Genomic DNA, 57,433 nt, shown 5'->3' with positions numbered 1-57,433 from the left:
CCGCGTGGTTGCCTTACTGATACCTTCTGACGTTGGTACCGCATCGTAACCGTTAAATAGTGCAATCCAGGTGACGGTAATTGCAAATACAATACATTTCACCAGGCTATTACCAATATCATATCCCAGCTCGACCGAAGCCTGCATGGATGACCAGAAGCTACCCTGATCAATACCTTTCCAGTCAACGCCAACCAGTTGTCCGCCCCAGATACCGACAGCCATAAAAATCATGGCCAGCAGAGGCATAGAAATCAACCCAGCCCACAAACGGGGAGCGATGACCCTTTTCAGCGGATCCACCGCCATCATTTCCAGGCTGGAAAGCTGCTCTGTGGCTTTCATCAGACCGATTTCTGCCGTCAGTGCCGATCCGGCTCGTCCGGCAAACAGCAGTGCCGTTACCACAGGCCCCAACTCTCTTAGCAAAGAGAGTGCGACCATCTGGCCAAGGCTACCTTCGGCTCCGTAATCAATCAGAACGACAAACCCCTGCAGACTCAGAACCATACCAATAAACAGACCAGATACCATAATAATGGCCATGGACTGAACACCAACACTGTATAATTGCTGGACAAGCAGAGGAAAATTCTTTACTGGCTGCGGCTTATTAACGGTTGCACCAAACAACATCAGAGAGGCCCGACCCCATGTATGGCAGATTCTGAGCATTCTGCTGCCCAGTTGTTCCAGATAATTTAACAATGCATTATTCATAGTTAAACAGATCCTCACTAATACCGGCAGCAGGAAAACGGAATGGCACCGGGCCATCCGCATGCCCCTGTAAAAACTGTTGCACCATAGGATCCGGGTCATCTCTTAAAGCCTGAGGAGAACCGCTCGCAATAATCTTACCATTTGCCAGCAGATAGACATGGTCAGCAATACTCATAACTTCCGGTACATCATGTGAAACCACAACAGAAGTTACGCCAAGAGCATGATTAAGATTACGAATCAACTCCACCAGCACGCCCATCGTAATGGGATCCTGTCCGACAAAAGGCTCATCGTACATGATCATATCCGGATCGAGAGCAATGGCTCTTGCCAGTGCGGCACGCCTGGCCATACCGCCAGACAGTTCGCTGGGCATCAGCTCATCCGCCCCACGCAGGCCGACAGCTTCCAGCTTCAGTTTGACCAGTGTTCGGATCAAGGTTTCTGGTAATTGGGTATGTTCCCGAAGCGGAAAAGCAACATTATCAAATACCGTGAGGTCGGTGAACAGGGCTCCGGACTGAAACAGCATACTCATTTTTTTCCGTGCCTGATAAAGTTGTTTGCGTCCGAGTGCCGGAATATTCTCGCCATCAAACCAGATCTCACCCTGTTCAGGGTAAAGCTGGCCGCCGATCAGGCGCAACAGAGTCGTCTTTCCAATACCGGACGGCCCCATAATGGCAGTGACTTTACCTTTGGGAACCTGCAGACTGACATTGTCAAAGATGGCTCTTTCTCCCCGGGAGAAAGTCAGATCTTTTATTGTGACTAAGTTGGTTGTCATGGTTTCGCTTCATTTCGTTCAGCCCTGTCTGTTCAGGAGACAAAGCGTTGGCGTTTTTTATTCAACAAGTAAAAATCTTCTGCTTACCGCTCTTTTACTTATTTACATGAAATAGATACAAAAGCAAACATCATCATATGTGCTATGACAAAAGAGTAAAGTAAAGGTTTCGATTCTACCCATAATTCGGGTAGAATGCGCCCACTTTATAAGATTATAATGACTGATGCCTGTTGATTTTTTCAAAGTTATCTTCCTTTTTATAACGCTATACCTCAAAATTAGCGGTCACATGTTTAACTCGGTAAATTTGTAGGAATCGTCATGCTTCAAGCCGTTGCTTTACTTATTATTGGCTTAATATTCTTGGTCTGGAGTGCAGACAAGCTCGTTTACGGTGCTGCTGCACTGGCGCGCAATGTTGGTATTTCTCCGCTGGTGATCGGTATGACGATTCTGGCGATGGGATCCTCCGCGCCAGAAATGATGGTTTCAGCAACCGCAGCTCTGAACGATAAAGCCGATACAGCTGTCGGTAATGTTCTGGGCTCAAACATCGCCAATATTGCCTTAATTTTAGGCATTACTGCCATAATCAAACCTCTTTCTATCAGTTCTGCGGTAATTCGGCGTGAACTCCCGCTGATGATTATTGTCACTTTAACGGCAGGGGCACTGCTTTGGGACGACTATCTGGGATTCTATGAAGGCGTACTGCTGCTTATCCTGTTTGCCATTTTTATCCTGATGATGCTGCATATCAGCCGTAGTGAAAAAAATAAGGGTGATGCCTTTATTGAAGAACAGGAATCAGAAATACCGGAAGGTGTAAGTAACCCGATTGCTACCATGTGGGTAGTTATTGGCCTGATTATTCTGCCTGTTGCTGCTGATACGCTGGTCGACAGTGCCGTTGTCATTGCTAAATATTTTGGTATGAGCGATCTGGTGATCGGACTAACTATTATTGCTATCGGTACCAGCCTTCCTGAACTGGCCGCTTCTCTGGCCGGAGTACTGAAAGGCGAAGATGATATGGCTGTCGGCAATATCATTGGTTCCAATGTATTTAATATTCTGGCCGTGATGGGCTTACCCGGTATTCTCAACCCATCGCTGTTGAGCGAATTTGCTATGGGACGGGATTTCTGGGTAATGCTGGCTGTATCCATGCTGCTGGTTGTTTTTGCTCTGGGTAAATCCCGTAGCATTAACCGAATTGAAGGTAGCCTGTTTTTTGTCTGCTTTGCAGCCTATCAGGCTTATCTGTTTTTAAATATGACCGTATAAAAGGAGTGTCATTGCATGTCTGGCTGTGATCTTACCCCCTCTTTTGACTATGTCAGAGCCGCCAATCAGGTTCTGGAAACCGAAATCGAGGCTCTTCAGCAACTGTCTCAATATATCAATGATGATTTCAGTCAGGCGTGTGAACTTATCCTGAATAATCAGGGTAAGGTTGTCGTAATGGGAATGGGGAAATCCGGCCATATCGGCAATAAACTGGCTGCTACTCTGGCCAGCACCGGTACTTCTGCTTTTTTTGTTCATCCAGGTGAAGCTGCACATGGCGATCTGGGGATGATTGAAGCCGGAGATATTGTCATTGCTATCTCCAATTCCGGAGAATCCCATGAAATTTTATCCCTGTTTCCGGTACTGAAAAGGCTCAATATCCGTATCATCAGTATGACCGGAAACCCACAATCGAATATGGCAAAACTGGCTGATATGCATTTGCAGATCACCGTTCCAAAAGAAGCTTGCCCGCTTGGACTGGCTCCGACCAGCAGTACAACCGCAACATTGGTGATGGGCGATGCTCTGGCAGTCGCTCTGCTTCAGGCTCGTGGTTTTACCGCAGAAGACTTTGCCCTGTCTCATCCCGGCGGAGCTCTGGGAAGAAAACTGCTGATGAAGCTGGAAGACATCATGCATACAGGTGAAGCCCTGCCGAAAGTGTCTCCTGATGCTCTGATTAAGCATGCTTTGATGGAAATATCGCAAAAAGGTCTGGGGATGACTGCTATTGTTGATGATAAAGATGCTGTTATCGGTATTTTTACCGACGGGGATTTACGCCGGATGCTCGATAAACAGGTCGATATTCACACCACAATCATAGGCGACGTAATGACCAAAAATCCAAGAGTCGCATCACCTTCTCTGCTGGCAGTTGAAGGCGTCAATATTATGCAGGAAAAGAGTATTACCTCTCTGCTGTTGTGTGAAAATAATAAGCTGATTGGTGTTGTCCATATGCATGACTTGCTGAAAGCCGGTGTTATGTAACTTCGGTTCTAACTGAATAAAAAGAGAAAATAAACATGTCTGAAATCGTTTCTACACTGTATGGCACTGTTGATCAAAAGATCCTGACTCTTGCCGGAGAGATCAAATTGCTGATCTGCGATGTAGATGGCGTATTTTCCGATGGATTAATCTATATGGGCAATCAGGGGGAAGAACTGAAAACCTTCCATACCCGTGATGGCTATGGGGTAAAATCCCTGATGCAGGCCGGGATAGAGGTTGCCATTATTACCGGTCGTCACTCACAGATTGTTGAGAATCGGATGCAGGCTCTGGGAATTTCACTGATCTATCAGGGACAGGACGATAAAGTCAAAGCCTATCAGGACATCTGTTCCCGTCTGGCGATCTCAGCAGACAAAACCGCCTATATCGGTGATGATCTAATCGACTGGCCGGTTATGGAAAAGGTCGCTCTGAGAGTCTGTGTCGCTGACGGTCATCCACTATTGGCACAAAGAGCCAATTATGTCACCCGCATTAAAGGGGGACACGGAGCAGTACGAGAAGTGTGCGATCTGATCCTGCAGGCTCGGGGAGAACTGGATGTGCATAAGGGCTTAAGTATATGAGTTTGTCTCGTATCATTTATGCGTTACTGTTACTGATTGCAGCTTATTCGACTTACTACCTGTATAACGGGCGGGATCAGGATACACAACAAGTAGCCCCCAGTTCCGAGCTGCCGACACTGAGCGGACAAGATGTCGATAATATTACCTACGACGAAGACGGGGTTCGCAATTACAGGATAGCATCAGCCTTCCTTGACCATTACGCGAGCAGCGGCAATACCGTTTTTACCTCTCCGGTGCTCTCAGTATATCGGGAAGGACATACGGAAGAATGGCGAATTATAGCCGAGCAAGGGATCCTGACTCAGGAACAAATTCTCACATTGCAGGGCAATATATTAGCGAAAAATCTTTTACCGGAGGCCAGCTTCGATACAATGGCAACTGATAAACTTGTTATTCATTTAAAAAACAGAGATTTTTGGGCTGACAACCAGGTTTTACTCGCAGGTCCCGACTTTGAAACTCAGGGGCAAAAGATGAAAGGAAACTTTGGCGACAATACTGCAACCCTTTATGACAGAGTACACGTTAGATATGAAACTCTCACACCTTAGCCTTATAGCCTGTCTGTGCGCGACATCCGCTGCACAGGCACTGACAAGCGATACAGAACAACCTATCTATATCGATTCTGATACACAGAATCTGGATATGAAAAGCCGCCGTGTTACTTTTACCGGTGATGTAAAACTCAAACAGGGCAGCATCAGCATAAATGCAGACAAAGTCATCGTCACCCGTGACGTACAGACCGATGCGCTGAAACAGATAGAAGCCTTCGGAGAACCGGCTACCTTTTCCCAGTTAACCGATGAAGGGAAAACCCTGAAGGGTCAGGCAAAAGAGCTGCATTACATCGTGGAAGAAGATCAGCTCACTATGATTAACGAAGCTCAGCTTGCTCAGGACGAAAGTCTTATCCGGGGCAAAACCATCACATATAAGATTTCTTCACAGAAATTGATGGCTGATGGTGGTACAAATGAGCGCGTAACTACTGTGCTTCAACCAGCACAGCTCAACTCACCGGAACAATAATCAGACCTATGGCCGTTTTAAAAGCAGAACACCTGGCAAAAAGCTATAAGAACCGGAAAGTCGTGGCAGATGTCAGCCTGAAAGTCGAATCAGGCCAGATAGTCGGGCTACTGGGGCCTAACGGTGCCGGGAAAACGACCTCATTTTATATGATTGTCGGTCTGGTTGCTCGTGATGAAGGACGGATACTGATCGACGATAATGATATCAGTATCTTACCTATGCACAGCCGTTCAAAAATGGGGATTGGCTACCTACCGCAGGAAGCTTCTATTTTCCGTAAGCTTTCGGTTGAAGACAATATCATGGCAGTACTGCAGACTCGCAGTGAACTCAGCCGGGAAGACAAGCAGGATAAAATGGAAGACCTGCTGGATGAGTTTAACATTCAGCACATCCGAAAAAGCACAGGTATGGCACTTTCTGGTGGTGAACGCCGCCGGGTCGAAATTGCCCGTGCACTGGCTGCCAATCCTAAATTTATTCTGCTGGACGAACCTTTTGCCGGTGTGGATCCGATCTCCGTTATTGATATCAAGAAGATCATTGAACACCTGAGAGATCGGGGGCTGGGGGTGCTGATCACAGACCACAATGTCCGGGAAACACTGGATGTTTGTGAGCGGGCTTATATCGTCAGCCAGGGGCATTTAATTGCAGAAGGTTCGCCAGAACACGTTTTAAATAATGAGCAGGTAAAACAAGTTTATCTCGGCGAACAATTCCGTCTATGATTAGATAGAGGACAAGGCAACAAAAAGGATTTTGTTGGCAAATCATCAATACGGTAATAACGTACTTAGTGGTGCTGACACAATATTATTGAAAACAAGGCAGTAAATACTGAATGAAACCCTCATTACAACTCAAGCTAGGCCAACAATTAGCAATGACACCACAATTGCAGCAGGCAATCCGTCTGTTGCAGCTGTCTACACTGGATCTTCAGCAGGAAATCCAGGAAGCATTGGAATCTAACCCGCTGCTGGACGTTGATGATGGTCAGGATGAGAGTATCGGTGCGCAGGATGCGGAAACCGAACGAGATACCCCGAGGGCAGAAACCGCTTCTGCCGATAATGAAAACCTGAACTCTGATCTCGAAGCCGGTAGTGAACCGGAAGCTCCGGACAGTTCAGATATCATCGAAAAATCAGAAATCAGTAACGATCTTGAAATCGACGCTTCCTGGGATGACGTATACAGTGCTAATACCGGCAGCACCGGACTTGCATTGGATGACGATCTGCCTATTTATCAGGGTGAAACGACCCAAAGTCTGCAGGATTATCTGCTATGGCAGCTAGACCTGACCCCATTTTCTGATACGGATCGAACTATTGCTACTGCAATTATTGATGCTGTGGACGACTACGGCTATCTGACCCTGTCTGCCGACGAGATCCTCGACAGCGTCGATAATGAAGAAGTGGAACTGGATGAGGTTGAAGCTGTTTTAAAACGAATTCAACAGTTTGATCCACTCGGCGTAGCGTCACGCAATCTACAGGAATGCCTGTTATTGCAACTGGCCACTTTTCCTGACAGTACCCCATGGCTGAATGAAGCGAAGATGGTGCTGGAACAGCATATTGACCATCTGGGTAACCGCGATTACAAACAAATCACCAAAGAGAGCAAACTGAAAGAAGCGGATCTGCGCGAAGTCATGCTCCTGATCCAACAGTTAGACCCTCGCCCCGGCAGTTCTATTACTCCGGATGAAACCGAATATGTCATCCCCGATGTCTCCGTATTCAAAGATCGGGGAAAATGGGTGGTTGCGATCAACCCAGACAGTGTCCCTCGCCTGAAAGTCAATCAACATTATGCTTCTCTGGGACGGGGAAACAGTGCTGACAGCCAGTTTATCCGAACCAATCTTCAGGAAGCCAAATGGCTGATCAAGAGTCTGGAAAGCCGAAACGAGACACTGCTCAAAGTTGCGCGTTGTATTGTTGAACACCAGCAGGATTTCTTCGAGTATGGAGAAGAAGCGATGAAACCTATGGTACTGAACGACATTGCGCTGGCAGTCGATATGCATGAATCTACAATTTCCAGAGTGACAACTCAGAAATTTATGCACACACCAAGAGGTATTTTCGAGCTTAAATATTTCTTCTCCAGTCACGTCAGTACTGACAACGGCGGAGAGTGTTCATCTACGGCAATCCGCGCTCTGATAAAGAAACTGGTTGCAGCGGAAAACACCGCTAAGCCATTGAGTGACAGTAAAATTGCCGCGTTATTAGCTGATCAGGGAATTCAGGTCGCAAGACGGACGATAGCCAAATACAGGGAATCTCTGGGAATTGCGCCTTCCAGTCAGCGTAAACGCCTGCTCTAGGCCACAACAAGAAGGAAAGTCTATGCAAATCAATATCCAAGGCCATCACGTTGATCTTACCGATTCAATGCAAGACTACGTACATTCGAAGTTTCAGAAGCTAGAGAGATTTTTTGAACATATCACTAATGTTCATGTGGTATTACGCGTCGAAAAAGTGCACCATATCGCCGAAGCGACGTTACGAGTCAGCCAGGGGGAAATTCATGCGACAGCAGAAGAAGATACTATGTACGCCTCCATCGATTCACTGGTCGATAAGCTCGTTCGTCAATTAAATAAACACAAAGAAAAACTTACCAGTCATTAATCATGCAAATTAGCGAAGTACTTTCACTGGACTGCACCAAAAGTGCAGTCCAGTGCACGAGCAAAAAACGAGCCCTTGAAATGATCAGCCAGATCGCTGCCGATCACACAGGGCAAAATGCCACAGAACTGTTTGAGTCAATGCTCAACAGAGAAAAAATGGGCAGTACCGGAATCGGTAATGGCATCGCCATTCCTCATGCCCGGATGACATCCACAGATGAAGCGGTTGCGGTTCTGCTCCAATGCAAAGACCCTATCGAATTTGATGCTATCGACAACCGCCCGGTCGACCTTCTTTTTGCTCTTCTCGTCCCCGATGCCCAATGCAAAGAACATCTGAAAACACTCTCAAGTATGGCAGAACGTATGAATGATAAAAAAATTCTCAAGCTACTCCGTCATGCCGAAAGTGATCAGGAACTGTTCGACATAATGATCAATGGAAATGAATCCTGACAACCCAATCCATACCCAACAGGTAAACGGCCACTCACGTTTGATAGTGATCAGCGGCCAGTCCGGAGCCGGAAAAAGTGTCGCGCTCCGGGTATTGGAAGATCTCGGCTATTACTGTGTCGATAATCTCCCTGTCAGTCTGCTCAGCCAGTTCGTCGACTCAGTAAAGGACAGCCGGCAGAATGTCGCTGTCAGCATTGATATCCGTAATCTGCCCCATGATCCGGATATCGTGACTCAAACGCTGAACCAGTTAAAAACTAGCCTGGAAGTCACCATTTTTTTCCTTGATGCCAGCAAGGACACCCTACTGAAACGCTACAGTGAAACTCGGCGAATTCACCCACTTTCTATCGGTAAAGATAAGCTCTCTCTGGCTCAGGCTATCGAACAGGAAATCCGGCAACTTTCCGCCCTGAAAGAACAGGCCGATCTGGTTATCGATAGCAGTAACCGTTCCCTGCACGAACTGAGTGAAACGGTTCGTATGCGGGTTTTGGGACGGGAAAGTCAGGAATTGGTCATCGTCTTCGAATCCTTCGGATTTAAATTCGGTCTGCCCAGTGATGCCGATTATATTTTTGACGTACGTTTTCTGCCGAATCCACACTGGGAACCGAATCTGCGCCCTCTCACCGGACTGGATACCCCTATCCATGAATTTCTGGAGAGCTACCCGGAAGTTACAGAGCTAAAACAGGATATCCAGAATTTTATTGATAAGTGGCTACCTATGTTAGAAAAAAATAACCGCAGTTATCTGACCGTTGCCATCGGTTGTACTGGCGGAAAACACCGCTCTGTCTACCTTACCCAGAAACTGGGTGAACATTTTAAAGGACAGGGAAAACAGGTACATATCCGGCACAATTCGCTGAACGAGCAGCTTCCTTAACGAGGGATAGAACATGGATTGCAGTCGCAAAGTTTTAATCCGCAACCGTTTGGGCCTGCATGCCAGAGCAGCCGTAAAGCTGGTTGAACTGGCACAGAGTTACGATGCCATCCTGACGGTCAGTAATGAAGAAAACAGAGCCATGACCGCAGACAGTGTTATGGGGCTGCTTATGCTGGAATCTGCGCAGGGACAATATGTCACTGTAACAGCTGAAGGTCCGGAAGCAGGTCCCGCCCTGAATGCCGTATGTGAGCTTATCGAAGCAAGATTCGAAGAAGACGAATAATTCCTCCCCAATCTGCGGATTATTTTACCTTTCGTCATAAGAAGTTATTAAATAAGGTATAAAATTAAGTTAGTATTCAGCTCAGCAATAACAACTTATTTCAGCTCAGGAGGATAGAGGATGGCAGAGCCACAGGAACTCGAGCAAGCTCAACAATCTCATGAAACCCTCCAGGAGATCAGCGAAGCCCTTGATAACGGCCGCTTTGTCCATGCCCGACGTCAGCTTCAGGACATGGAGCCGGAAGATATTGCCCACCTGCTCGAATCTTCACCCCGTAAAGTCCGGAGTGTGCTCTGGCAGCTGACTGACCCGGAAGATTATGGTGAAATCCTTGATGAACTGAATGAAGACGTCAAAGATGCCATTGTCTCCACAATGGCTCCGGAAAAACTGGCAGAAGCCACCGAAGGCATGGACACCGATGACCTTGCTTATGTACTGCGGAGCCTGCCTGATGATCTGTCCCGTGGTGTACTGGAGCAGATGGATGCCGCCGACAGGGCACGTATCGAAGCTGCCCTTTCTTATCCGGAGGATACTGCCGGCGGTATAATGAATACCGACGTAACAACTATCCGCGGAGATGTGGATATTGACGTTGTACTGCGCTACCTGAGAATGAAAGGTGACCTTCCTGAAGCCACTGATGCCCTGTACGTCATTGATGAAAACAGCTGCCTAATCGGTCACCTTTCCCTAACAACGCTACTCACCACTCAGCCTGATGTGCAGGTCAGTGAAGTGATGGATGATGCTGATGAAGCTATTCTAGTAGATACCAGCGATACCGATGTGGCCAGCCTGTTCGAACGACGAGACTGGATATCTGCTCCTGTGGTGGATGAAAATCAGCAACTGGTCGGCCGTATCACCATCGATGACGTCGTGGACATTATCCGGGAAAATGCCAGCCATTCGATGATGAGCCTGGCTGGTATGGATGATGATGAAGATACATTCGCGCCTGTCTTTAAATCCGCCCGTCGCCGTAGTGTCTGGCTGGGAGCTAATGTTCTGGCCGCTCTGGCAGCAGCATCCGTCTCTAATATGTTTGAAGCAACACTGGATAAAATGGCGGCGATTGCAGTACTGATGACTATCGTTCCTTCCATGGGCGGGGTTGCTGGTAACCAGACCGTTGCTCTGGTGATCCGGGGGCTGGCTTTGGGTCATATCGGTGACAGTAACAAGCGTGAACTGCTGCTGAAAGAAGCGGCTGTCGGTCTGCTGAACGGTATACTCTGGGCACTGTTGATCGGTGGTATTGTCATTATCTGGAAAGGAAACTGGATGCTGGGAGGGATCATATCTGCCGCAATGATGACAAACTTGATCGTCGCAGGTATTGCTGGTGTGTTTATTCCGGTTATGCTGAAAAAAATGAAGATCGACCCGGCTCTGGCCGGTGGAATGGCCTTAACTACAGTCACTGATGTGATAGGGCTTTCAGTATTTTTGGGTCTGGCTACGCTGTTAATGACCTAACCAAAACAGAATTTCCATTCCCACGCTTTCTGCGTGGGAATGTCTATATGATAAAAACCATCCGGTATGCAGCTATTCCTTATTCCCCGGCCACCTTCATTGACTCAATCAAAATCGAACCTGTCTGAATCTGCGAACGGGTTTCCGTATCTGTCCCGACAGCCACAATCTTCCGGAACATATCCGCAAGATTACCAGCAATGGTGATTTCTGACACCGGATACTGGATCTGACCATTTTCGACCCAGAAGCCTGCAGCACCGCGAGAATAATCACCCGTCACAATATTGACTCCCTGCCCCATCAGTTCAGTAACCAGAAGACCTGTGCCCAGTTCTTTCAGCATCTGTTCAAAATCCTGTCCGGTAGAACCTACATACCAGTTATGGATACCACCAGCATGACCGGTCGGAGTCATGTTCATCTTACGTGCTGCATAACTGGTCAACAGATAAGTAGACAGAACACCATCCGTAATAATTCTGCGATCCCGCGTCTCCAGCCCTTCACTGTCAAACGGACTGGATGCTAAGCCACGCAACACATGTGGCTTTTCATCAAGATTAAACCAGGCAGGTAAAATCGGTTCACCCAGCTTATCCAGCAAAAAAGACGATTTACGGTAAAGATTGCCACCACTGATCCCCTGCACCAAATGCCCGAGCAATCCGGTTGCAACATCAGCCAGAAACATTACCGGAAACTGACCCGTCTGAATCTTACGCGCATCCAACCGGTTCACCGTCTTCTCCGCGGCTTTCAAGCCAACACTTTCCGGTGTCCACAAATCATCACGACAACGGGCAACACTATAGCTGTAATCCCTTTCCATAACCCCGTTACTGCCTTCACCAATCACAACACAACTGATGCTGTGACGGCTGGAAGGATAACTGGCTATCAAACCGTGGCTGTTACCATAAACCTTCAGACCGTAATGACTGTCGTAGCTGGCTCCATCGCTGTGTTTGATCTTATCACTGTATTCAAGAGCAACTCTTTCAGCCCGGATTGCCATTTCAGCGGCCCGATCCGGTTCCGGCTCATCCGGATAAAACAGATCCAAATCAGGAACCTCTTTCACCATCAGTTCTTTCGGCGCTGGGCCAGCACATGGATCTTCCGACGTATATCTGGCAATATCCAGCGCAGCTTCTACCGCCAGCCGGATCGCTTTTTCACTCAAATCGGATGTTGATGCGCTGCCCTTACGCTGTCCGCGATAAACCGTGATACCCAACGCCCCATCACTGTTGAATTCCACATTTTCCACCTCGCACATGCGGGTAGAAACACTGATACCTGTCGTCTTGGTAATCGCCACTTCTGCGGCATCCGCAGTACCGATTGCCAGCTCCAGAGCCTTACTGACTGCATCTTCAAGCTCAGTTCTCTGCTGAGCGATCTGCTGTTTTACTTTCATAGCGGTTCTAATCTTTTCAATTCGATAGCTCTAGGATAACAAGGATTTCGCTTTCTCCCCATAAATCTTGCTAAAATAGTGCTATAAACTGGATTCGCTGAGGCAAATCCCGTACACCCGATCACTATGAGACATAATTAATGGCAAGAAAAAATCAGAAAGCCCCGTGGGAAGAGGAAGAAGAGATCATCTGGGTTAGTAAAACCGAGATGAAGCATGATATGGACGATCTGCAAAAAATTGGCGAAGAGCTGGTTGAGCTGAAACCAGCTGTACTGGAAAAATTCTCTCTTCCGGAAGAACTGTTCGATGCTGTCAGGGATGCCCAACGCTTTAAGAATGAAGCCAGACGCCGCCAATTGCAGTATATCGGCCGTCTGATGCGTAATATCGACCCAGAACCGATTCAGGCAGCGCTGGACAAGCTGAGAAATAAACACTCTCAGGCTACAGCGGTACTGCACAAACTTGAGCAGTTAAGGGAACGGATCATTGAAGAAGGTGATAGTGCCATTAACGATGTCATGGCAACCTATCCACAAGCTGATCGCCAGCGCCTGCGTCAGCTCTATCTGCAGGCCAACCGGGAGAAAAAAGGCAGTAAACCGCCTAAAGCCTCACGGGAAATTTTTCAGTTACTGAAAGAGCTGGAAACAGAAGAATTCTAAAGGAAGAAAACTTGAAGATTAACCATTCCCACTCTCTGCGTGGGAATGGTTTTGTTTTTATAAAATCAATTAATTACCCATCAACAGATACCCAAACAACCCAAATCCCAGAATCAGCCGGTAGATCACAAACGGCATCATCCCCATCCGGGAGATCAGTTTCAGAAACAGGTAAATACACAAATAGGCACTGATAAACGAAGTAATAATACCTGTCAGCAGAAATCCTATATGTACCGGCTCTGTACCGGTAACCAGTTTTAAACCAAGATAACTCCCCGCCAGTGCAATGATTGGAATTGACATCAGAAACGAAAATCGGGCAGCGGCTTCTCGGGTAAAGCCCAGATAAAGAGCCGCTGTGATTGTCGCACCAGAACGGGAGGTTCCAGGGATCACAGCCAGTGCCTGCGCAATACCGATAAACAACGATTTTTTCCAGTCTGTACTATATTCCGAATCATTCAGGTTAGATGTTTTATCCACCCACCAGAGCAGAAGAGCAAATACAACCGTGGTGGTTGCAATTACCCAGGCGCTGCGCAGATACAGTTCCACGATATCTTTCATCAGGAAACCGAATACACAGGCAGGAATCGTTGCCAGAACAATCATCCAGGCCAGTTTAGATTCTTTGCTGCACTCACCTTTAAATATCGAGCCTAGCAAAGCAGAGAAAAGGGTTACTACTTCTTTGCGGAAATAGATCACCACGGCAGCCAGTGTACCAACATGCACAGCAACATCAAATGCCAGCCCCTGATCTTCCCAGCCAAGAATTGCTGAAGGAAGAATAAGGTGTGCCGAACTGGAAATCGGCAGGAATTCAGTTAATCCCTGAATCAAAGCCAATACAAACGCTTCAAAGTAATTCATTATTATTTTTCCGTTGTTAAAGAAATGTCCACTGGGGACAAAGTGTCATAACGACCCACTTGTTGCCATATCTGTTTTATTGTCCGGCCATCTCCGGGAACAATACGCTCCGGACACAGCTCATATAATGGCTGAATCACAAATGGAAATTTAAAAATATCACTTCTTGGTAACTGAGGGTGAGCATCAGAAACCAGCTCACCAAACAGAACAATATCCAGATCCAGAGTACGATCCTGATATTTCTGTGCTTGTTCCTCCCGCCCCCATTTTATTTCCGTTCTGCGTAAGAAATGTGAAAATGCCGGTAACGACAAATCCGTTTCCAGCTCAAGCACCAAATTGTAGAAAGGATGGCTGTCAAATCCGACCGGGTCACATTCGTAGACAGTAGATGCTCGTAGTCTTGTTGCAACCGAAGCCAATGCGTTAAAAGCCGCTTTAATATGCTTCTCCCGCTCTATATTGCTGCCGACCCCAACGTATACGGTTGTCATGAACGTTGTCTTTCGATAACCACACCCACACCCCGAGCCTGGGGAACTGCCCCCGGCTTTGTCAGGCGAATCCAGACCTGAGGCACAGAAAAGCGTGACATAAGTAGTTCCGCCACTTCTTCTGCTACACGTTCTACCAACAAAAATCGGCCATGCTCAATATGCTCTAATACAGCCTGACAGACCTGAGCATAATCCAGTGCATCAGCTACATCGTCACTTTTACCTGCAGGACGATTATCATGTGCCATTTCGATATCCAGAATCAGCTTCTGTTTTATTTCCTGCTCCCAGTCATAAACACCAATAGTGGTAATTACTTCCAGTTGTTCTATAAATACTTTATCCATAATATCCCTAAAGCAGAGGTCGGATCCCCATCTCTCTGAAAAACACGTAGTATTGAAAATACAGCAATTCCCGGCTGTAGAAGTGCGCTATCATAACAAAGAAATATTCTTATTCTGTATCACTTTTGCGCATACACTAAAAACGTATCGGATTTCCAGACCGTCTAACCTGACAGAACATAGGAGATATATGACTCCAGTTGTACTTGTTATGCTTATTACCGCTTACCTTCTGGGCTCGGTATCGAGTGCCGTTCTGGTCTGCCGTCTCTGCAAACTGCCGGATCCAAGATCCCAAGGATCCAATAACCCCGGAGCCACGAACGTTCTTCGCATTGGCGGCAAAGGAGCCGCTATTACCGTATTGTTGTGCGATATGCTGAAAGGCGCCGTCCCTGTCTGGATGAGTTATTATCTGGGTATTGATGCTCTGGTACTCGGTCTGATTGCTATCGCCGCCTGTCTCGGACACATGTTTCCGGTGTTTTTCCGTTTCAAAGGAGGAAAAGGCGTGGCAACCGCAATCGGAGCCATTGCCCCAATTGGCTGGGATCTTACCGGTATGCTGGCACTTACCTGGCTGACTACTGCTATTCTCTCTCGCTATTCTTCGCTCTCAGCGCTGATCACAGCTCTGCTCGCCCCATTTTATACCTGGCTGGTCAGACCGCAGTTTACCTTACCTGTCGCCATGCTATGCTGCCTGATTATTCTCAGGCACCATAAAAATATCCGCCGTTTGTATGATGGAAGCGAACCCAAGATAGGCCATAAAAAACTGGAGAGTGGGGATTAACTCACTTTACTGGCTTTAATTGATCAATCGGCCATCTTGGCTGTGCCAGCACGGACAAATCTGACGTTTCACCATTTTTCAGCCGCTGCATTCCGGCATACGCGATCATCGCCCCATTATCAGTACAAAATTCGGTACGCGGATAATACACTTCACCACCGATTTTCTTCGCCAGTCCTTCCAGTTCCGCACGCAACTGCTTATTTGCACTAACACCACCAGCAATCACAATGCGTTTCATCCCTGTCTGCTGCAAGGCCCTCTTACACTTTATCGCCAGTGTCGCACAGACAGCCTCCTGAAACGCATACGCGATATCAGCACGGGTCTGCTCATCGTTCTCATTTGCCGCAATGGTATTGGCTGCAAAAGTCTTTAATCCGGAAAAACTCATATCCAGACCGGGACGATCCGTCATCGGACGCGGGAACGTAAAGCGCCCCGGAGTCCCTTTTTCCGCCAGACGCGACAGCAAAGGTCCGCCCGGATAATCCAGCCCCATCAGTTTTGCCGTTTTATCGAAAGCTTCTCCCGCCGCATCATCGATCGACTCTCCGAGGATCTGATACTCACCAATGCCTTTCACTTCCACAATCATGGTATGGCCACCGGAAACGAGTAGGGCAATAAATGGAAACGGTGGCGGTGTGTCTTCAAGCATAGGTGCCAACAGATGTCCTTCCATATGGTGGACAGGTACAGCCGGTACATTCCAGGCATAAGCAATACTACGACCAATAGTTGCCCCAACCATCAAAGCCCCCACCAAACCTGGTCCGGCTGTATAGGCAATTCCATCGATGTCTTCCCTGGTTAAGCCCGCGTCCTTCAGTGCGGCTTTAATCAGCGGAATCGTCTTTTTCACATGGTCGCGGGAAGCCAGCTCCGGCACCACACCACCATAATCTGCATGCAGCTTAATCTGGCTATATAACTGATGTGCAAGCAATCCTTTCTCATCATCGTAAATAGCAACCCCGGTTTCATCACAGGATGTCTCAATACCTAATATGCGCATATCTTTCTCTGCACGCCTTCTGCTTAATAAATTTGGCGCAATATTACCTAATTCCAGAAAATTTGACCACGATAATGCTTTACAAAAGGGATGGGATCGGATTAAAATTCGGCACCATTTTTGATCAAGCTGGTTAAAGACCGTTCGACATCGAATCGGTATGAATGATACCAGCATTAACGAATAACCCCTGAGGTGAAAGGCATATGCCAGTAGTTAAAGTACGTGAAAACGAACCGTTCGACGTTGCACTACGTCGTTTCAAACGCTCTTGCGAAAAAGCAGGTATCCTTTCTGAAGTTCGCCGTCGCGAGCACTATGAAAAACCTACTACAGTTCGCAAACGCGCTAAAGCAGCAGCTCAGAAGCGTCACGCTAAGAAGCTTGCTCGTGAAAACGCTCGTCGCGTTCGCCTGTACTAATAACTGAATCCATAAAGGTATTTAGTTATGGCTCTTATTGAACAACTCAAAGAAGAGCAAAAATCTGCGATGAAAGCCAAGGACAAACCGCGCCTTGGCACTATTCGTTTGGCTCTTTCAGCAATTAAGCAACGTGAAGTTGACGAAAAGATCACTCTGACCGACGACGATATCATTGCTGTGCTGACTAAAATGGTCAAACAACGTCGCGATTCTGTCGCTCAATATGAATCTGCTGGCCGTCAGGATTTAGCTGATGCAGAGCAGGCCGAAATTACCGTACTTGGGGAATTTATGCCTCAACCGCTGACAGACGAAGAAGTGGCTGCGCTGATTGATACAGCAATTGCCGATTCCGGAGCCGCGGGCATGCAGGACATGGGTAAAGTAATGGCTGTGCTTAAACCACAAATTCAGGGACGCGCAGATATGGGTAAAGTCAGCGGATTAGTGAAAGCTAAACTGGCTTAATACCCGCCCAAGTTTCAGCAAGCCGTGCTATCTCAAGGTATGCACGGCTTGTTTGTACCTGCTGATTGTAAATTAATACAAGAAGAAGCGAGCCTATGGCTGGTCGTATTCCCCGCAATTTTATTGATGATCTCCTTGCACGGGTCGATATTGTCGACATCGTGGACGCACGGGTGAAACTGAAAAAACAAGGGAAAAACTACGGCGCCTGCTGCCCTTTTCACAACGAAAAGACCCCTTCCTTTTCTGTCAGTCAGGAAAAACAGTTCTATCACTGCTTTGGTTGCGGCGCACACGGTAATGCCATCGACTTCCTTATGGAATTTGACCGGCTTGAATTTGTAGAAGCAATTGAAGAGCTGGCTTCCGGAGTCGGTCTTCAGGTGCCAAGAGAACAAAGCAGCAGCGGTACATTTAATAACGCCCCACAAGCCAGCAGTCAGGAAAAACGCAGCCTGTATGATCTGCTGGGTAGTATCGCCCAATATTACCGTTCTCAGTTAAAAGTAAGCACTAACACTCATGCAATTGATTATCTGAAAGGGCGCGGCCTTTCCGGTGAAATAGTCCAGAAATTCGGTATCGGTTATGTCCCTGACGAATGGGACTGTGTGCGCAAAAATTTCGGCCAGCAGAAAGACATTCAAGATATGCTGGTCAGCGGCGGTATGCTGATCGAAAACGATAAAGGTAACCGCTATGACCGTTTCCGCGGACGTATTATGTTTCCCATCCGGGATCGACGCGGACGAGTTATCGGTTTTGGTGGACGGGTTCTTGGCGAAGGGACGCCCAAATATCTTAACTCACCGGAAACCCCCGTATTCCACAAAGGTAAAGAACTGTATGGTCTGTTCGAAGTGCTGCAGACCTACCGCGAACCAAAACAGGTACTGGTTGTTGAAGGCTATATGGATGTGGTCGCACTGGCACAATATGGTGTTGATTACTCTGTTGCTTCACTGGGCACCTCAACAACAGGTGATCATCTGCAGTTGCTGTTCCGTCAGACCAATACTGTCGTCTGCTGTTATGATGGGGACAATGCAGGCCGGGAAGCCGCATGGCGCGCAATGGAAAACGCCCTCGGTTACCTGAACGGCAATAAAACGCTCAAATTTATGTTCCTGCCCGATGGGGAGGATCCTGATTCCTATATCAGAAATTTCGGAAAAGATGCTTTTGAAGAGCAAGTCGCCTCAGCCATTCCACTGACTGATTTCCTGTTTAACGGGCTGATGGCACGGGTGGTTGACAACAGCAGCCGGGAAGGCCGTTTCAGGGTTATCCATCTGGCAGAACCACTCATTAATTCCGTACGGGATGAGTCATTAAAACTATACTTATGGCAGGAGCTTAGCCTGAGAACTGGTCTGAGTTCCGATCAGGTTCAGGGAGCACTGAGTAAAAACACGAAAACTGAAACAGCTGCGCCCCCAAAACCTCACAGGGAAATAAAACGGACTCCGATGCGGGAAGTCATCGCCCTGCTAATACAAAACCCGGCTTATGTGGAACAGGTGCCAGATTTAAATAGTGTTAGCGAAATCGCACTTCCGGGACTAAGTTTATTACTTGATGTGGTTGATAAGTGCCGAATTAGCCCCCATATCACCACAGGCCAACTGCTGGAGCACTGGCGAAACAGTAACAATGAAAAGTTACTTTCCCGTCTTGCTGCATGGGAAATCCCACTGCAGGACGAAGCTAACGAACAAGATATTTTTCTTGATGCACTGGATAATGTAATTGCTCAGTGTATTGAAAAACAAATTGAAGCACTGCAAGCGAAAGAGAGAAGCATCGGTTTATCAGCCGACGAGAAAAGGGAGCTGCTAGCGTTAATGCTAGACTTAAAAGCGTAACCCTGATTCGTAGTCAAGCGTTATTTGATTTGTTATAATTGGTGGTTTGCATTTCGCATTCCTACACATCACTCAGACCTGAAGTTGGATATCGTCTATGGATCAAAATCCGCAGTCACAGCTAAAGTTGCTTGTTATCAAAGGCAAGGAACAAGGCTATCTGACCTACGCCGAAGTAAACGACCACCTGCCGGCAGAAATCGTAGATTCTGAACAGGTAGAAGACATCATTCAAATGATCAACGACATGGGTATCAAAGTCGTTGAAACTGCACCTGATGCAGATGAGATGTCACTTAACGATGATAACGTCATCACCGATGAAGATGCTGCTGAAGCAGCCGCTGCCGCCCTTTCCAGCGTTGAAAGTGAAATTGGCCGTACAACCGACCCGGTTCGCATGTACATGCGTGAAATGGGTACCGTTGAACTGCTGACTCGGGAAGGCGAAATTGATATCGCAAAACGCATTGAAGATGGTATTAACCAAGTTCAATGTTCCGTTGCAGAGTATCCGGGAACTATCCCTTACATCCTTGAACAGTTTGACAAAGTTCAGGCTGAAGAATTGCGTCTGACCGATCTTATTTCCGGTTTTGTTGATCCGAACGATGAAGATACATCCGCTCCGACAGCAACCCATATCGGTTCTGAGCTTTCAGAGACAGATCTTGACGATGAAGACGATGATCTGGACGACGACGATGATGACGAAGATAACGATAATGATAACGAAGTAGAAGAAGAAACAGGTATCGATCCGGAAGTCGCACTGGAGAAATTTACTGTACTTCGCTCAACTTATCAGGATCTGCAACTGGTTATCAATGAACATGGCCGGGAAAGTAAGCAGGCTCAGCAGGCAATTGAAGGCGTCACAGAAGTCTTTAAAGAGTTCCGCCTGCTGCCGAAACAGTTTGACTATCTGGTTAACGAACTGCGCACATCCATGGATCGTGTTCGTACTCAGGAACGTCTGATCATGCGTCAGTGCGTAGAGTATAGCAAGATGCCGAAGAAATCTTTTGTATCGCTGTTTACGGGCAATGAATCTTCTGAAGCCTGGCTGGATGAAATTCTGGCTTCTGACAAACCATACGCAGAAAAAATCAAGCGTAATGAAGAAGAAATCCGTCGCAGCATTCAGAAACTGAAAGTGATTGAAGATGAAACCTCGCTTCCAGTTCAGGATATTAAAGATATCAGCCGCCGTATGTCCATCGGGGAAGCAAAAGCCCGCCGGGCGAAAAAAGAGATGGTTGAAGCTAACCTGCGTCTTGTTATCTCTATTGCGAAAAAATACACCAACCGTGGTCTGCAGTTCCTGGATCTGATTCAGGAAGGTAACATCGGCCTGATGAAAGCAGTAGATAAGTTTGAATACCGTCGTGGTTATAAGTTCTCCACTTATGCTACCTGGTGGATCCGTCAGGCGATCACCCGCTCTATCGCCGATCAGGCACGTACTATCCGTATTCCGGTACACATGATCGAAACCATCAATAAACTGAACCGTATCTCCCGCCAGATGCTTCAGGAGATGGGTCGTGAACCACTTCCAGAAGAACTGGCAGAACGTATGCAGATGCCGGAAGACAAGATACGTAAGGTGCTGAAAATCGCGAAAGAGCCAATCTCGATGGAAACCCCTATTGGTGACGATGAAGATTCGCATCTGGGTGATTTTATCGAGGATACCACTCTGGAACTGCCTCTGGACTCAGCTACAGCCACCAGCCTGAAACTGGCAACCAAAGATGTACTGGCCGGCCTGACTCCACGTGAAGCGAAAGTACTGCGTATGCGTTTCGGTATCGACATGAACACAGATCACACTCTGGAAGAGGTCGGAAAACAATTCGATGTAACCCGGGAACGTATCCGTCAGATCGAAGCCAAAGCACTACGTAAGTTGCGTCATCCAAGCCGCTCAGAAACCCTGCGCAGCTTCCTTGACGAGTAAACGACAAGGTTATCAGGTTAAAAGGTGAGCACTTGCTCACCTTTTTTAATCAAAATGATTTAAGTGGATAAAAACTAAGCGCAATTGCCCTACCCCACATCTGGACAGTCCGCCAAGCATCACCTATAATCATCGACCTATCCGGCCCCTTAGCTCAGTGGTTAGAGCAGTCGACTCATAATCGATTGGTCCCCAGTTCAAGTCTGGGAGGGGCCACCAGATATACCAAGGCCTGAGAGCATTTTCGCTTCTCAGGCCTTTTTGTTAGAAATCTATTTATAGCATATTTATAGCAACTTTCTGCTACACAGTATTTATAGCAATCCTACCATTCCCACCTATAAAATCACTTTCATACTGATAAGCTAAGTGGTTAAATAACCTAAAAACAAAATGGTTAAGTTATGGCTAGAAGAAATCCATCCTTGTTAAGAGCTCTCCTCGATTATCCGTGGTGGGTCAGTGTACTACTCTCCGCATTCACCTATTTTGCATTGAGCACTCTTATCCCTGCACTAATCCCACACAACGACAATGCTATTGCCCAAATGTTCAACGATGGAATATCTCAAGGGCTGGAAACATTTGCTCCTATTGCTTCAATGGTTTTATTACTCCCTGCCCCATTTTCGTTTTTAAAAAGCTTCAGGCTTCGACACAACTATGATGTAACCTCGACTAGAGAAGATATTGCTTCCTTGAGCTGGATACAGTTTGAGGGGCTTGTAGGGGAGTATTACCGGCAACAGGGATACAAGGTAAAGCAAAATTTAGATCATTCTCCCGATGGTGGTGTCGATATTGAGTTAATCAAAGATGACAAGGTTAGTCTGGTTCAGTGTAAGCACTGGAAAGCCCGAAAAGTGGGCGTGAAAGTCCTCAGAGAACTTTACGGTGTACTACTGGACAGGCAAGCAGAAAAAATGATTGTGGTCACTTCTGGCGAGTTTACGCTAGACGCTCAAAGGTTTGCTCAAGATAAAAAATTTGAGCTTATTCAAGGGGATTTGCTGTTACAACTTCTGCATCAAGCCAAGCAAACAGATACCCCGGACAATTCCAACCCCATACAGAAGAAGCCCAGTACCGCACAGACGCAAGAACAAGAGCGACTAACCTGCCCTCACTGCAATTCACCAATGGTTCTACGCACAGCCCGAAAAGGCACCAATGCAGGAAAACAGTTTTATGGATGCTCTGGATTTCCGAAATGCCGATATACGATTTCTAAATAGTTTTTACCCTCGTTCCCACGCTCCTGCGTGGTAATGCATACCTTTGATCAGAAGTGTCACACAAAGTATATGTTTTTCGATTTTTTCTCCCAGTTAAAAATGCATAATCAAGTCTAAATACCGCTTAATCAACAGGGAGAAAATATGGGAAGAAGCCGCTACAGAATTACGCAACAGAATGTGCCTCACTTTGTTACCCTGACAGTTTTACACTGGATACCTGTTTTTACTCGTCCACAGACAGTGGGTATTCTTCTGGATTCACTGACATTTTTAATGGGAGAGGGCTTAAAGGTCTACGCCTACGTGATTTTAGAAAATCATATGCACATGATTATTCAAAGTGAGCATCTAGGCAAAGATATTACCCCCTTCAAGTCCTATACGGCCAGGAGGTTAATCTTGTACTTAACCGAGCATAATGCCAGGACCGTTTTAGATCAGTTACTGTTTTATAAAAAGGTTCATAAGAGTGATCGCGCGTATCAATTCTGGCAGGAAGGCGTACACCCGCAACTGATTCAGAGCCAAGAAATGATGTATCAGAAGGTTGATTATATTCACCAAAATCCGTTACACGAGGCTATATTGATCAAGCTTGGCATTGGCAATATTCCAGTGCTCGTGATTATGAAGGTGAAGCCGGGCTCATTGATATTTGCCGGGCGTGGTAGGTTTTAGTCAGGTATGCATCACCACGCGGAGCGTGGGAACGAAACAAACTTAGCATGATTGACTGTTGGATTACTGATGATGCTCGCCCTGATAGAGATGAAAAATGGCTTAATTTGATTCATTCAACATAGGCTACCAACTAATTAAAACTTTCACCATATTATAGAGCCCTATCAATAATTTTTGTTCGGGCTCTTTCTTTACTTTAGCAAAAGATAGCTATACACCAGATTTCTTATGAACAATAATCCTGTAGAGCTTGACGACGACGACGTCTTTGAGACTTGCCTCTAGTCGAGTTTTGCATGCTTTTCTTATACTCTGATTGACAACTATTATCATTAAAATTTTTATTTTTATATATTTTATAAAAATCATGCACTTTAGATTTTACCTGGTCATAGGTTTTATCTTTTAAAAGACAATGATAAGAAAATGAAAACAAACCATATAAATGACTTACTCCTGAAATTCTTAAAAGGTCAAGGTCTAAGTCTAGAGAAACTAAGAATTCCGTTATTTCATTAAATTTATTTTCCACATTAGACCACTGAACATCTTTCGTGTTTCTTGCGTATTTTTTATATAAAATATCAAGTTCTTTATCTGTAGAGTTTAATTCTTTACCTTCAATTATAAGGAAAATAAACTCAGAAATAAGTTCAATATCTTCCATTCTTTGCTTATCTGTTGAACATAACACTCTAGACCAATATTTATGCTTAGATAGTTTATATGCTAACTGTATTAGCTTAGAGTTATAATAACTTGCTTGACGTAATTCCTGACCACTTAATTTCTCTCCACTTCTATTTAATCTATCAAAAATTCGGTCAACTACTGAATCATCTTTTGTTTTAATATACTCAATAGGAATTGGGTAACTCCAAAAATCATCAAGATAGTCCTCAAAGAACTCATCAGATTTTAATGTTAAAAAATTAACCCCAGCGATATTTTCATCATATAATGGATCATCAAGGTCATCAGATGTATCAACCTCACCATTAATAAAATCAATAATGGCAGTAAGTCTTTGCTTACCATCAATAACCTCATATTGTGTTTTACCATCTTTATCGATAAATTCCCTTAGGAAAACAGGAGGAATTGGTATATTTTTCAAAATACTATCAATTAATAGTGATTGCTGTTCTGCACTCCATATACTCTTTCTTTGGTACTCTGGATCCATGTTAAATTTATTGAGTAAGAATCCTTCATGGAATGAAGATATTGTCATTGTATTCGACTTTCTAGTTAATTTTATACTCATAAAACAACATCCTTTAGTGTTTTACTAGAATTGAAGTGCACATAGTTCTTAAATAAACTATTCATAACGGACTCAAGCTCTTGATTTACACATGGGTTTATATTAATTAAGTTAGTGTCGTTATTAGGCCCAATTAATAAACTGTCGATTTCAGTTCTATCAACATGCCAATATGATAGACCACAAACGATAACCAAGTCATTTTTTCCATAGTTTTTTAATTTTTCTTCATATAAATTTCTTACGCAAACATTTAGATTATTAGTAGACCTATTTGAATCTCCTGCCGGTGGAATAAGAAAAACAGCGGTATTATTTGTCCATAACTCATCATATTCTATTTGTATATCATCGGCCGCACAATCAGAATGAAGATCATTATAGTTTACTTCAAATGCACTTATATCTCGATCTGTTTCATGCTTAAAACTAATAGATCCATGAGGTTTGAAAATTTTAAATTTTGTTTTTTCCTGACCATTAATCATTGGAGGTAAATTAAAAGAAATCCCAATTTTATTTAATACTCTTTCTAACCATATATCATAGTTATAAGTAATGATAGATACTTCATTAATATCATCATTGTTATTAAGATTTAATAAGAATTTTGACCACTCCCAATCAAAAATATTATCTGGAATTTCTGATATCTGGTTATTATAATGAACAAACAAATATTTCAAGTAATAAACTAATTCTTTATATGCTAGCAAGTATCTCTGTTCATCAGAAATCTCACTCACCCCCTTTAAAGAGAAAACATTTGCACTCGTTACGATCTGTTCAATAATTTCCATTGATTTATTAGAATCAAGATAAGGTCTAGCGCCTAGAGACCATAAATATGGTGTATTTTTTAAAGACAGAAACCCTGGATGAGAGTTTCTAGGCCACTTCAAATCAGAGCCAAATGAAAATAAATTGGAAGTGTCAATTTTCTCCCATATAGACGAATTATCCTTTGCGATGTAGCTCAAAAAATCTATAGTAAAACCGTTACCGATTACTATACATACCTTTTTTTTTGTCATTATTATGCCCTTAATGAACTACTAATTTTACTTGTATTTTTACTTACTGCTATATAGGTATTAGCTTCGCCCTCACTACTAGCCAATAATACATTACCAAAAATAGATCCATATATGAACCGAAATGGGAAAAAGTTTGATCCGCACCAGCAGTTTTGGACACTGAGTTAAGTGAGTACAATCACTAATGAGGTGAACAATGACAACTAAGAAAACTAGAATTAAACATTCCCCTGAATTTAAAGCAGAAACTCTGAAGCTAGCAGAGAAAGTCGGAGTAGCTGCCGCAGCAAGACAGCTTTCTTTACATGAATCTCAAATCTATGGGTGGCGGAAGAACTCGAAGAAAGACACCAATACGAGTCAGCGAGAGCAAGAGCTAGCCGCAGAGGTTGCCAAACTCAAAAGGCAGTTGGCTGAGTAAGCAGAAGAGCTAGAAATTGTAAAAAAGGCTGCTGTAGATTCAAGAGATCATCGCAACATCTTTTTCAATCATGTGTAACGGTAGACTTATCTTGGAGACCTAGTTAGAGGTATTATTCGATACAACTAATGAGGTCAAAATGCCAAAACCTATTTCTTCAGAATTTAAGCGTGAATGTGTCGAACTTGTTGTCGTTCACGGTCACAAACATAAAGACGCAGCTCAAGCTATGGGGGTGGGATTATCTTCGATTCAACGCTGGGTTACACAATATCGCAAAGAGCAGCGAGGAGAAACGCCGAAACCTGCTGCACTCACTCCGGAACAACAACGAATTCAAGAGCTGGAAAAACAGGTTAAGCAGCTTCAGAGTGATAACCAGCTATTAAAAAAAGCCTTCTTCGCTATGGAAATGAACAACGGCAACAAATCGCGCTAAACCTGAAGAAGGCTGGGTATCATGTTCAGCAAATATGCCGTTGTTTATCGATAGCTGCCAGTACATTTTACCATCGCCTCAGACCGAAAACGATTGATGCTGAGCGCGTTCGACTGGAAGCTGCAATGAAGCAAATCCATCATGACATGGACGCAACATATGGTAAACGCAGGATGTTGTCAGAGCTTTTGGACATGGGATTTACTCTGGGGATTGAAAAGGTTCGCCGTTGGATGAAACGTTTGAATCTTGTTGCCAAGCGCCCTAAACAGCATCGTTATCCAATAGGTGGAAAACCTTCAGTTATTGCACCAAACCGACTGAATCGTCAGTTTAATCCGGAGGCCATCAACCACTATTGGTCTGGTGATATTACGTTCATCAGAACAGGGCAAGGTTGGCTATATTTAGCCGTTGTAATGGATTTATGTTCTCGTCGGGTGCTTAGTTGGGCATTTTCAGATAAGCCTAATAGCGAATTAACAATGAGAATATTACGGCTTGCAGTACAGAAAAGACGAATTCAGGACAAAGTGGTATTTCATTCTGATCAGGGATGCCAATATACCAGTGATTCTTTTCAACGGACGCTGAAAGAATACGGCATTGAATCCAGTATGAGCCGTGCAGGAAATTGCCTGGACAATGCGGTAACAGAACGTTTTTTCAGGAGCCTAAAATCAGAACGAGTCAATTATCGACGGTACGAAACACGTCACCAAGCGATTGCTGATATCATTGACTACATAGAACCATTCTACAATCAAAAACGAAAACATTATCGGTTGGGGAATATATCGCCTGTGCAATATGAGATAAATTTACAAAAAACTGCCTAAAACAGTCTCCAATTTTAGTTGACCGTTACAATCTACTATCTGTTCTACAGTGGTTCGCAAATAAGTATTACGCTCAAATTTGGTTGGTTTCGACAGGTATTCACGTAATAGCAATGACTGGATTTCTACCGGAAAGCAAGAAAGCCTTTGCTGAACAAAGGCCTGATCATCACGTTCTACTTGAGAGAGGTCTATGCAACTTTGCATGCAACCTCCTTTCCTTTTGGAGTCAGTGAAAACTCATCCCACCGCTGACCATAGCAATTCTTGGGTTCATATGTGATTAACCCTGCCTGATACAGTTTCTCAATGCTACTTTGAAATAACCGGATAGGTAGCCGCGTTTTGGGTAATGTTGAGCCTTTCATTGGCCCGTAATCAGAACAAACCTTAAACGTTTGTCCTATACCCATCCACACTAGCAAACGCTTTTGCTCTTCAGTTAAATTAGGCATAGCAATCACCTCCCATAGCAAGGTGATCCCGTTTCGTATGGCTATCCAGCCATCGATCTAAATCTTCTTTCAGATAACGAACAGCCCGACCAATTTTAATAAAAGGAGGGGCAATAGTGCGGTTTTTACGTGGCCCTTCCATTCTGGCTTGGCGGAGGAAGGAGCGGCTCATACCAATATAAACCGCGGTTTCTTGTTCTGTGTATGCGCGTTTTTCTACAGTTGTATCTGACACTTTAATGTCTCCTATTGTTTCTGGAGACTTCAAGTTATCGACCCGAAACGTCATATGACGCTACGGATGACGCTGACAATGACGTTAACTTTCAGAACTTGCTTTTAAGTACTTCCGAACCTTATAAACCGTATTTTTTCTAAACGCCTCATAACCCATTTCATTTTCACTCTGGATACCTTTGCCAAACCACACGATATCGTCAGCAGTGACCGAGATCACAGCCGAATCAATATCATAAATACGGTTACTCTCTCGTTTTACATCTTCCCTTATTAGGTTCCATATCTGATCTGCTCGTGCATCAGGAAAAGCTTGGAGTATTCTCAGTACAATTTGTTCAATAGGATGGGTTAACACCTGTTGAGTAGCTGAATTTGTTTCGGTTGAAGCGGTAACTTCAACCGTTGATGCAACCGTTACGTCAGCACTTTTAACCGTAGGGTTACCATTGTCTTTAACCGAATCATTACCAAACAGCTCCGTTATATCCTGTAAATCCAACCGTAACCGTCCCGGCTCAATTGTAATCGGGTTGGTTTGTAAGCGTGTTGAATCAACCTTTGGAAACTGCTTCTTAAATTCATTAGCCTTATCGCCAGGAAAAAAACTAGAAAGAGTATCTGCAAAGGTTCCAACCATTTGTGTTGCGGTTGGAACCGCTGTTATACCAGCGTAAGCCATAATGGTTCGATTCGGTTGAGTAGGCGCTTGTTTCAAGTAGTGGAAGTCAGATTCTGCAATGCTTGGAAATGCTTCAGGTACTGAACGCCAATTCCTCATGCTCTCTGGTTGAACAATCAACAGTCGGCTAGCTGATTGCGCTTCAAATGCTACAGCAAACTATTTGGATACATCGTCAACCAGTTTAACCATACCGTTATAATTAAATGCAGCTGCAACTTGCCAACGGTCATTCAGCTTAATCAAAGCACTTAAATTACAAGCATCAATTAATGCTGAAAAGGTTAACTGACCTGAATCAACCGCATCCAGAATATCACCTATGGTTAAATGTGTTTTCTCTGGTATTTCATCCAGCCTTATAAACCGACGTCTATTTATTGTCATTTTTAGAATCCGTTCAGAATCATTTTGAATTTATTGTAAAAGCATGCAGAAAAAGTGCGCTATCTCTTTGAGAATAATGCCCTTCCAGATTCAGAAAGTAAGTACTTCTGTTTTGGGCTTTTAGGTGAATCAGGATACAACATTTCGACATAACCCGCTTCTAGTGCCGGAAGTAGGTATTTTTTTCTGAATGTAGGCCGATGTTTCAGCCTTACTTTCCCCATTAGTTCAGAATGTGATGCCTGACCTAGTTCATTAAGCGCATTCAAAAGCGCAACATATTCATAATCTTCAGCACTAATGCTGCGGCTATCAGTACTCGGACTTGATTCATTACCGACTTCTTTCAGAGCAATTAGCAATGCATTCAGAATAAAGCTAATAAATGGTGTAGCCTCACTCTGCTTATCTGAATCAGATAATGCCTGATAATAGGCTTCTTGCTGCTCTTTAATTACGCTTTCTACCGGAAGATAGGCAAACAATGGCTGCCACCGACTCAGTAATAACGTTTGCCACAGCCGCCCCATTCTGCCATTACCATCAGAGAATGGATGGATAAATTCAAACTCATAGTGAAACACACCGCTGGTAATCAACGAGTGAGTATCCGTTCTTTCTACCCAGTCTAATAGTTCAGCAACCAATACAGGAACACGATCAGCAGGTGGAGCCATATGAATAAGAGTTTCCCCCCGGTAAATACCTACACCACCATTTCTGAATTGCCCGGACTGTTCCACTAAACCATACATAAGCTGACCATGAGCCTCTAACAGGTCTTTAACCGAACACGCCGACCAGTCAGACAGGTGCTCATATGCCTTAAATGCATTAGTTACTTCCTGTATTTCATGCGGTAACCCCAACACTCTTTTGCCATCAATAACCGATGTTACCTGTTCAAGGGTTAGGGTATTGTTCTCAATAGCCAAGGAAGCCTGAATCGTTTTGATTCTGTTCCCTCTACGTAACTGTGGAGACATTAACTCAGGATTGGATATTTCTAAACGCCCAAGCAGGCCACTGATTTCAGCGACCATATTAAGAATATCGTTGGTGATACTAAAGGGTGGTGTATACGCCATTCTGTTTATCTCTGTTCTTGCTCTTGACCAGTCTAACTTGATCGGTTACTTGATCGCTAGCTTGATCGGTACATAGTCTATGTAGTGCGCGATCATGCTCACTTATTCTGTTCACCCTATAAGGTGCAGTTCTATGTTCCGGGGAAACAGGTATTAAGGTCAGCGGCTTACTTCAAATCCTTAGCATGTTTATCAATCAGAATTTGTGCTGCGTCCAAGCTCAACTTTAGTTCAAGAGCAATCTGTTCTACTTCAAATGCTCGAAGCGCTTTGCACTCCAAAGCATCCCGTGAGATATCCTCTAATGCATAATACGCAGATTGTGGAGTATGATCATACGGGTCACGTATTTGATCGGGATCCTTCGTCCTCTTCGCAAGCGCGCTCACGAGCTGTGTAGTTAGTTGATTTGTTTCGTAGGCAGCTAGCTCTTCAATGGTTCGGTCTGAATTTTTACAGTAAGAGGCCTCTTTGTTTTGGCTACAGATCTTTTCCTGAGAGAGAGCTTTAAATTGAGCATATAGCTGCACTCGATCAGAAAGATTGATTGCATCAGCGATAGGCTGCCAGTCAATATTAGGATTATCATTTATAAACTGGTTGAGAACCAGTTTATCCTGCTTACTTAATTTCGACAGCTCCGTGTGAAGAACTGTATATTCGAATAATTTGAGTTCTTGATAGCTAGGAGTATCTAAAAATGGCATGAGGCAGTTAGATGTATCTGCAGCAAGTAGATCATCTTGAAGATTTAGCAGTGGCTTGGATACTCTTCTTATCAGATTTTTCCTGACCTCATCCGACAATGATTCTTTAGTGTTAGTACTCAATTGATAGATTTTTTCTGCTCTGTGGACAGCATCCTTTGCCCGTGCGATGACTACTGCTCCGTGAATTGATGCCGAAGCCACGGTACTAAAAACGCTCGTAACAAGAAGCATGCTGATTGCTTTACTGAAGATTCTGCGATAGGTACCCATCATGAATTCTACCTTTGATTAAACGTATCTACTGTAGCAGATGTCCTCACTGTTGGCATAAGTTTTGTACCAACGCTCTCTTCTCTATACCCTGTTACCTATATCTGCATCAGCTTCAAGTTACGGGGCTAACTGTGCATATCTCAGCATCATTTTCAGATCTATTTCGACGAAGATGGTTTTAAATCACTCTCCTAAGGTATCTATTCCGTCAGAATATACCATATAATAGTAGTGGAAATATCAAGGCGATCTTTATCAAAAGTATCTTATACTCTATACTAAGGAAAATGACGGATTTTTTAGAACATTGAAAAACATATATAATAAACTAGAATTAAAAGATCAGCTTTATGCAATATTTTTTGCAGTGAGTGCATTGTTATCAGCAATCGGGTTTATCTTAGGCCTTATTTTCCAATCCTCTTTCTGGATGAATCTTCCTCATATTATCATCATATTGATGTGTTTAATTTTACCCATAATCGTAAGAAAATCATTAACAGAAACTGCAAAAATTGTTATGTGGATTGTTTCTGTTTTTTACCTACCTTTTGTATTTTTTACCAACGCCGGATATAAAGGTGCAACACCGATTTATCTTGTCATGATTATCGTTTATTTCGCTTTTCATTTTAGCGGAAAACATCTTTTTTATTCATTAATATCTCTTAATTTATATTACGCTATACTTATTATATGGAGCTTTTATCATCCGTCCATAATCGTACCCTATCCTGATGAAATTGCCCATTTAATCGATCTATGTGTGGCCGTATTTGCAGTTTCCTCGGTTTTAGTCACGATTTCTTATTCTACATTCAGAGGATATAAAAAAGAACGTCGGAATGTCTATAATTTAATGGAAGAATTAAAGGCACAGAATAAGGCACTGAAAGAACTATCGATTAGAGATCAGCTAACCGGAGTATTTACGAAAAAATATTTTCTAGATAAACTATCAGAAGAGTTCAAAATAGAAAAAAATCCTTATTACTTCTATGTTCTTATGGTAGATGTCGACTTTTTCAAAAATATAAATGATACCTATGGACACCTCTTTGGTGATGAAGTTTTAAGGTGTGTCGCCAAATCCATAGAAAATAGTATCCGTAGTTTTGATGTTGTAGCTCGTTACGGGGGAGAAGAATTCATTATCCTTCTGAGTCATTCAGATATAAAAAATGGATGGGAAGCTGCTGAACGTATTCGTGAAAATATTGAAGATTTAGTATTCAGAAATACAGTAAAGGTTACAGCCAGTATTGGTATTTCGGTAAACTGCGCAGAAGATACTGTGGAAGATATTATTGAAAGAACCGATAAAGAGCTTTATAAAGCAAAAAACAGCGGACGAAACAAAGTTTGTGAATGGAAAGAAAGCATAGTGCAATCTGGCCAGAATGCTAAAAACAGGGCGTATTGACGCCGCGATTATTCTCGACATGCCATCCCTGCTGGCTCAATTATATGTTACTGATTTCTTTGATTTTAAGAAAGCAGGCTATTTTTAGCCTAGCAAAATAGGCAATGACTATGGTATGCCTTTATCCCCCCCACTAGCAGACAGACTGAATCAAATACTGCAGGAAATGATAACAGACAGATGTATAGGCACGATTTATCGTGCATGCGACCTTTCAAAATTTATCCACTAACCTCCAGCTCATCCTTCCCGTCACCACTCCCCTTTATGTCAAAAACAGATGAAACAATGTTCTAACTTCCCGAAAAAATCAAAAAACCACAGAAAAAGCCCTAAAACATACCAATTAAAAACGAAATCGTTCCCACAAAATAAAATCAAATAAATTTATAAAAATCAGTATAAACCAAATAAAAACACCAAAATAATCATGAAAAACCAATAAAACATAGATTTGATCTCATTTTTATATAGATCGCATTCACATAACAAATGGTTTTTATGAACCAAATCAAAACAAACCACATCACCTTTCGGAACATTCCCGAAAAGTGATCCAATCGAAAGTTTAATCTGCCTCGCAAATGTATTCTCACATCCCATCATTGATACGAATTAAATCAGTTCAATGAATATGTAGCCTGAGGGAAAAATAACGCACGGATGTGCCTCTCAGCACAAAAAACAGACATTCTAAAATGGAGCTAAATAATGAAAGCTAGTGGTATCCTGAAACTATCTACACTTACTCTACTGACTTCTGCCGCATTAAGCGCTCATGCCGGAACCAGCGTAACCAACGATATGGGCACCTTTGCCATCAGTGGTGACGTGGAATTTAATACTGATTACCGCAATCAGGACAATGGAACAACGGATGAAAAAACCTATGATCAGAATGGCCGTCTTCTGATTGGCATTTCAGGTATGCGTGATGTAGGCACAAATGGTTATATTGCAACCAATGCTCAGATCTTACTGAACATGAACAACTCTGACGATGGTGTAACAACCGATGATGCATGGATTGCTATGGGTGAAAAAAATGACTGGGAAATCAAACTGGGTCGTTTTGAAGCTTACAACCTGTTCCCGGCAGGTCAGGATACTTATCTGAACCACGCTCAGGACGTTTATACCGCCAGCTATGCTCGTGGCCGTAGCGACCACGGTCAGATCAATCTGGCAAAGACCATGGACAAGGTTTATTTTGAAGTTAGCGCTAACTTCAGAGGAGAAGGTACTGGTAGTACCGCAGATAAAGATGCCGTCTTCCTGCGTCCAGTTGTTGCCGTATCTCTGACCGATTCACTGAAACTATCTGCTGGTGCAGAATTTAATATGACCGCTGATGAAGATGATGCTGCGAACGACTTTACCGGTTATGGTGCCACTCTGAACTATGCTGCCGGTGATGTGAATATCAACATCAGCTATGCTGCCCGTGAGTTTGATACGACCGATCAGGATGACACAACATACGGTGTAAACGCCCAGTATAAAAATGCCTTTATCGGTTATGTCCATGGTGAAACAGACACAGCAACCACAACTGAAGTTGACACTGTCTATGCTTCTTATAAGTTTGCAAACATTATGGATGTAGAAGACTTGGCTCTGTATTTGGGTGTGTATAACTCCGATCAAAAAGATACCGATGTATCTGACAGCGGTGCTCGTCTGCGGGTTAAGTACCTGTTCTAAGAAGCACTCAACACTGCCTTTTTCTTTTTCCCACCCTGTCAGGGTGGGTTTTTTCATTATATATAGAGGGAAGTATTTCAAAGATGACAGAAAGTCACCAGCAGGAGTAGAATCTGAATTCTTTCAAAACGCTGACCGAGGTACCGATGCTGCGTCCCAATTGCAATGACTATCGTAGTCTGTTTGTTAATGATATACCACTGATGGATACCCGGGCTCCGATTGAGTTTATTCAGGGAGCTTTTCCTCACTCAGTAAACCTTCCGCTGATGACCAATGACGAACGTACCGCTGTGGGTACCTGCTATAAAAGGCATGGGCAGGAAGCCGCCATCAAACTCGGTCATCAACTGGTCAACGGAGAAATAAAAGCCGAACGCATAACGCACTGGAAAGCCTTTTGTGAAGCTAATCCGAATGGCTATCTTTACTGTTTCCGGGGTGGTATGCGCTCACAAATCACCCAACAGTGGCTAAAAGAAGCCGGTATTGATTATCCGTTTATCACCGGTGGTTATAAAGCGCTACGCCGGTTTCTGATCGATACTATTGATGAAGTCGCCAACCAGCCAATGTTGATCGTCGGTGGTAACACAGGCTGTGGTAAAACCATACTTATCAATGAATTAGAAAATGGGATTGATCTGGAAGGCGCAGCCCATCACAGAGGGTCGTCCTTTGGCCGCTTTGTCACCCAGCAGCGCACTCAGATCAACTTTGAAAACGAACTGGCGATCCAGATGATCAAAAAACAGGCTCGAAACATCAATGGGTTTGTGTTTGAAGATGAAAGCAACTTTATCGGCTCAGCTAAGCTGCCGCTCTCATTAAGCCGCAGTATGCAGACAGCTAAGCTTGCCGTGATCGATGATCCTTTCGAGATCAGAATTGCACGCCTGCTGGAAGAGTACGTAGTGAATATGCAACGGGATTTTGTTCAGCATTATGGCGAAGAACAGGGCTGGATCCTGTTTGCAGAATATCTGGAAAAAGGTATGTTTAACATTCGTAAACGCCTTGGGCTGGAACGTCATCAGGATCTGATTAAAGCACAAAAATATGCCGTACATATTATGCAAAGTACGGGAACACTAGATCATCACCATGACTGGCTGGTTCCTTTACTGGAACAGTATTACGACCCTATGTATACCTATCAGCTCAGCAAAAAAGCAGAACGAATTATCTTTAAGGGAGACTACCTGCAAGTAAAAGAGTGGCTGAAAAATCAATAAAACATCCGCAACTCCTACTTCCGATCTCCCCTTAGCAATCCGATCTCCCCTTAACAAAAAGGGGAGAACCCGACATTTACACCTTGGGCCATAACCAGGCCGCTCCCCGAACACCACTAGAATCACCATGTACTGCCGGTAATATCGGTGTAAAACACTCCTGCCCAAAGACATATTCCACCAGCAGTTTCGGCACATTCTCATACAAGCGGGCAATATTGCAAACCCCGCCGGCAAACACGACAGCATCAGGGTCCAGCACATTGATATAACCGGCCAATGACTTAGCCAACCGTCTTTCGTAAGCTTCCAGAGAACGATTGGCTATCTCATCACCAGCCTCGGCCAGTTCAGCAATCTCTTTACCTGTCAGCGTCTGTCCGCTACGACGCTCATAATCGGCGCACAAACCGGTTCCAGAGACAAACTGCTCGATACAACCATGCTTACCGCAGTAACAAGGGGTAGCATCGGCAAATTCCCGTTCTTCCTTATCCATCCAGGGTAATGCGTTATGTCCCCACTCACCACCAATGCCATTTCCGCCGATATGTGGTTTACCGTCAATCACGATACCAGAACCACAACCGGTTCCCAGAATCAGTGCCACTACAACCTTTTTACCGGCTCCAGCTCCATCTGTTGCTTCAGAAACTGCCATACAGTTAGCGTCGTTGGCAATCCTCACCTCGCGTCCCAGCAGATCGGACAGATCTTTATCCAGCGGCTGTCCATTCAGCCACACAGAATTGGCATTTTTTACCACCCCGGTATACGGTGAAATGGTGCCAGGGATCCCAATCCCCACCGTACCCGTTTGCCCTGTCACTTGTTCAGCATCATCCACCAGCCCTTTAATTGCAGCCAGAGTTTGCTCATAAGAGCCTCTTGGTGTCGACACCCGCTTCCGGAATCGCTCTTCTCCGCAATCAGATAACGCGATGACCTCAATTTTGGTGCCACCTAAATCAATCCCTATGCGCATTTTTTCTCCGCTTTTCTGTCCGTAAGGTGAATATCACTATTCTGGGTAACTTTAGCAGGAAAAACTGTGCGATTTATCATAGTGACCGGATTAAACCAGCAGGTTCAGACTCTCAATTTTGCAAGAATTTGATCAAGGTATTCAAATCGATAACTACAAATAAAACATTCGCGAAATATTAAATTTGCGTTAAGCTGATATTAGTTTTCTTGTATTGTCTACTGGACTTTGTACCAGACTGAATTAACAACAGAAGTTGTAACTATCGCTAAATGACTCGGTTTACTCTCACGGATAAGGCCAGTTTTCTGCTCTCATCCGGTATTTTACTCATCGTACTGGTCTGCCTGCTGCTGACCCGATTTTTCTACACCCAACAGATAGAAGATATTGAACAGATACAATTAATTAAAAATTCTGAACAGGCTCAAATTGCCATCAACAGACTGACTACAGAGCAGGAAGAATATTCCTATGACTGGGCTCACTGGGATGAAACCTATTTGCTGCTGAAAGAAAACGATATGACTTATGCAGAACGTAACCTGCATTATTCCGGACTCGACGCACTGAAGCTGTCTCTAATTATGTATATAAATAAAGATGGAAAAGTCATCGAAAGTGCTTATATTCCTGAAGATCAGAGAGAAAACGAAGTCGTGACCAAAGCACCGGAATCTACACAGTATGCCGTACTTCACTCACCACTTCTGCAGCAGATTTTTAATTTCACCTACCCAGATATAGAGAGTAAATCCGGCCTGCTCACTATAGATAAGACTCTGTGGATCATCAGTGTTACCGGAGTAAGTGACAGCCTGATGGAACATCGGGCACAGGGCTGGATGGTCTGGGGTACGCCGCTTTCCAGTAAATTTCCGGTAAAGTTTAAAGCCTTGCTTCCCGATCAATATGATATCAGTCTGTTGGAAGACGCTGGACAAACGAAGGGATCAGATATTGTCAGAACCCAGCAATCTATCGTCCACACCAGCCTGTTACGGGATATCGACGGTCAGCCGGTTGCCCGCTTAAAAACCACAGAACGCAGAATACTGTATGAACAGGCGAATCAGTTGATCAATACCATTTCCCTGATCCTCGGAGTAGCATCTTTCATTATTATTGCTGCAACCTTATATCTGTTCAGAACCAGAATCGGTGCCAGCTTCTCCAGAATGGAAAAAGAAAACCAGACCCAGTCCGGACTTATCGATATTCTGGAAAATAAGGATCTGGTATCCGGGCTGCACAACCGGCACTCTGTACTTCTGTATATCCACGAACACCTTATTGCTCAGGATCCACAACTGTCTCTGCTTTATATCAGTGTTGAACGGCTGAAATCGTTATCACGCATTTTCGGCTACCAGACTGTAGAAGTGATCATCCGCCATCTGGCACAATTTTTTACCTTATACGCCCCAAAACCGGCTCTGATTGGACGGGTTGCAGAAAATGATTTTGTCATCCTGTGCAACAGTTCCGAGCCAGTTCTGCTAAAATGTGCTGAAAAAATAAACCATTTGTATGGTAAACCCACTATCATTGATGATCTGGATATTCATCTGGACATTTGTCTTGGTTATTTAGATAGTTGCAGCGGTTTCAGAGATGCTGAAGAAGTCCTGACCTGTGCCAAATATACGGCACAGCTTGCCAGCACAGGCCCGGACAAACTGATCCATTTCTCAGATGCCGTTACCCGGCAATTTAACCAGCACAAACAATTACAGCGGGATCTTTCCTCTGCGATCAAAAATGAAGATATTACCCCTTACTACCAACCGATTGTTCATGCAGTAAGCGGTGAAGCCATAGGCTTTGAAGCTCTTGCCCGCTGGAAGCACGCGGAACTTGGTATGATCTCTCCGGCTATTTTTATTCCAATGGCAGAGGAACGAAATTTCATTATTGCACTGGGCGAACAGATCCTGGATCAATCCTGTCGCTTTATCTCCGACTTAAATAAAAAAAGACAGCAACACGCTCTGCCGCCAATGACTGTACATGTCAATTTATCAGCTCCTCACCTGCAGCATCATAATCTGCTGCCTTATATTGAACATTTGCTGCAGAAATATAATCTTCCTCCGCATCTGCTGACTCTGGAATTAACTGAAAGTATTCTTATCGACTCCGTCAGTGACGTTATTGCACAATTAACCTTACTCAGAAGTAAGGGGATGCGTATTGCTATTGATGACTTTGGAACCGGCTATTCATCACTCAGCACTCTGAGCTCTTTTCCTGTCGATATCATAAAGCTGGATCGCAACTTTGTGCTGCAGTTAGAACAGAATAAAAAAGGCTATGCCCTGATAAAAAATATCGTGCAATTAGCAAAGGATATGCAATTAAATACTGTAGTAGAAGGTATTGAAACCTCCCGGCAGAGAGAGGTTTTTGTAGAATTAAATGTCGACAAAATTCAGGGGTTCTATTTTTACAAACCCATGCCTATGCAATCTGCATTATATGAATTTTCTGAGCCGGAATATTAAATGTGTTTGCATACATTTGGTACTGCTCTTTTTTAATGGCTATACTGTATAAAAAACAGCCAGCACAATCCTGATCATTTGACGGAGATGCTTCTATGGCACAACAAGATTACCATGATAGACGGCAATGTATCCGGCTACGTTATCCTCATACCGAACGTCCTACCATTGAATTAATGGGGCATGAATATCCGGTATGTGAAATTTCCGAAAAGGGTATGCGCCTGTTATTTCGCAGTTCCGACCCGGTTTCTCTTGGTGTAACCCTATCTGGAGTAGTGCATTTTATGAACAAAGAAGATGTACCGATTGAAGGTATGGCACTGCGTCAGCATGCCAGTGAAGTTGCCATGAAACTGACGAAAGGCATTTCATCGGAACGCATTGACGAAGAGCAAAAATATCTGAATCAGTAAATCCTTTCATTTCAGCCCGGCAGTCCTCTTCATTCCGGAACCTCCGGCTGAAGGATCTTTTCATGTGATTTATACTCATTTCTCTGTTGCATTCTATCCTAAACCTTAATAACATTAACAAAAGCTAATAAACCATATCCTAAACAAGATATCAGAATGAAAGCAGGAACCCTTTTTCCTTTCTACACTTTATTCGTTTGTTCTCATTCAGTTAGATAACTTCAGTTATAAGGTTTAATCTATGAGTAAAAAAATCTTAATCGTTGGTGGCGTGGCCGGTGGGGCTTCTGCGGCAGCACGTCTGCGCCGACACAGTGAAGACGACCAAATCATCATGTTCGAGAAAGGACCTCATGTTTCTTTCTCCAACTGCTGTCTGCCCTATCACCTGAGCGGCACCATTCCGAATGCGGAAGATCTGGTACTGATGAGCCCGGAAAAATTTGCCACTATGTATGCCATTGATGCACGTACCGGTAGCGAAGTTCTTTCCATTGACCGGGCAGAAAAAACCGTTGCTGTAAAAAACCACGTCACCGGAGAAACCTATACTGAGAGCTATGATAAGCTGATCCTGTCTCCGGGTGCTAAACCGATTGTTCCGCCAATTCCGGGACTGGATAAAATCCCGAACTTTTCTATCCGTAACGTTGTCGACATCGAGCGTCTTAACCAGCATCTGCAAGGAACCAAGCCGAACAACGTTACCGTTGTCGGCGGTGGCTTTATCGGTGTAGAAGCCGCTGAAAACCTGATCGAAGCAGGCTATAACGTCACGCTTATTGAAGCAATGCCGCAGATCATGAAACCATTCGACTACAGCATGGTACAGATTCTGCACAAAGAGATGCATGATCATGGCATTCATCTTCTGGTCAACAGCAGAGTCAATGCTTTTGAAGAAGGTAAAATTCTGCTGGAAGACGGCCGTTCAGTTGACTCAGATGTTGTGGTATTTGCTATTGGTGTGAAACCGGAAACGGATCTGGCCGTCAAAGCAGGTCTGGAACTGGGTAAAACCGGTGCGATGAAGGTAAATCAGAACTATATGACCAACGACCCGGATATCTATGCCGTCGGAGACGTGATTGAAGTTTACAGCTACCTGTATAACGACTACTACCAGTTACCACTGGCTGGTCCGGCACAGAAACAGGCCCGCAGCGTAGCAGACCATATCAATGGCATGACTATTGATAATCGTGGCTATATTGGCTCTTCCGTAGTAAAGGTTTTCGACTACAACGCCGCTTCTACCGGCCTGAATGAAGGCATGATTAAGGCTCTTGGCCTGAACCTTTCCTATGATACCGTAAAGATCATCCCGAACGATAAAGTCGGTTTGATGCCTGCCGGAGGGCTGGTACACTTTAAACTGCTGTTTGAAGTTCCGACCGGTCGTATTCTTGGGGCTCAGGCTATCGGTAAAGGTAATATCGATAAACGTGTGGATGTGATTGCTACAGTGATCAAATTTGGCGGAACCATCTATGATCTGAAAGATCTGGAACTCTGTTATGCACCACCGTTTGGCACAGCTAAAGATGTCGTAAACTATGCCGGTTATGTTGCAACCAACCTGATGAACGGCGACTTTAAGCAGGTACATGCCTCGAATATCCGTTCTCTGGTAGAAAAAGGGGCTTGCATTGTGGATGTGCGTGAAGTCACTGAATATGAAACCAGCCATATTAAAGGTGCAATAAATATTCCTTTGAGCGAGTTGCGCCAGCGTACCGGTGAACTGCCAAAAGACAAACCCGTTTACCTGCACTGCCGCAGCGGCCAGCGCAGCTACAATGCCGCACTGGTACTGAATAACCTTGGCTTTAAGGAAACCTATAATGTTTCCGGCGGTTATATGGGGCTGAGTTTCTACGAATACTTCAATGACCAGACCACCGGACGTGAATCTATTCTGACCGATTACAACTTCGATTAAGTATTTCGGTTAACCGTTTTCAACCCAAAGGCCTGAAGCATTCTTCAGGCCTTTCTTTTTTGTTTGGGCAAGGACATTACTGTACCGAACGGAAAGCTCCCGAGCAGAAAGATACTAACCGGAAAAAGACTTTTCAGACACTAAAACGTCACACACTTGTCATTTCTCTCTCATGTTTCTGACGCGAATCTGCAATGTTTCCTTCATAGGATAAGCAGAGCTGAATATGAAATTCTGAGGTTACTATGCATTGTCCAAGTCCATTCCGTCTGCCAAGAAAAACACCATTTGGTATTGGAGAAAATGTTGCCGAATGGGCAACCGGATTAAACAAACTGGATAAATTCTACGCCCAGCGTCCTGCCGGATGTGATACACAGGCATTTCTTCGTTTTACTCTGGAAATACTGGGTATCGACTATCAGGTTGTCCGAGGTTCGCTCAGAAGCGTTCCGGAAACAGGAGCTACCGTTATCGTAGCCAACCACCCTCTTGGCTGTGTTGAAGGAGTAATTCTGGCAGAAATGCTGCTCTCTGTACGTCAGGATATCCAGATCCTGGCAAACCAGTACCTGAAAACTGTACCCGAACTGGATGAACTGTTTATCGGTGTCGATGTTTTTGACGGTCAGCATGCTCACAAAGCGAATATAAAAGCCCTGCGTGCTGCCAATAAACATCTGGCTGATGGCGGGCTACTGCTGATGTTCCCGGCTGGCGAAGTCTCTCGGCTGGTTGACAGAAGAGAAAAAAAACTTGAGGACAGAGAATGGAGCCGCTCCGTCAGTTCCCTGATACGCAAAAACAAGGCTGTCACCATTCCCATGTTTATCAACGGGCATAACTCACAGCGTTTCTATATGGCCGGGAAGATCCATCCCCTGCTGCGAACCCTGATGCTGGGCAGAGAACTGTTGAATAAGAAACAAGAGACCATTGCTATCGCTATCGGAGATGCCATCAAATACAAAGAGGTCAATACCCTGTGTGATCAGCAGTTGGTCAATTATCTGCGGCTGAATACCTACCTTCTTAACCATACTCCAGAAGCATCTGCTCCGGCACAACAGCATAATATCAATGCCATACCGGTTGCACCGGCTCTTCCGGTTACAGAGGTGGAAGCGGAGCTGCATGCCCTTCCCGCTGAACACCATATGCTTTCCAGCGGTGAATTTGATGTTTATTGCACCGAAGCCAGCTATATTCCATCGGTTATGTATGAAATCGGCCGCCTGCGTGAGATCAACTTCCGGCAGGTCGGAGAAGGAACCGGACGGGCTCTGGATCTGGACAGATTCGATCAGATGTACCGGCATCTGTTTATCTGGGATAAAGATAAGCAACAACTGGTTGGCGCTTATCGGCTGGGGGTTGTCGACCAGATTACCGGTCAGCAGGGACTCAGTAATCTCTATTCACGCACGCTATTCAACTACGACCAACGCTTTCTCGATCGGATGAATCAGGGGATGGCGATTGAAATGGGGCGTTCCGTGATTGCACAGGAATACCAGCGCAGCATGAGCGCCCTGCTTCTGCTGTGGAAAGGTATCGCAGCCTATATTCAGCGCAATCCGCAATATACCCATCTGTTTGGCCCTGTCAGTATCAGTAACGACTACAGTCATGAAGCAAGACAACTACTGGCAGAAACCATGGCCCTGCATCACTACGATATTGAAAGTGCCAAATGTGTTACTGCGTCAAACCCTCTGAAAAGCCAGTCATCGTCATGGAATACCGGCCTGCTGACTGCTCTGGGTGATGTTCAGCTTCTGTCTCGGGTGATTGCCCGTCTGGATGAAGGCAAAAGCGTTCCAGTTCTGCTGCGGCAGTATCTGGGACTAAACGGTAAGCTGGTCTGTTTTAACGTTGATCCCGCTTTTAACAATGCTCTGGATGGTCTGATCGTTGTGGATTTAAGAAGTGTGCCGAAAAAAACACTGGGACGGTATATGGGGTTTGATCAGGCAGAAGCCTACCTCCGGCATCACAACATCAGCTAATCCGTTATCAGTGCACCACGTTATCAGTATACCGGCAGGAAGCCATAGGCTTCCTGTTGTCCTCATTGCTTCCCGATTTCCCGTTTAGCTCAATATTTCTTATAACCATCGGCTATCTCGTCAACCGGCAGGGTTTATATTTTTTCTAAAAAATTTGCTGGATCTAAAAATCATCGACTAAGTTTAAATAAGTCAGCAAAGAGAGCATGACCAGAACAGATAAAACTGTCAGGGAAAGATAGCATCGCTTTCATTATAAATAATTAGATAACACAACAACGTCAGTAGGTAACTTTATGGGTAAGGGCTATTCGGCTTATATTCAGTTTGGCATTACGCTTGCCATTTTATGTAATCTCACCCTGATGTCAGATTTTTCTGCCATCATGTGGAGCGTCACAGCTTTATTACTAGCCACCAGCCTGGGACTGGCTATCAAACAGACCCGGGACATTAACACGCTGATCACCAAAGAAAAAGAAGAAGATAATCTTAACCAGCGTCTCTGCGCCTGTACACAATCACTAAACCAGCAACTGGATGATACCTATACCATATTCACCCAAATAGCCCCTATCTGGCAGCGTCAACTGAATACTTGTTCCGGCCAGATGGAAGATAATATTGCCACCCTGACAGAAAAATTTGCACTCCTCGCCAGTGAGATGAATCAGGTCACTCAGGCCTCCCACCTGAGTGATGAAGGACACGTTCTGCATGAGGATGAGCATGACCGAAAGCGTCTGCAAAATGTCGAAACCAAGTTTGTTGAAATTGAACACTCAAATAATCAACTGGCCGCCCGTATCAACAACCTGATGCAGTACACAACGGAACTGGAATCAATGGCCAGCGATGTCGGAGCCATAGCTGATCAAACCAGCCTGCTGGCGCTGAATGCCGCTATCGAAGCGGCACGGGCGGGAGAATCTGGTCGTGGTTTTGCCGTCGTAGCCGATGAAGTCCGTAAGCTGTCAGCTCAGTCTGGTGAAACCGGCTCCCATATTATTGAAAAAATGGATGAAGTTGCCGGTATTGTAGAAGAGCTGGGCAACGTTTCTGAACAGACTAATCAGTCTATCACTGATGCGATAGCGGCCAGTCAGGAAGTCATTGAAGGCGTTATAACTAACCTGACCTCCCGTGGCGACAAACTCAAAGAAGAAGGCAATAAGTTGCTGGAACTCAGCCTTCAGGCTCACAGTGAAATTGAGCAAATGCTGGTGGCATTTCAGTTTCAGGATCGCATCAGCCAGATTATCGCTCAGGTTATTCGCAGCATGAGTCAAATGTCAGAGCTGGCAGAAGAACGCTACCATGCCAGAAAAGCACAACAGACTTTGGAACCTCTGGATGTGAATGCTCTGATCGAAGCGATGAAAAAAGACTATGTTACCTCAGAACAGTTTATCAACCACAGTCACACAGGTTCAGGACGTGCAGGCGGTGAAGCCGAACCGTCTTCAATCTCATTCTTTTAGTTTCTCAATCAGGTAAGGAGAGCCGTGAAATGTCGAAGAATATCCTTGTCGTTGATGATTCCGCTTCTATCCGTCACGTTGTTGGTATCGCTTTGCGTGGTGCCGGCTATAACGTTCTGGAAGGAGTAGACGGAAAAGATGCGTTAACCAAACTGGATGGCCAGAAAATACATCTGATCATCAGTGACGTGAATATGCCGAATATGGACGGAATTTCTTTTCTGAAAGCCGTTCGGGCTAACCCCAAATATAAGTTTACGCCAGTCATCATGCTGACGACGGAATCCGGACAGTCCAAGATGGCAGAAGGCAAAGCTGCCGGAGCCAAAGCATGGGTCGTAAAACCCTTCCAGCCTAAACAGATGCTGGATGCGGTAGCAAAACTGGTTATGGCATAACGGGATCCGTAATTCTCAGCACATCACTTCAATCATCCGGAGAACAGAATGGGAATGACTGCGACACAACAGGAAGGCATTGTTCGACTTTCACCCGGTAGCGAGATGACTATCTACACCGCCGCGGAGTTAAAAGACTCGCTGTACAAAGACTGGGACAAGGCCAGAGAGATAGACATTGATCTGTCACAAGTCGATGAACTGGACAGTGCTGGTATCCAGTTACTTTTACAGCTGAAATCCGACAGTAAACACGGGCATAAACCTGTGCGTTTTATTGACCACAGTCCGGTCGTTCTTGAAGCACTGGAAATGCTGAACCTGATCAGTCGTTTTTCTGAGCCTAGAGTTCTGACCACAGAGAATCCGGAGGCCTGAGCATGAGCGAAGAAGCCAAACAAATATTCGTACAGGAGTCGGAAGAACTGCTTCAGGAGATGGAAGATGCTCTGCTGATGATGGAAGAAGATCCGAATGACTCTGAACACCTGAACAGCGTCTTCCGGGCAATGCACACGATTAAAGGATCTGGCGGGATCTTCGGCTTTAATTTTATCGTCAGCTTTACACATCCACTGGAAAGCGAACTGGACAGAGCCCGCAGCGGAGAACGGCCGGTGGATCAAGAACTGGTCGCCCTGCTGCTCAAATGCAAAGATCATACGGCCGCATTGGTGGAGTTTGCGGCAAGCTCCAGTGATAGCAATATCCTGCCACTGGAACTGCAAAAAGCCGGGGATCACCTGCTGGCACAACTTAACGGCTCAGAGAAGCAACATGCCGTGGCCACAGCAGAAACATCCGCTCCGATAGAAACCCTGTTTGAAGAACAGACCGAAACCGACGGCCTGTGGTTGATCTCACTGGATTTCAAACCCGATACATTCAGAAACGGCTTTGATCCGCTCTCTTTCCTCCGCTATCTAAATAATCTGGGTGAGATCATCAAGGTGATCACCATCTACCGGCTGGACGACAGTGATGAAGAAATGGATCCGGAAAGCTGTTACCTGTCCTTCCGGATCGCGTTCAGCAGCACAGCCAGCAAAAGCGAAATTAACGAAGTCTTTGAGTTCGTACAGGAAGACTGCGATATCCATATTCTGCCTCCGCAGACCCGACAATCCGAATACCTGGATCTGCTGCAAAACGTTCCGGAGAATAGTTGTCAGCCATTAGGCGAACTTCTGCTGAGCATCGGTGCCATTACCCATGCAGAACTGGATCAGGCTCTGGATACCCAGAATAACACTCAGCCCGATGCGGAAAGAAAACCGCTTGGAAAGATACTGGTTGAGCAACAGGCCATTAATCAGACCATTGTAAAAGAAGTGCTGAAAAAGCAGGAATCGATCAAAGACAAAGTCAGTAAAGAAGCCCGTTCCATCCGGGTAGATGCCCAAAAACTGGGGCAATTGATCAATCTGGTCGGTGAGCTGGTGATCTCCAGTGCATCCATACAGACCCAGATAGGCAGACTGAATCAGCCTAACCTGAACGACGCAGCCTCCAGCATGGAACTGCTGGTTGAAGAGATCCGCGATACGGCACTTCAGCTTCGCATGGTTCAGATTGGAGAAACCTTCTCCCGTTTTAAACGAGTTGTCCGGGATGTCAGTAAAGAACTGGGAAAAGAAATTGAACTGGTGATCAGCGGTGGTGAAAGTGAACTGGATAAATCCGTAGTCGAAAAACTGAATGATCCGTTAACCCATCTGGTACGCAACTCACTTGACCATGGCATCGAAATGCCGGAAGAACGCTTGGCAGCGGGCAAACCAGCTAAAGGAACGCTGACCCTGAACGCCTATCATGACTCAGGACATATTGTTGTCGAGGTAGTGGATGATGGAGCCGGTCTTGATGTTGAAAAGATCCGCGCCAAAGCGGAAGCCATCGGGTTGATCGCACAGGATCAGGTACTGAGCCACAGAGAAGAACTGCAATTGATCTTCGAGCCAGGTCTGAGTACCAAAAAAGAAGCATCCAACCTTTCCGGCCGGGGCGTTGGTATGGATGTGGTTAAACGAAATATCGAATCGCTGCGCGGAGCCATCGAACTGGAAAGCGAAAGAGGCAAAGGAACCCGCATCACCATACGTCTGCCGCTGACATTGGCTATCATCGACGGCTTTCTGGTTGGTATTGAAAGGGAATCCTACATTATTCCACTCAGCATGGTTCAGGAATGTATCGAGTTTGGTGCAGAGCAACTGCAACACCACGGTAACTACGTGAACTTCAGGGGAGAGGTCATGCCGTTTATCCATCTGCGGCACTTTTTCGGACTACCTCCTGCCGGTAAACAGCAGCGAGAATCCCTTGTCGTGGTGCGCTTTGGGCGAACCCGGGCAGCATTAGTCGTCGATGCGCTGTTGGGTGAACAACAAACTGTCATCAAACCTCTGGGAGCCGTATTTCAGAACCTGTCCGGTATCAGTGGTGCAACAGTTCTCGGCAGTGGCGATATCGCTCTGATTCTGAGTGTTCAGGAGTTGATCGAACAAGCAGAACAACTGGCAGAACAGCTCAATCGTTCGGCTATATCCGGAGCTCCGGAACTGGCTCAGTATCAACATTAACCATAAGGACTCTGTATCGTGAACCAAGAAATAACCGATTCTCGTCAACCCGGCACAGTGTCTGCGGTTGCGGGTGTAACACAGTACCTGACTTTTCTCTGCTCAGGAGAGCGACTTGCGGTTGAAATTCTGGACGTCAAAGAACTGCTGGAAATGACCAATATGACCCGGGTGCCCATGACTCCAGATTTCATCCGTGGAGTGATCAACCTGCGGGGAAGCGTTGTTCCCGTCGTGGATCTCTCTGCCCGTCTGGCAAGATCGCCCTGCTCCTTAACCAAACGCAGTTCCATTGTTCTGGTTGAAGTTACACAGGGAGAAATCACTCAGACGCTGGGGATGCTGGTCGATGAAGTCAGTGAAATACTGGAAATTGATGCCAACCATATTCAGCCGCCCCCCAGTTTCGGAGCCAACATCCGTACCGACTTTATCCGGGCTATGGGTAACGTCAATGGTGAATTTATTATCCTGCTGGCCATCGACAAAGTGCTGTCTGTAGAAGAACTTTCATCCCTGAAAGAGATCGCCTCCCAGACAGGACGTTCACCGGAATACCGACAGGAACAGCACCCGGCTATGACCCTGCAGGAACAGTGTTAAGCGGTGACATATTTTAAGGTTGTAAAAATAGAAACAGTAACTCTCTTGGAGTGATAACTATGTTAAACAAACTCAGACTTGGCACTCAAATCGGTTCAGGATATGCGCTTCTGATCATCCTGCTGATTGTGGTATCCTCTTCCGCCTACCTTGGCCTGACTAACGCTGTAAAAGGCTTCAGTGACTTCCAGCATCTGGCTGGTCAGACCGATCAGGCTTCTGCAATGCAATCCGGTATGCTGGAAGCACGCCTGTATGCCGTGGACTACCTGAGAACCCACTCAGACAATAGTAAAAAAGCCTTTGAAGGCCATCTGCAAGGTCTGGAAGCTTTAATACATAAAGCAAAAGATGAAACGCTAAATCCAGAGAGAGCCAAAAATATTGCTGAGGTCGACCAGTTATTTGATGCCTACAGAGATGCCTTTACCACAATCAGCCAGTTAAATACCCGCCATGACGAACTGCTGTACGATATTCTAACCCCTATCGGCTGGGAAATGACCAATGCACTAGCCAGTATTGCGGATTCTTCATATCTTGACGGAGAAACCAATATTACGGTTCAGGCACTGCAAGGTAACGCATCCCTTCTGAGAGCCCGCCTGCAGATCATGAAATATCTGGATGCCAATGTTCAGGCCGATCTGAACAAGGCCTCAGATGAACTGAACGGGGCACTGGCTGACAAAGTACGTACTCTGGATACCCTGATCCGTGACCCGGAAAGACGTGAACAGTTGAACATCTTTAGCCGGGCGCGGGAAGAATATATTGCCGGGATTCAGGAACTGAATCAGGTCGTGGTCAAGCGTAATGAACTGGTTAAGAATGAACTGGAAAGAATCGGTCCTATCGTCGCGAAAGACACTGAGCAGGTTAAAAGCTCTATACTGAACGAACAAAATGAACTGGGTAATCAGGTTTCTATGGTTAACAGCCGTACCATAAACACCGTAATCTGGGTCAGTGGTGCTGCAATTCTGACCGGTATTCTTCTGGGGTATATTCTGACCCGAATTATCCGTCGGCCTCTGGGTGGAGAACCACGGGAAATGCAGGATATTGCCCGCCGTATTGCAGACGGAGATCTGACCATTCGATTTAACAATCCAGAAAAAGCCATGGGTGTATACGGTGCTATGATGGACATGACCAATGGTCTGAATGAGATAATTCAGCAGGTTCGCTCCGGCTCAAATAACCTCAGTACAGCATCCCAACAGGTGAATGCCACGGCTCAGGGGATCAGTCAGGCTGCAACTGAACAGGCTTCCGGTGTAGAAGAAACCACAGCGGCGGTTGAACAGCTGAATGCTTCCGTGCAGCAGAATACCGAAAATGCACGAGTAACCAATAATATGGCCACCACTGCCGCTCAACAGGCTGAAGACGGTGGTAAAGCCGTTATACAGACGGTTGAAGCAATGAAACAAATTGCACAAAAAATCAGTTTAATTGAAGATATCGCATATAAAACCAATCTATTATCACTGAATGCTGCTATTGAAGCGGCTCGTGCCGGTGAGCATGGTAAAGGCTTTACAGTCGTCGCTTCTGAGGTACGTAAGCTGGCTGAAAACAGTTCAACCACCGCTCAGGAGATCAACGAGTTAGCCACCCACAGTGTAGGTATCGCAGAAAATGCCGGCCGCCTGATAGCTGAAATAGTACCAAGTATTAAGAAAACGGCTGATCTAGTGGAAGAAATTACTGCATCCTCTGAAGAGCAGGCATCCGGAATCGCTCAGATTAATGAATCTATGGTTCAGCTTGATAAAGCGACTCAACAGAATGCTTCCGCCTCAGAAGAGCTGGCTGCAACAGCTGAAGAACTGAGCGGCCAGGCAACACAGTTGATTCAGGCCGTCGCTTTTTTCAAGGTGCAGGATCTGATAAAAGGTGCAACAAACGCTCATATAATGACTCAGAAAGCAGCACAGCCCGTCTCTCGCAGAAACGACAGTAGTATGGAGCTGGATAATGCTGAGTTTGTGAATTTCTGATACTGCGTACGGAATAAATACACGGACGGAATGTGAACAATCCCTTATCACTTAAACTGGCCGGGCTGGAAAACCCGGCTACACTAAATAATAAGGGAAACTTCCGAGTAATAATAAACATTGAAAAAGTCGGTACTGGATTTGTTCTCAAGCATTAGTTTTACTAACAACAATAGTTGGGCTCAGGAACTGGCAGGCAGCCGCCTCGCCGAAGTAAATTCGATAACACGCTACGAATTTTTGCTGTTTAAGGATCTGCTTTATCGTCAGGTTGGTATCAACCTGACTCCGGCCAAGTCAACGCTATTGGAATCCCGCTTAGGTAACCGTGTGGTTCGCCTGGGACTAAACACGTATTTTGATTATTACCAGTATATTCTCAGCAGTAAGGGTGAAGATGAACTGCAAGTACTGATCGACCTGCTGACAACGAACGAAACCTTCTTCTTCCGCGAATCGGCTCACTTCGACTATCTGCGGGATGAGGTTCTGCCTCAATACCGGCATATGCCCGTCCGGATCTGGAGTGCGGCCTGCTCTTCCGGAGAAGAAACCTACAGTCTGGGAATGTTACTGGCTGATCAGCGGGAAGGAGCCGGGAGCTGGGAGCTGATTGGATCGGATGTCAGCCAGAGAGTTCTGGAAAAAGCCAAAGCTGGCCATTATCAGATGATGCGCCATGAAGGTATTCCTCTGCCCTACCTGAAAAAATACTGCCTGAGAGGGACGGGATCACAAGAAGGTACTCTGCTGATCAATAAGGCTCTGCGTGAACGGATCAAATTCAGTCAGGTTAACCTGAATGCTCAATTGGCGACCATGGGGCAGTTCGACATTATTTTTCTGCGGAATGTGCTTATCTATTTTAATCCGGAGAAAAAAAGCGACATTGTCAAACGGGTAGCACAACAGCTAAAAGCCGGAGGCTATCTGTTTATCAGCCATACTGAAAACCTTCAGGGGATTGATGCCAACTTACGTTTAATCCGCCCTTCGATTTTCCGCAAGCTGGGATAAACCGTCAAAAGAATAACAATCAAACCATAACAAAATATTGGGAACCGCTATGATCAATGTTCAGTTAGTTGATGATTCATCTCTAGTCAGAAAACTGCTTCAGGAGCAGTTGGAACAGACACAGGGGATTCGAATTTCCGGCTCAGCACGTGATCCTATTTTCGCTATGCGCAATATGGAGAAACTGTGGCCGGACGTTATTATTCTGGACATTGAGATGCCGAGAATGGACGGTATTACCTTTCTGAAAAAAATCATGGCTGAAAGGCCAACCCCTATCATTATCTGTTCAACCCTGACAGAAAAAGGAGCCGATACAACCATGCAGGCCATGTCAGCCGGTGCGGTAGATATTATTACCAAACCGCAGACAGAACTGCGAGCCTTTATGGAAGGCTCCAGAGAGCGGCTTATTCAGTCAGTCAAAGCTGCCGCACTGGCCAGAGTTTCGCCGTCTTCCCGTCCAAAAGCTAAAATACAGAGCCCGACAGAAAAGCTGACAGCCGATGCCGTGTTACCGTCGAATCCGGAACGTCGCCCGTTTGCAACCACAGATAAAGTCGTCGCTATAGGCACATCGACCGGCGGCACTCAGGCACTGGAGAAAGTATTGACCCGACTGCCAAGAACTGCTCCCGGAATTGTTGTGGTTCAACATATGCCAGAACATTTTACTGCCGCTTTTGCCACCCGGCTGGATCAGCTCTGCGAAGTAACGGTAAAAGAAGCCCAGCACGGCGACCGGGTGATCTCCGGAACGGTTCTTATCGCCAATGGCGGCAAACATATGTTGCTGTCCCGGAACGGAGCCCAGTACACAGTGGCGATCAAGGACGGACCGCTGGTCAGCCGTCACCGGCCTTCCGTCGATGTACTGTTCCGCTCGGTTGCCAATGCTGCCGGACAAAATGCCATGGGGATTATTATGACCGGCATGGGAGATGATGGCGTTAAGGGCATGCTGGAGATGAGAAAAACCGGCGCCAGTACTTATGCTCAGGATGAGGCTTCCTGTGTGGTCTACGGAATGCCGAAAGAAGCCATCCGTCAGGGAGCGGCCATGTACGAAATATCACTGGAACAGATCCCTCAACTGATCAGCCGGTTCTGAAACAAACCATCTATCCGAGGGCAGGCAGAATACCCACCACAATAAGCAGCTGGACTCCGACAATCATAACCCCGGCAATACCACAAAGATACAACGCAGGTATGCCACCTCGAACCTGATAATACCCGTCAGGAACTTGCTGCCGAACTCTGATCACCATCATCAAAGGAAGAAAAATAGCCAGTATGGCAAGAGCGATAGCAGCATACCCCAGAGCCATAATAAATCCCTGCGGATAAACCAGAGCAAAGATCAACGGTGGCAGAAAAGTCAGTAATGCAACGAAAGAACGGTTTCTCTTCCCGCCTTTTCTGCACAAGCCGTCCCCCAGAAATTCAAATAATCCCAGACTGACCCCAAGAAAAGAGGTGAGCAAAGCCAGATCAGCAAACACGCCAATAACACTGCCAAGATTAGAGTGATGAGCCTTGAGGGTTAACAATGTAATCAGACTGCCCAGACCGCTGTTTTGTACCAGCTCAGATTGACTGACAACGCCCAGTGTAACGAGTTGCCAGAAAATATAAATCACCAGAGGAATAGCCGAACCAAACAGTATGACTTTTCTCAAAGCGGGTGTATCACCATCCAGATAATTAACGACAGCCGGAATACTGCCGTGAAAACCAAATGAAGTAAAAATAACAGGTATCGCCGCAACAATAAGACCTTGTTGTAGCGGCATATTCAAAAGATAAGATTCAGTTACATTTGGTGCCAGAAAAAACAGCACCATCACCATAGCAATAATCTTTCCGCAAAATAAGATACGGTTAACTCGATCAACCGTTCCGGTTCCAATAGCAACTACACCGGCAACAATCAGAGTAAAAATCAGAGTTCCGCTTACCCCACTAAGCTGTACCCCGGTCAGATGACCAATACGCTGAGTAAACTGCATCCCGCCACCGGCAATATAGGCAGCACACAAAGAATAAAACAGAAACAGCATCGCCGCCGTTGCTATCCACTTCCCTTTATCACCCAGAATCTGTTTTGCCAGTGTATGCAAGGTAGCATGACTTTCCGCATACTGATGCAATTCAACCATCAATAGAGCTGTAAATGCCATCAGCCCCCATAGCGTCAGCATAATTAATAAAGAAGCTGAAAAACCAATACCGGCAGAAGCCAGAGGTAAAGCCAGCATCCCGGCACCAATCGTAGTACCAGCAATCAGCAGGGTACTTCCCAGAAATTTTTGTGTTATCATATGTAAACTTTATTTTACAGAAATTATAACCAGGAGATTTATTCTCTATAATCGCAGATAAACTATTAGCATCCACTGAATTGCAGTCATTCTCTAAGAGTTAAATCGTGTCTTCAAATTAATCTGTAAAAATAAATAAACTAGATGTGTACAATATTTTTTACACGCATTGTGTGTAAAAGAAAAACCACAGGAAACAGCTTATTCCTATGGTTGTTAGGACGGGATTAACGACGTTTAGATTCACGCTTTTTCAGTTCGAACTCAAACTCATCCGGGTACAGTACAATCCCCTCTCCTTGTTGGTCAGGAAATACGATGACTGAAAGCTCATCTTCTTCCAGCCCCGGAGTCCAGCGACTTTTCCATTTAGCCACTGAGATAGCCTCAGCTTTAAAGCCCTCCCAATCGTCTGTCGCCCACTGCTCAGCATGAGCCTGAGTCGGCCATACCGGTACACAGTCTTCATCCTCAGCCGTCAGCAAAACACTACCATGCTCATCAACCAGCAACCAGATTTTCAGCTCGGCAGCAACCGAGTTAAAAAACTGATTCATGCGCTCAGTCGGGTCTTGTGGAAGTGTGTCTGAAACCATATTCGCAGTCATAAAGAACCTTTGCTTTTGTTAGCGGGTAAGTGATAACCGGAGTATATACCTTTTATTCTTCCGGCAGGGGACGGACATCAGCCATTTTCATCGTAAACCAGCGTTTACCAAATACGTTAATAACAAGCCCTGCAGCAATAATCACCACGCCCGCGATCTGATGAAGATTCAGATGTTCCCCCAACAACAGCATAGCACTAAGAAGACCGAAAACAGGAACCAACAGAGATAATGGAGCAACCAGAGATGTCTCGTAACGGCTCAGCAGATAACTCCAGCCTCCATAACCGACAATAGTGGCCAGAAATGACAAGTACATCAGTGAAAAGATGTTATGCCACTCTATATGAGAGAGCGAATCAATAATGAGTGCCTTACCTTCGATATAAAAAGAAGCAACAGCAAAAGCCAGCATAGGAACCAATGCACTCCAGATAATCAGAGACATCGTCGGCACCTGATAGTTTTGCATAATCACTTTATTGGTGATATTCCCCATAGCCCAGCATCCAGCGGCACCAATAATCAAAACCAGCGTCAGTCCGGTAACAGATGACGTATCCAGTGTCTGAGCCGTCGCCAGCAGATAAATCCCCAGAGCAGCAATACTAATTGCGATCACATTATGCAGACGAATTTTCTCTTTTAGTAAAAAGACTCCCAGTAGCAGGGTAATAAATGCCTGCACCTGAAGAAGAAGTGAAGCTAGCCCAGCAGACAACCCCACGTTAATCGCCCAGAAAAGCAAAGAAAACTGTCCAAAGCTGATGGTAAGACCATACATAAGCAGCCATTTCAGAGGTAACTGAGGGCGCTTTACAAAAAAGAGAGCCGGAAACGCCACAAAGGTAAAGCGCAAACCAGCCAGTAACAGAGGTGGCATCCCCTGCAGGCCCACTTTTATAACAACAAAGTTAATACCCCAGACTAAAACAATAGTTAAAGCCAGTAACCTATCCCGAAACGACATGCGAAATCCTTATCACCGCCCCGACAGTTGACAAAGCAGTTACTGCCCGACAACAAGTATGGCTATGTGTGTGCTCACCTAAGAAAAGTCTCCTCAGGTTGCCTGATATTTCATCAATTGACAAGAAAATGTGACTGTAATAACAGTTTTCCAGGGTAGACGAGAAAATGAATCAAAGTATTAGGCTTGTGACCAAACATCAGCAACAATTTCGTTGATCAAACGAATCTTGTTCCATTGGTCTTCAACAGTGAGCTTATTACCTTCTTCAGTAGAAGCAAAACCACATTGCGGGCTCAAGCATAGGTTTTCTAGTGGAATGAATTCCTGCGCTTCTTTAATCCGTGCTTTAATTACTTCTCTTTCTTCCAGTTCAGGGAATTTAGAAGTCACAAGGCCAAGAACAATTTGGCTGCCGTTATTTTTCCAGTGGCGTAAAGGTGCAAAGTCACCAGCGCGATCATTATCGTATTCAAGGAAATAACCATCATAATTGGTATTAAACAATTCTTTAGCGATAGGTTCGTAACCACCAGAGAACAACCATGATGACGCATGATTACCGCGACAAATATGTGTGGTGATCACCATATCTTTAGGTTTATTTTCCAGAGCACTGTTGATGATATCTGTACAGATCTGTGCAATCTCATTGGCATCAATCCCTTTTGCAACCAGCTCTTCGCGTTTACCAGCATCAGCCAGAAATGCCCAGTTAGTATCATCAAACTGTAGATAGCGACAGCCAGCCTGATAGAAGGCGGCAATAGCATCGCGGTAAGTCTTAGCCAAATCCTGATAAAACTCACTACGATCAGCGTAAATGTCATCTAATTTTGATGAACCGTTATTAGATAGAATTTCCTGGCGCAAAATCATAGTCGGAGCAGGAATAGTCGCTTTTGCACTAAATGTCTCATCGGTTTCTGCCACTTTTTTCAGGAAATCAAAATGACTTAAGAATGGGTGTTCAGGATTAAACGATATACGACCTGTCACGCGAATATTGTAAGAAGGCGCAGCCTTACCGTGAAACTTCTGGTTGTAGCCCTGCTCGGGTACAAAACCTTCAATACCGTTGAGATTTTCCAGAAAATCGATATGCCAGAAACTACGACGGAACTCGCCATCAGTAATAACTCTTAATCCAACCGCTTTCTGTTGTTCTACCAGTTCAGTAATCGCACGGTTTTCAATTTCCGTTAGTTCCCCTTGAAAAATTTTACCCGCTTTAAAATCTTTGCGAGCCTGATGAAGGTAAGCCGGACGAAGATAACTACCAACAACATCTGAGCGAAAAGGAGGACGTATTGCCATGGGATTACCTCTTATATTTGTTTTATCATTTGATTATAGGGCTATCTTAATAGACGGCTAGATGTCTGTTAATGTTATTTTTCTCATATTGAATATGAAAAAAATTCAACTGATAAAATTTAAGGTATACGCTGTTAATGGTTGCTCAGCCATTGATAAATAAAGATGAGTGATACCAATTTTTCTGCAATACGGTTAACGAGAAAATGTTGACTTTTTTGTCTGCGATTTCAGGCAATACGGTCTGTCTGCTTTGCGCGATCTTCATCCCTTTGCCTTCAATATATTTATATTTTGAGCCTTTCGTGGCATCGACAGTCAGGTCAGAAAATAAAGATAAAGGCAGATATGTTACGCCAGCTCTTACTGCCATGCCCTAGGATCGAAACAAGGCTTTTTCCTAGAGGAAGATAAACAGCTAGATACGAGATGAAATTCATATAGTCAATTAATAGTGTTACAAGATGAAGAATAAATAGTGTAACATCTTGTGATACTAACTTTCTTTTCTTGTACTACATAATGGCATTACCAAAAACAAAATTTGTCGCTAATCATTTAGCAAAAAAAATAC

The 57,433-nt window shown here is 45.0% G+C and carries 58 protein-coding genes, 1 tRNA gene and 1 pseudogene (2 of these 60 only partly in view); 40 read left to right on the top strand and 20 right to left on the bottom strand.

Annotated elements, in window-relative coordinates; genetic code table 11:
- Positions 1-720, bottom strand: the 5' portion of a protein-coding gene (mlaE, locus tag CSW98_RS12660; protein WP_100800847.1) for a lipid asymmetry maintenance ABC transporter permease subunit MlaE. The gene continues 72 nt to the left of window position 1, outside the view; the window shows 720 of its 792 coding nt (coding positions 1-720); it begins with the start codon at positions 718-720; its stop codon lies off the left edge, out of view.
- Positions 713-1,513, bottom strand: a complete 801-nt coding sequence (mlaF, locus tag CSW98_RS12655) for a phospholipid ABC transporter ATP-binding protein MlaF (protein ID WP_100800846.1) — start codon at positions 1,511-1,513, stop codon at positions 713-715. The genes mlaE and mlaF overlap by 8 nt, the downstream gene beginning before the upstream one ends.
- A 324-nt stretch (positions 1,514-1,837) precedes the next feature.
- On the opposite strand from mlaF, the gene CSW98_RS12650 reads away from it, so the two are divergent.
- The 12 genes from CSW98_RS12650 (at position 1,838) to mgtE (ending at position 11,232) form a co-directional block, all read left to right on the top strand.
- On the top strand, positions 1,838-2,803 hold the full coding sequence (locus CSW98_RS12650) for a calcium/sodium antiporter (RefSeq protein WP_100800845.1): 966 nt from the start codon (positions 1,838-1,840) through the stop codon (positions 2,801-2,803).
- A gap of 15 nt (positions 2,804-2,818) precedes the next feature.
- Entirely contained in the window at positions 2,819-3,805 is a 987-nt protein-coding gene (gene kdsD / locus CSW98_RS12645; RefSeq protein WP_100800844.1) for an arabinose-5-phosphate isomerase KdsD, read from the top strand.
- 35 nt (positions 3,806-3,840) lie between these two features.
- On the top strand, positions 3,841-4,398 hold the full coding sequence (gene kdsC / locus CSW98_RS12640; RefSeq protein WP_100800843.1) for a 3-deoxy-manno-octulosonate-8-phosphatase KdsC: 558 nt from the start codon (positions 3,841-3,843) through the stop codon (positions 4,396-4,398).
- Positions 4,395-4,958, top strand: a complete 564-nt coding sequence (gene lptC / locus CSW98_RS12635) for an LPS export ABC transporter periplasmic protein LptC (RefSeq protein WP_100800842.1) — start codon at positions 4,395-4,397, stop codon at positions 4,956-4,958. The genes kdsC and lptC overlap by 4 nt, the downstream gene beginning before the upstream one ends.
- On the top strand, positions 4,939-5,442 hold the full coding sequence (gene lptA, locus CSW98_RS12630) for a lipopolysaccharide transport periplasmic protein LptA (RefSeq protein ID WP_100800841.1): 504 nt from the start codon (positions 4,939-4,941) through the stop codon (positions 5,440-5,442). The genes lptC and lptA overlap by 20 nt, the downstream gene beginning before the upstream one ends.
- A gap of 8 nt (positions 5,443-5,450) precedes the next feature.
- Positions 5,451-6,176: an LPS export ABC transporter ATP-binding protein gene (gene lptB, locus CSW98_RS12625; protein ID WP_100800840.1), complete on the top strand. Its 726-nt coding sequence runs from the start codon at positions 5,451-5,453 to the stop codon at positions 6,174-6,176.
- Between the two features lie 113 nt (positions 6,177-6,289).
- Positions 6,290-7,792, top strand: coding sequence for an RNA polymerase factor sigma-54 (locus CSW98_RS12620; RefSeq protein WP_100800839.1), 1,503 nt, complete (start codon positions 6,290-6,292; stop codon positions 7,790-7,792).
- Between the two features lie 22 nt (positions 7,793-7,814).
- A complete protein-coding gene (hpf, locus tag CSW98_RS12615; protein WP_100800838.1) occupies positions 7,815-8,102 on the top strand; it encodes a ribosome hibernation promoting factor in 288 nt (95 codons plus the stop codon).
- 2 nt (positions 8,103-8,104) lie between these two features.
- Positions 8,105-8,560, top strand: a complete 456-nt coding sequence (gene ptsN / locus CSW98_RS12610) for a PTS IIA-like nitrogen regulatory protein PtsN (RefSeq protein ID WP_100800837.1) — start codon at positions 8,105-8,107, stop codon at positions 8,558-8,560.
- Positions 8,550-9,455, top strand: coding sequence for an RNase adapter RapZ (gene rapZ, locus CSW98_RS12605; protein ID WP_100800922.1), 906 nt, complete (start codon positions 8,550-8,552; stop codon positions 9,453-9,455). The genes ptsN and rapZ overlap by 11 nt, the downstream gene beginning before the upstream one ends.
- A gap of 13 nt (positions 9,456-9,468) precedes the next feature.
- Positions 9,469-9,744: an HPr family phosphocarrier protein gene (locus CSW98_RS12600; protein WP_100800836.1), complete on the top strand. Its 276-nt coding sequence runs from the start codon at positions 9,469-9,471 to the stop codon at positions 9,742-9,744.
- Positions 9,745-9,864: 120 nt separating this feature from the next.
- Entirely contained in the window at positions 9,865-11,232 is a 1,368-nt protein-coding gene (gene mgtE / locus CSW98_RS12595; RefSeq protein ID WP_100800835.1) for a magnesium transporter, read from the top strand.
- Between the two features lie 79 nt (positions 11,233-11,311).
- On the opposite strand, the gene pmbA is transcribed toward mgtE, so the two are convergent.
- Positions 11,312-12,655, bottom strand: coding sequence for a metalloprotease PmbA (gene pmbA, locus CSW98_RS12590; protein WP_100800834.1), 1,344 nt, complete (start codon positions 12,653-12,655; stop codon positions 11,312-11,314).
- 140 nt (positions 12,656-12,795) lie between these two features.
- Between pmbA and yjgA the strand changes: the two genes are divergently transcribed.
- The gene (gene yjgA / locus CSW98_RS12585) at positions 12,796-13,323 is read left to right on the top strand and encodes a ribosome biogenesis factor YjgA (protein ID WP_100800833.1); all 528 of its coding nucleotides are present in this window, start codon (positions 12,796-12,798) and stop codon (positions 13,321-13,323) included.
- Positions 13,324-13,392: 69 nt separating this feature from the next.
- Here yjgA and CSW98_RS12580 read toward each other — a convergent pair whose 3' ends face one another.
- Genes CSW98_RS12580 through folB form a run of 3 tightly spaced genes read right to left on the bottom strand, consistent with a single transcriptional unit; the run spans position 13,393 to position 15,046 of the window.
- Positions 13,393-14,199, bottom strand: a complete 807-nt coding sequence (locus tag CSW98_RS12580; RefSeq protein ID WP_100800832.1) for an undecaprenyl-diphosphate phosphatase — start codon at positions 14,197-14,199, stop codon at positions 13,393-13,395.
- Between the two features lie 2 nt (positions 14,200-14,201).
- Positions 14,202-14,696 carry a 2-amino-4-hydroxy-6-hydroxymethyldihydropteridine diphosphokinase gene (gene folK / locus CSW98_RS12575; RefSeq protein WP_100800831.1) on the bottom strand — a complete coding sequence of 165 codons (495 nt, stop codon included), beginning with the start codon at positions 14,694-14,696 and terminating at the stop codon, positions 14,202-14,204.
- Positions 14,693-15,046 (bottom strand): dihydroneopterin aldolase, encoded by a 354-nt coding sequence (gene folB, locus CSW98_RS12570; RefSeq protein WP_100800830.1) that lies wholly within the window; start codon positions 15,044-15,046, stop codon positions 14,693-14,695. The genes folK and folB overlap by 4 nt, the downstream gene beginning before the upstream one ends.
- 190 nt (positions 15,047-15,236) lie before the next feature.
- Here folB and plsY point away from each other — a divergent pair, with 190 nt between their 5' ends.
- Entirely contained in the window at positions 15,237-15,842 is a 606-nt protein-coding gene (gene plsY, locus CSW98_RS12565) for a glycerol-3-phosphate 1-O-acyltransferase PlsY (protein WP_100800829.1), read from the top strand.
- A gap of 1 nt (position 15,843) precedes the next feature.
- Here the strand turns inward: plsY and tsaD are convergent, their stop codons facing one another.
- Positions 15,844-16,860 (bottom strand): tRNA (adenosine(37)-N6)-threonylcarbamoyltransferase complex transferase subunit TsaD, encoded by a 1,017-nt coding sequence (tsaD, locus tag CSW98_RS12560; protein ID WP_100800828.1) that lies wholly within the window; start codon positions 16,858-16,860, stop codon positions 15,844-15,846.
- Between the two features lie 206 nt (positions 16,861-17,066).
- Here tsaD and rpsU point away from each other — a divergent pair, with 206 nt between their 5' ends.
- The 7 genes from rpsU (at position 17,067) to CSW98_RS12525 (ending at position 23,497) form a co-directional block, all read left to right on the top strand.
- Entirely contained in the window at positions 17,067-17,282 is a 216-nt protein-coding gene (gene rpsU / locus CSW98_RS12555; RefSeq protein ID WP_001145625.1) for a 30S ribosomal protein S21, read from the top strand.
- 27 nt (positions 17,283-17,309) lie between these two features.
- The gene (locus CSW98_RS12550; RefSeq protein WP_100800827.1) at positions 17,310-17,753 is read left to right on the top strand and encodes a GatB/YqeY domain-containing protein; all 444 of its coding nucleotides are present in this window, start codon (positions 17,310-17,312) and stop codon (positions 17,751-17,753) included.
- A gap of 95 nt (positions 17,754-17,848) precedes the next feature.
- Entirely contained in the window at positions 17,849-19,618 is a 1,770-nt protein-coding gene (dnaG, locus tag CSW98_RS12545; protein ID WP_100800826.1) for a DNA primase, read from the top strand.
- 97 nt (positions 19,619-19,715) lie between these two features.
- Complete coding sequence (gene rpoD / locus CSW98_RS12540) at positions 19,716-21,581, top strand: RNA polymerase sigma factor RpoD (protein ID WP_100800825.1); 1,866 nt, start codon at positions 19,716-19,718, stop codon at positions 21,579-21,581.
- A 143-nt stretch (positions 21,582-21,724) separates the two neighbouring features.
- Positions 21,725-21,800 (top strand) — tRNA-Ile (locus CSW98_RS12535).
- 185 nt (positions 21,801-21,985) lie between these two features.
- Entirely contained in the window at positions 21,986-22,816 is an 831-nt protein-coding gene (locus CSW98_RS12530) for a restriction endonuclease (protein ID WP_100800824.1), read from the top strand.
- 144 nt (positions 22,817-22,960) lie between these two features.
- Positions 22,961-23,497, top strand: a complete 537-nt coding sequence (locus tag CSW98_RS12525) for a hypothetical protein (protein ID WP_198517333.1) — start codon at positions 22,961-22,963, stop codon at positions 23,495-23,497.
- A 229-nt stretch (positions 23,498-23,726) separates the two neighbouring features.
- Here CSW98_RS12525 and CSW98_RS12520 read toward each other — a convergent pair whose 3' ends face one another.
- Together CSW98_RS12520 and CSW98_RS12515 are read right to left on the bottom strand one after the other, a co-directional pair.
- Complete coding sequence (locus CSW98_RS12520; protein ID WP_100800823.1) at positions 23,727-24,767, bottom strand: DUF262 domain-containing protein; 1,041 nt, start codon at positions 24,765-24,767, stop codon at positions 23,727-23,729.
- Positions 24,764-25,801, bottom strand: a complete 1,038-nt coding sequence (locus tag CSW98_RS12515; RefSeq protein WP_198517332.1) for a hypothetical protein — start codon at positions 25,799-25,801, stop codon at positions 24,764-24,766. Before CSW98_RS12515 ends, CSW98_RS12520 begins: the two co-directional genes overlap by 4 nt.
- Positions 25,802-26,000: 199 nt before the next feature.
- Here CSW98_RS12515 and CSW98_RS12510 point away from each other — a divergent pair.
- The 3 genes and pseudogenes from CSW98_RS12510 to CSW98_RS12500 form a co-directional block, all read left to right on the top strand.
- Positions 26,001-26,222: pseudogene (locus CSW98_RS12510) on the top strand (transposase); the annotation flags it as partial.
- 142 nt (positions 26,223-26,364) lie between these two features.
- Complete coding sequence (locus CSW98_RS12505) at positions 26,365-26,664, top strand: transposase (protein WP_100800822.1); 300 nt, start codon at positions 26,365-26,367, stop codon at positions 26,662-26,664.
- Positions 26,610-27,503, top strand: coding sequence for an IS3 family transposase (locus CSW98_RS12500; protein ID WP_157810388.1), 894 nt, complete (start codon positions 26,610-26,612; stop codon positions 27,501-27,503). The genes CSW98_RS12505 and CSW98_RS12500 overlap by 55 nt, the downstream gene beginning before the upstream one ends.
- A 447-nt stretch (positions 27,504-27,950) precedes the next feature.
- Here CSW98_RS12500 and CSW98_RS12485 read toward each other — a convergent pair whose 3' ends face one another.
- The 5 genes from CSW98_RS12485 to CSW98_RS12465 form a co-directional block, all read right to left on the bottom strand.
- A complete protein-coding gene (locus CSW98_RS12485; RefSeq protein WP_100800819.1) occupies positions 27,951-28,193 on the bottom strand; it encodes a helix-turn-helix transcriptional regulator in 243 nt (80 codons plus the stop codon).
- A gap of 84 nt (positions 28,194-28,277) precedes the next feature.
- A complete protein-coding gene (locus tag CSW98_RS12480; RefSeq protein ID WP_157810387.1) occupies positions 28,278-28,976 on the bottom strand; it encodes a hypothetical protein in 699 nt (232 codons plus the stop codon).
- 60 nt (positions 28,977-29,036) lie between these two features.
- Entirely contained in the window at positions 29,037-29,264 is a 228-nt protein-coding gene (locus tag CSW98_RS12475) for a hypothetical protein (protein WP_100800817.1), read from the bottom strand.
- A gap of 59 nt (positions 29,265-29,323) precedes the next feature.
- Positions 29,324-30,352, bottom strand: a complete 1,029-nt coding sequence (locus CSW98_RS12470) for a Fic family protein (RefSeq protein WP_100800816.1) — start codon at positions 30,350-30,352, stop codon at positions 29,324-29,326.
- A 167-nt stretch (positions 30,353-30,519) separates the two neighbouring features.
- Entirely contained in the window at positions 30,520-31,335 is an 816-nt protein-coding gene (locus CSW98_RS12465) for a hypothetical protein (RefSeq protein ID WP_100800815.1), read from the bottom strand.
- Positions 31,336-31,642: 307 nt separating this feature from the next.
- On the opposite strand from CSW98_RS12465, the gene CSW98_RS12460 reads away from it, so the two are divergent.
- From CSW98_RS12460 to mnmH, 3 genes are all read left to right on the top strand, one after another.
- Positions 31,643-32,758: a GGDEF domain-containing protein gene (locus CSW98_RS12460; RefSeq protein ID WP_100800814.1), complete on the top strand. Its 1,116-nt coding sequence runs from the start codon at positions 31,643-31,645 to the stop codon at positions 32,756-32,758.
- A 711-nt stretch (positions 32,759-33,469) separates the two neighbouring features.
- Positions 33,470-34,462, top strand: a complete 993-nt coding sequence (locus CSW98_RS12450; protein WP_100800812.1) for a carbohydrate porin — start codon at positions 33,470-33,472, stop codon at positions 34,460-34,462.
- Positions 34,463-34,608: 146 nt separating this feature from the next.
- Entirely contained in the window at positions 34,609-35,697 is a 1,089-nt protein-coding gene (gene mnmH / locus CSW98_RS12445) for a tRNA 2-selenouridine(34) synthase MnmH (RefSeq protein ID WP_100800811.1), read from the top strand.
- A 76-nt stretch (positions 35,698-35,773) separates the two neighbouring features.
- Here mnmH and mak read toward each other — a convergent pair whose 3' ends face one another.
- The gene (gene mak / locus CSW98_RS12440; RefSeq protein ID WP_100800810.1) at positions 35,774-36,682 is read right to left on the bottom strand and encodes a fructokinase; all 909 of its coding nucleotides are present in this window, start codon (positions 36,680-36,682) and stop codon (positions 35,774-35,776) included.
- Positions 36,683-36,954: 272 nt separating this feature from the next.
- Between mak and CSW98_RS12435 the strand changes: the two genes are divergently transcribed.
- From CSW98_RS12435 to CSW98_RS12380, 12 genes are all read left to right on the top strand, one after another.
- Positions 36,955-39,186: a bifunctional diguanylate cyclase/phosphodiesterase gene (locus CSW98_RS12435; RefSeq protein ID WP_100800809.1), complete on the top strand. Its 2,232-nt coding sequence runs from the start codon at positions 36,955-36,957 to the stop codon at positions 39,184-39,186.
- A 95-nt stretch (positions 39,187-39,281) separates the two neighbouring features.
- The gene (locus CSW98_RS12430) at positions 39,282-39,602 is read left to right on the top strand and encodes a hypothetical protein (protein WP_100800808.1); all 321 of its coding nucleotides are present in this window, start codon (positions 39,282-39,284) and stop codon (positions 39,600-39,602) included.
- A gap of 241 nt (positions 39,603-39,843) precedes the next feature.
- Positions 39,844-41,544, top strand: a complete 1,701-nt coding sequence (locus tag CSW98_RS12425) for an FAD-dependent oxidoreductase (RefSeq protein ID WP_100800807.1) — start codon at positions 39,844-39,846, stop codon at positions 41,542-41,544.
- 245 nt (positions 41,545-41,789) lie between these two features.
- Positions 41,790-43,553: a bifunctional lysophospholipid acyltransferase family protein/GNAT family N-acetyltransferase gene (locus CSW98_RS12420; protein WP_100800806.1), complete on the top strand. Its 1,764-nt coding sequence runs from the start codon at positions 41,790-41,792 to the stop codon at positions 43,551-43,553.
- A 296-nt stretch (positions 43,554-43,849) separates the two neighbouring features.
- Positions 43,850-45,034: a methyl-accepting chemotaxis protein gene (locus CSW98_RS17795; RefSeq protein ID WP_100800805.1), complete on the top strand. Its 1,185-nt coding sequence runs from the start codon at positions 43,850-43,852 to the stop codon at positions 45,032-45,034.
- A 29-nt stretch (positions 45,035-45,063) separates the two neighbouring features.
- Positions 45,064-45,432 carry a response regulator gene (locus CSW98_RS12410; protein WP_100800804.1) on the top strand — a complete coding sequence of 123 codons (369 nt, stop codon included), beginning with the start codon at positions 45,064-45,066 and terminating at the stop codon, positions 45,430-45,432.
- 54 nt (positions 45,433-45,486) lie between these two features.
- A complete protein-coding gene (locus CSW98_RS12405; RefSeq protein ID WP_157810386.1) occupies positions 45,487-45,810 on the top strand; it encodes an STAS domain-containing protein in 324 nt (107 codons plus the stop codon).
- A 2-nt stretch (positions 45,811-45,812) separates the two neighbouring features.
- Positions 45,813-48,014, top strand: a complete 2,202-nt coding sequence (locus CSW98_RS12400; protein ID WP_100800802.1) for a chemotaxis protein CheA — start codon at positions 45,813-45,815, stop codon at positions 48,012-48,014.
- Positions 48,015-48,032: 18 nt separating this feature from the next.
- Positions 48,033-48,617, top strand: a complete 585-nt coding sequence (locus tag CSW98_RS12395) for a chemotaxis protein CheW (RefSeq protein ID WP_100800801.1) — start codon at positions 48,033-48,035, stop codon at positions 48,615-48,617.
- A gap of 59 nt (positions 48,618-48,676) precedes the next feature.
- Positions 48,677-50,623 carry a methyl-accepting chemotaxis protein gene (locus CSW98_RS12390; RefSeq protein ID WP_100800800.1) on the top strand — a complete coding sequence of 649 codons (1,947 nt, stop codon included), beginning with the start codon at positions 48,677-48,679 and terminating at the stop codon, positions 50,621-50,623.
- A gap of 141 nt (positions 50,624-50,764) precedes the next feature.
- Positions 50,765-51,640 carry a CheR family methyltransferase gene (locus CSW98_RS12385; protein WP_232733524.1) on the top strand — a complete coding sequence of 292 codons (876 nt, stop codon included), beginning with the start codon at positions 50,765-50,767 and terminating at the stop codon, positions 51,638-51,640.
- A 49-nt stretch (positions 51,641-51,689) separates the two neighbouring features.
- Entirely contained in the window at positions 51,690-52,751 is a 1,062-nt protein-coding gene (locus CSW98_RS12380) for a protein-glutamate methylesterase/protein-glutamine glutaminase (RefSeq protein ID WP_100800799.1), read from the top strand.
- A 10-nt stretch (positions 52,752-52,761) separates the two neighbouring features.
- Here the strand turns inward: CSW98_RS12380 and CSW98_RS12375 are convergent, their stop codons facing one another.
- The 5 genes from CSW98_RS12375 to CSW98_RS12355 all read right to left on the bottom strand — a co-directional run bounded on the left by CSW98_RS12375 (position 52,762) and on the right by CSW98_RS12355 (position 57,232).
- The gene (locus tag CSW98_RS12375; RefSeq protein WP_100800798.1) at positions 52,762-53,964 is read right to left on the bottom strand and encodes an aromatic amino acid transport family protein; all 1,203 of its coding nucleotides are present in this window, start codon (positions 53,962-53,964) and stop codon (positions 52,762-52,764) included.
- A 227-nt stretch (positions 53,965-54,191) separates the two neighbouring features.
- Complete coding sequence (locus CSW98_RS12370) at positions 54,192-54,521, bottom strand: DUF2750 domain-containing protein (protein WP_232733527.1); 330 nt, start codon at positions 54,519-54,521, stop codon at positions 54,192-54,194.
- Between the two features lie 103 nt (positions 54,522-54,624).
- On the bottom strand, positions 54,625-55,542 hold the full coding sequence (locus CSW98_RS12365) for an EamA family transporter (RefSeq protein ID WP_100800796.1): 918 nt from the start codon (positions 55,540-55,542) through the stop codon (positions 54,625-54,627).
- Positions 55,543-55,722: 180 nt separating this feature from the next.
- On the bottom strand, positions 55,723-56,859 hold the full coding sequence (locus CSW98_RS12360; RefSeq protein WP_100800795.1) for a 5-methyltetrahydropteroyltriglutamate--homocysteine S-methyltransferase: 1,137 nt from the start codon (positions 56,857-56,859) through the stop codon (positions 55,723-55,725).
- 145 nt (positions 56,860-57,004) lie between these two features.
- Positions 57,005-57,232 (bottom strand): UTRA domain-containing protein, encoded by a 228-nt coding sequence (locus CSW98_RS12355; protein ID WP_100800794.1) that lies wholly within the window; start codon positions 57,230-57,232, stop codon positions 57,005-57,007.
- 149 nt (positions 57,233-57,381) lie between these two features.
- Here CSW98_RS12355 and CSW98_RS12350 point away from each other — a divergent pair, with 149 nt between their 5' ends.
- Positions 57,382-57,433: the 5' end (the start) of a FadR/GntR family transcriptional regulator gene (locus CSW98_RS12350; protein ID WP_100800793.1), read on the top strand. The gene runs 668 nt beyond the window's last position; the window shows 52 of its 720 coding nt (coding positions 1-52); it begins with the start codon at positions 57,382-57,384; the stop codon falls past the right edge of the window.

It is taken from the genome of Vibrio sp. HA2012 (assembly GCF_002812955.1).
GTDB lineage: Bacteria > Pseudomonadota > Gammaproteobacteria > Enterobacterales > Vibrionaceae > Vibrio.
Note: the sequence above shows the minus strand (reverse complement) of the source record. Positions and strands in the feature narration are given on the sequence as shown.

Excerpts from the sequence above, each read along its gene's own strand:
- mlaF (WP_100800846.1), bottom strand. The coding sequence starts at position 1,513 with ATGACAACCAACTTAGTCACAATAAAAGATCTGACTTTCTCCCGGGGA.
- CSW98_RS12650 (WP_100800845.1), top strand. The coding sequence starts at position 1,838 with ATGCTTCAAGCCGTTGCTTTACTTATTATTGGCTTAATATTCTTGGTC.
- kdsD (WP_100800844.1), top strand. The coding sequence starts at position 2,819 with ATGTCTGGCTGTGATCTTACCCCCTCTTTTGACTATGTCAGAGCCGCC.
- kdsC (WP_100800843.1), top strand. The coding sequence starts at position 3,841 with ATGTCTGAAATCGTTTCTACACTGTATGGCACTGTTGATCAAAAGATC.
- lptC (WP_100800842.1), top strand. The coding sequence starts at position 4,395 with ATGAGTTTGTCTCGTATCATTTATGCGTTACTGTTACTGATTGCAGCT.
- lptA (WP_100800841.1), top strand. The coding sequence starts at position 4,939 with ATGAAACTCTCACACCTTAGCCTTATAGCCTGTCTGTGCGCGACATCC.
- lptB (WP_100800840.1), top strand. The coding sequence starts at position 5,451 with ATGGCCGTTTTAAAAGCAGAACACCTGGCAAAAAGCTATAAGAACCGG.
- CSW98_RS12620 (WP_100800839.1), top strand. The coding sequence starts at position 6,290 with ATGAAACCCTCATTACAACTCAAGCTAGGCCAACAATTAGCAATGACA.
- hpf (WP_100800838.1), top strand. The coding sequence starts at position 7,815 with ATGCAAATCAATATCCAAGGCCATCACGTTGATCTTACCGATTCAATG.
- ptsN (WP_100800837.1), top strand. The coding sequence starts at position 8,105 with ATGCAAATTAGCGAAGTACTTTCACTGGACTGCACCAAAAGTGCAGTC.
- rapZ (WP_100800922.1), top strand. The coding sequence starts at position 8,550 with ATGAATCCTGACAACCCAATCCATACCCAACAGGTAAACGGCCACTCA.
- CSW98_RS12600 (WP_100800836.1), top strand. The coding sequence starts at position 9,469 with ATGGATTGCAGTCGCAAAGTTTTAATCCGCAACCGTTTGGGCCTGCAT.
- mgtE (WP_100800835.1), top strand. The coding sequence starts at position 9,865 with ATGGCAGAGCCACAGGAACTCGAGCAAGCTCAACAATCTCATGAAACC.
- pmbA (WP_100800834.1), bottom strand. The coding sequence starts at position 12,655 with ATGAAAGTAAAACAGCAGATCGCTCAGCAGAGAACTGAGCTTGAAGAT.
- yjgA (WP_100800833.1), top strand. The coding sequence starts at position 12,796 with ATGGCAAGAAAAAATCAGAAAGCCCCGTGGGAAGAGGAAGAAGAGATC.
- CSW98_RS12580 (WP_100800832.1), bottom strand. The coding sequence starts at position 14,199 with ATGAATTACTTTGAAGCGTTTGTATTGGCTTTGATTCAGGGATTAACT.
- folK (WP_100800831.1), bottom strand. The coding sequence starts at position 14,696 with ATGACAACCGTATACGTTGGGGTCGGCAGCAATATAGAGCGGGAGAAG.
- folB (WP_100800830.1), bottom strand. The coding sequence starts at position 15,046 with ATGGATAAAGTATTTATAGAACAACTGGAAGTAATTACCACTATTGGT.
- plsY (WP_100800829.1), top strand. The coding sequence starts at position 15,237 with ATGACTCCAGTTGTACTTGTTATGCTTATTACCGCTTACCTTCTGGGC.
- tsaD (WP_100800828.1), bottom strand. The coding sequence starts at position 16,860 with ATGCGCATATTAGGTATTGAGACATCCTGTGATGAAACCGGGGTTGCT.
- rpsU (WP_001145625.1), top strand. The coding sequence starts at position 17,067 with ATGCCAGTAGTTAAAGTACGTGAAAACGAACCGTTCGACGTTGCACTA.
- CSW98_RS12550 (WP_100800827.1), top strand. The coding sequence starts at position 17,310 with ATGGCTCTTATTGAACAACTCAAAGAAGAGCAAAAATCTGCGATGAAA.
- dnaG (WP_100800826.1), top strand. The coding sequence starts at position 17,849 with ATGGCTGGTCGTATTCCCCGCAATTTTATTGATGATCTCCTTGCACGG.
- rpoD (WP_100800825.1), top strand. The coding sequence starts at position 19,716 with ATGGATCAAAATCCGCAGTCACAGCTAAAGTTGCTTGTTATCAAAGGC.
- CSW98_RS12530 (WP_100800824.1), top strand. The coding sequence starts at position 21,986 with ATGGCTAGAAGAAATCCATCCTTGTTAAGAGCTCTCCTCGATTATCCG.
- CSW98_RS12525 (WP_198517333.1), top strand. The coding sequence starts at position 22,961 with ATGGGAAGAAGCCGCTACAGAATTACGCAACAGAATGTGCCTCACTTT.
- CSW98_RS12520 (WP_100800823.1), bottom strand. The coding sequence starts at position 24,767 with ATGAGTATAAAATTAACTAGAAAGTCGAATACAATGACAATATCTTCA.
- CSW98_RS12515 (WP_198517332.1), bottom strand. The coding sequence starts at position 25,801 with ATGACAAAAAAAAAGGTATGTATAGTAATCGGTAACGGTTTTACTATA.
- CSW98_RS12505 (WP_100800822.1), top strand. The coding sequence starts at position 26,365 with ATGCCAAAACCTATTTCTTCAGAATTTAAGCGTGAATGTGTCGAACTT.
- CSW98_RS12480 (WP_157810387.1), bottom strand. The coding sequence starts at position 28,976 with ATGAGGAATTGGCGTTCAGTACCTGAAGCATTTCCAAGCATTGCAGAA.
- CSW98_RS12475 (WP_100800817.1), bottom strand. The coding sequence starts at position 29,264 with ATGACAATAAATAGACGTCGGTTTATAAGGCTGGATGAAATACCAGAG.
- CSW98_RS12470 (WP_100800816.1), bottom strand. The coding sequence starts at position 30,352 with ATGGCGTATACACCACCCTTTAGTATCACCAACGATATTCTTAATATG.
- CSW98_RS12465 (WP_100800815.1), bottom strand. The coding sequence starts at position 31,335 with ATGATGGGTACCTATCGCAGAATCTTCAGTAAAGCAATCAGCATGCTT.
- CSW98_RS12450 (WP_100800812.1), top strand. The coding sequence starts at position 33,470 with ATGAAAGCTAGTGGTATCCTGAAACTATCTACACTTACTCTACTGACT.
- mnmH (WP_100800811.1), top strand. The coding sequence starts at position 34,609 with ATGCTGCGTCCCAATTGCAATGACTATCGTAGTCTGTTTGTTAATGAT.
- mak (WP_100800810.1), bottom strand. The coding sequence starts at position 36,682 with ATGCGCATAGGGATTGATTTAGGTGGCACCAAAATTGAGGTCATCGCG.
- CSW98_RS12435 (WP_100800809.1), top strand. The coding sequence starts at position 36,955 with ATGACTCGGTTTACTCTCACGGATAAGGCCAGTTTTCTGCTCTCATCC.
- CSW98_RS12430 (WP_100800808.1), top strand. The coding sequence starts at position 39,282 with ATGGCACAACAAGATTACCATGATAGACGGCAATGTATCCGGCTACGT.
- CSW98_RS12425 (WP_100800807.1), top strand. The coding sequence starts at position 39,844 with ATGAGTAAAAAAATCTTAATCGTTGGTGGCGTGGCCGGTGGGGCTTCT.
- CSW98_RS12420 (WP_100800806.1), top strand. The coding sequence starts at position 41,790 with ATGCATTGTCCAAGTCCATTCCGTCTGCCAAGAAAAACACCATTTGGT.
- CSW98_RS17795 (WP_100800805.1), top strand. The coding sequence starts at position 43,850 with ATGGGTAAGGGCTATTCGGCTTATATTCAGTTTGGCATTACGCTTGCC.
- CSW98_RS12410 (WP_100800804.1), top strand. The coding sequence starts at position 45,064 with ATGTCGAAGAATATCCTTGTCGTTGATGATTCCGCTTCTATCCGTCAC.
- CSW98_RS12405 (WP_157810386.1), top strand. The coding sequence starts at position 45,487 with ATGACTGCGACACAACAGGAAGGCATTGTTCGACTTTCACCCGGTAGC.
- CSW98_RS12400 (WP_100800802.1), top strand. The coding sequence starts at position 45,813 with ATGAGCGAAGAAGCCAAACAAATATTCGTACAGGAGTCGGAAGAACTG.
- CSW98_RS12390 (WP_100800800.1), top strand. The coding sequence starts at position 48,677 with ATGTTAAACAAACTCAGACTTGGCACTCAAATCGGTTCAGGATATGCG.
- CSW98_RS12380 (WP_100800799.1), top strand. The coding sequence starts at position 51,690 with ATGATCAATGTTCAGTTAGTTGATGATTCATCTCTAGTCAGAAAACTG.
- CSW98_RS12375 (WP_100800798.1), bottom strand. The coding sequence starts at position 53,964 with ATGATAACACAAAAATTTCTGGGAAGTACCCTGCTGATTGCTGGTACT.
- CSW98_RS12370 (WP_232733527.1), bottom strand. The coding sequence starts at position 54,521 with ATGAATCAGTTTTTTAACTCGGTTGCTGCCGAGCTGAAAATCTGGTTG.
- CSW98_RS12365 (WP_100800796.1), bottom strand. The coding sequence starts at position 55,542 with ATGTCGTTTCGGGATAGGTTACTGGCTTTAACTATTGTTTTAGTCTGG.
- CSW98_RS12360 (WP_100800795.1), bottom strand. The coding sequence starts at position 56,859 with ATGGCAATACGTCCTCCTTTTCGCTCAGATGTTGTTGGTAGTTATCTT.
- CSW98_RS12355 (WP_100800794.1), bottom strand. The coding sequence starts at position 57,232 with ATGGCAGTAAGAGCTGGCGTAACATATCTGCCTTTATCTTTATTTTCT.